Origin of the sequence: Streptomyces sp. MMG1533, assembly GCF_001279775.1 — a bacterium.
Lineage (GTDB): Bacteria > Actinomycetota > Actinomycetes > Streptomycetales > Streptomycetaceae > Streptomyces.
Map to the genome: position 1 here is coordinate 1 of NZ_LGDG01000258.1, position 57,306 is coordinate 57,306.

Genomic DNA, 57,306 nt, shown 5'->3' on the forward strand with positions numbered 1-57,306 from the left:
CATGTGGCTGACCGCGGGTGAGTGGGGCGGCCCGAAGGACACCGAGACCGTCGAGAAGCGGCAGGTCCGCTACCGCACGGTCGGCGACATGTCCTGCACCGGCGCGGTCGACTCCGACGCCACGACGCTGGACGACGTGATCGCCGAGATCGCCGCTTCCCGTCTCACCGAGCGGGGCGCCACGCGCGCCGACGACAAGATGTCCGAGGCCGCGATGGAAGACCGCAAGCGCGAGGGGTACTTCTAACCATGAGCACCATCACGACCGAGGAACTCTCGGCCACCACCCTGCTGCGGTTCGCCACCGCGGGCTCCGTCGACGACGGCAAGTCCACGCTCGTCGGCCGCCTGCTGCACGACTCCAAGTCGATCCTCACGGACCAGCTGGAGGCCGTGGAGCGCGCCTCGGCGAGCCGCGGCGCCGAGGGCCCGGACCTCGCGCTGCTGACCGACGGCCTGCGGGCCGAGCGGGAGCAGGGCATCACCATCGACGTGGCCTACCGCTACTTCGCGACCCCGCGCCGCCGGTTCATCCTCGCCGACACCCCGGGCCATCATGGTGACGGGTGCCTCCACGGCCGAGCTGACGGTGATCCTCGTCGACGCCCGCAACGGCGTCGTCGAGCAGACCCGCCGGCACGCCGCGATCGCCGCTCTGCTGCGCGTCCCGCACGTGGTGCTCGCCGTCAACAAGATGGACCTGGTCGAGTACCGGGAGACCGTGTTCGCCGCGATCGCCGAGGAGTTCACGGCGTACGCGACCGAGCTGGGCGTCCCGGAGGTCACCGCGATCCCGATCTCGGCGCTCGCCGGCGACAACGTGGTGGAGCCGTCCGCGAACATGGACTGGTACGGCGGGCCGACCTTCCTGGAACACCTGGAGTCCGTCCCGGTCGCCCACGACCTCAGCCACTGCCACGCCCGGCTTCCCGTGCAGTACGTGATCCGGCCGCAGACCGCCGAGCACCCCGACTACCGGGGCTACGCGGGCCAGATCGCGGCCGGTTCCTTCCGGGTGGGCGAGCAGATCACGGTGCTGCCGGCCGGCCGGTCGACGAAGATCTCCGGCATCGACCTGCTCGGCGAGCCGGTCGACATCGCCTGGACCACGCAGTCGGTCACCCTCCTGCTGGAGGACGACATCGACATCTCGCGCGGCGACCTGATCGTGCCCAGCAAGGACGCGCCGCCCACCACCCAGGACATCGAGGCGACCGTCTGCCACGTCGCCGACGCCCCCCTGACCGTCGGCCACCGGGTCCTGCTCAAGCACGGCACCCGCACCGTCAAGGCGATCGTCAAGGACATCCCGTCCCGTCTCACGCTCGACGACCTGTCCCTGCACCCGCACCCGGGACAGCTCGTCGCCAACGACATCGGCCGGGTGAAGATCCGTACCGCCGAGCCGCTGCCCGTCGACTCGTACGCCGACTCACGGCGCACCGGTTCGTTCATCCTGATCGACCCGAACGACGGCACCACCCTCACCGCCGGCATGGTCGGCGAGTCGTTCGCCTCCCCGGAGCCCGTCAAGGACGCCGCCGAGGACGACGGGTGGGACTTCTGAGCATGAACTCCACCGATTTCTACTCCTCGTTCGCGAAGGAGGGCGGCCGCGTCGGCAGCGGTGCTCTCGGCAGCGGGCAGGGCGGAGTCGCGCGATGTGTGCGCTGACGTACGCGCACTGCCTGCGCGCCCGCACCCCCCACCGCCGTAGACGAAAACCTGCCGACCTCCCGGCCACGACCTGAGAGACCGTGACCGCCGGGCCAACGAGAGGAACACCTCCCGTGCCTGCCAACCACTCAGCCCTCCTTCGCCGCGGCATAGCCGCCGTGACCGCACTTCCCCTGCTCGCCCTCGCCGCCTGCGGTTACGGCTCCGAGGCCAAGGACGACGGGACCGCCAAGGTCGCCGCCGGGGCCGAGAAGATCGACGGTCTCGACTCCGTCAAGATCGGCTACTTCGGCAACCTGACCCACGCCACCGCGCTGGTGGGCGTGCAGAAGGGCTACTTCCAGAAGCAGCTCGGCGCCACCAAGGCCGCCTACCAGATCTTCAACGCCGGTCCCTCGGAGATCGAGGCGCTCAACTCCTCGTCGATCGACATCGGTTTCATCGGCCCGTCCCCCGCGATCAACGGCTACGTCAAGTCGGGCGGCAAGAACCTGCGGATCATCGGGGGTGCGGCGTCCGGCGGTGTGAAGCTCGTGGTCAACCCGGACAAGATCAAGTCCCTGAAGGACGTCAAGGGCAAGGCGATCGCGACTCCCCAGCTGGGCAACACGCAGGACGTGGCGTTCCTCAACTGGATCGCGGAGCAGGGCTGGAAGGTCGACGCGGAGAGCGGCAAGGGCGACGTCTCGGTCGTCCGCACCGACAACAAGGTCACCCCGGACGCCTACAAGTCCGGTTCCATCGACGGCGCGTGGGTGCCCGAGCCGACCGCGTCCAAGCTGGTCGCCGAGGGCGGCAAGGTGCTGCTCGACGAGGCCGACCTGTGGCCGGACAAGAAGTTCGTCATCACGAACATCATCGTGCGGCAGGAATTCCTCAAGGAGCACCCGAAGGCCGTCGAGGCCGTGCTGAAGGCCTCGGTCGAGGCCAACAAGTGGATCAACGCCAGCCCTGACGAGGCGAAGGCCGCGGCGAACAAGCAGCTGGAGTCGGACTCGGGCAAGGCGCTGCCGGCCGACGTCATCGACCCGGCGTGGAAGTCCATCCAGTTCACCAATGACCCGCTGGCCGCCACCCTCAACACCGAGGCGGAGCACGCGGTCAAGGCGGGTCTGCTGGAGAAGCCCGACCTGAAGGGCATCTACGACCTCACGCCGCTGAACAAGGTCCTCAAGGCCGAGGGCGAGAGCACGGTCAGCGACGCCGGCCTCGGCGTGGGCTGAGTCAGGTCCCGATGAGTTCCCAGGAGGTGACGACCATGGCCACGACCTTCGCCAAGGCCGCCGAGTCGGTGGAGCACGCGGCGCGCATTGAGCATGTCTCGAAGTCCTTCGCGGGCCCCGCCGGGCAACAGCTCGTACTGGACGACATCAGCATCGATGTCGCACCCGGCGAGTTCGTCACCCTCCTGGGGGCCTCGGGCTGCGGCAAGTCCACGCTGCTGAATCTGGTGGCGGGGCTGGACAAGCCCACCGTCGGGTCCATCACGACGGAGGGCCGCCCGGCCCTGATGTTCCAGGAGCACGCCCTCTTCCCGTGGCTGACCGCGGGCAAGAACATCGAACTCGCCCTGCGTCTGCGGGGCGTTCCGAAGAACGAACGACGTGACAGGACCGAGGAGCTGCTCGGCCTGGTCCGGCTGAACGGCGCGTACGGCAAGCGGGTGCACGAGCTGTCGGGCGGTATGCGCCAGCGTGTGGCGCTGGCCCGTGCCCTGGCCCAGGAGAGCAACCTGCTGCTGATGGACGAGCCGTTCGCGGCCCTCGACGCCATCACGCGGGACGTGCTGCACGACGAGCTGACCCGCATCTGGGCGGAGACCGGCGTGTCCGTCCTCTTCGTGACGCACAACGTGCGTGAGGCGGTGCGGCTCGCGCAGCGCGTGATCCTGCTGTCCTCCCGTCCGGGCCGGATCGCGCGCGAGTGGACGGTCGACATCCCGCAGCCGCGCCGTATCGAGGACGCGCCCGTGGCCGAGCTGTCCGTCGAGATCACCGAAGTACTGCGTGGGGAGATCCGCCGCCATGGCCAGCACTGACACGAAGACGACCGACGCGAGCGCCGACGGCTCCGCGCTGGGCGGCATCGAGGCGGGCCTCGACGCGCTGGAGACCTCGGTCACCGGCCGTCCGCCCTTCCGGCAGACCTTCCGCGAGAAGATCTTCCCGCCGATCGTCGCCACCGTCGTGGTGCTCGCGATCTGGCAGGGGCTGATCTCCCTGAAGATCGTCGACGACGCGTCGAAGCTGCCCTCCCCCGGTGCCGTCTGGGCCGAGGCCGAGGACGCGTGGCTCAAGGGCACCCTGCTCGACTACATCTGGACCAGCGTCTCGCGGGGCCTGTTCGGCTTCGTGCTCGCCCTGGTCATCGGCACGCCGCTCGGCCTGATCGTGGCGCGGGTGAAGTTCGTGCGCGCGGCCATCGGTCCGATCCTGTCCGGTCTGCAGTCGCTGCCGTCGGTGGCCTGGGTGCCGGCCGCCGTGATCTGGCTGGGCCTGAAGCCCGAGATGATGTACGCGGTGATCCTGCTCGGCGCGGTGCCGTCGATCGCCAACGGTCTGGTGTCCGGCGTCGACCAGGTGCCGCCGCTGTTCCTGCGCGCGGGACGGACGCTGGGGGCGACCGGGCTGCGCGGTACGTGGCACATCGTGATGCCGGCGGCGCTGCCCGGCTATGTGGCGGGGCTGAAGCAGGGGTGGGCGTTCTCCTGGCGTTCGCTGATGGCCGCCGAGATCATCGCACAGGCGCCGGACCTCGGCGTGGGCCTCGGCCAGCTGCTGGAGGTGGGCCGTACGAACAGCAGCATGGCCACGGTCTTCCTCGCCATCCTGCTCATCCTGTTCGTCGGCATCGCGATCGACCTGCTGATCTTCAGTCCGCTGGAGCGGTGGGTGCTGCGCAGCCGAGGCCTGCTGGTGAAGAGCTGAGTCCCATGTACACCATGGTCAAGAAGCCGGTCCTCCTCGTCATCGCCCACGGCAGCCGCGACCCGCGGCACGCCGCGACGGTGCACGCCCTCGTACGGCGGGTGCGCGCCCTGCGCCCCGACGTACGGGTGGAGACCGGCTTCCTGGACTTCAACATCCCCTCCGCACAAGGGGTGCTGGAGTCCCTGGCGGCGGAGGGTGTCCGTGACGTCGTGGCCCTCCCCCTGCTGCTGACGCGCGCGTTCCACGCGAAGGCGGACATCCCGGCGGTCCTGCGGGACGCCCCGGCGCAGCTGCGCATCCTGCAGGCGGAGGTCCTCGGCCCGTCGCCGCTGCTGCTGTCGGCGCTGGAACGGCGCCTGTACGAGGCGGGGTTGACACCCGCCGACAAGTCCTCGACCGGGGTCGTGCTGGCCTCGGCGGGGTCCACCGACCCGGAGGCGATCGCAGTGATCGCAGAAATCGCGCGGGAGTGGCGGCACACCGGTTGGTGCGCCGTGCGGCCTGCGTTCGCCTCCGCATCCCTCCCCCGCACCGAGGACGCGGTACGCGAACTCCGGTCCCTGGGCTGCGCGAAGGTCGCCGTAGCCCCGTACGTCCTCGCCCCCGGCTTCCTTCCGGACCGCATCGCGCGGGGCGCGGGCGAGGCGGACGTACTGGCCGACGTCCTCGGCCCGGCGCCGGAGGTGGCGCGGGTGCTGCTGGCGCGGTACGAGGCGGCACGGATGCCGTTGCCGGCGGCGGTCGGGGCCTGAGCGGGTCCAGGACCGGGTGCGGCGCGGTCTGCCGGCCCGGGCCTTCCCCGGGCAGCGGCCCTGCGGGTGACCTTGGGCGGCCCCGTGCGAACGGTCTGCTGATCGCGGCGGCCGAGGAGACCGCTACCACCGGCCCGCTGACCCGCCGCGAGCGGTGGTCCGCGCCGGCGTCACGCCGGACCGATGACCTTCCTGGCGGGCGCGGCCGGCCCTTCCGGGACTGCGACCGCCCGGACCACGGCGGAGGCGGGGCTCGTGCCGGACGAGCCCGAAGCGGCTGTACCGACCGCGCAGGGCGTGATCGACGGAAGTCGTAGCCGCTAGGGCCTGCCTGTCCGGCGGATCATGCCGCAGACGCGGGGCCTGGCACGCCGATCTGCGTCGACGAGGCACCGCCGATCTCCTGCGACCTGATCCGCCGGACAGCACACCTAGGGGGTCTCGGCCTTGGCCAGGCGCGGGTCCCGTCCGCTCGCCGCGAGCGCTCGCTCGAAGACGGGCGCGTCGTCCGGCACCGGCACCGGGTCGGCGAAGCCGTCGTACTGCCGGTAGAGGTCGCCGTGGGTGACGACCACGTCGAGGACCAGCCGGGCCGCGCCCTCCGAGACGCGGAACTCCTGGCCGGTGGCCGCGGCGACGTCCCAGCCGTGCACCGCCGTCTCCTTGATGATCAGCGAGGCGAGTTCGGCGGCGGGCATCGTCCCCATGCCCAGGTCCACCTCGCCCTCCCACACCCTGGGGTCCGCCCAGGCGGCCACCGCACGGTCCAGCTGGGCGGCGTACGCCTCGGCCCAGTCCGGGTCGGTGGTGAAGTCGCGGGCGGTCAGTTCCTCGGGGAGCTGTTTGCGCAGGGCACGGTGCTCCAGGCCGTGGGAGGTGTAGAGGACCCAGTGGTTGACCAGGGCGCGGACGTCCCAGTCCGGGCAGTGGGTGGGGTCGCCGAGCTGTGCCGTCGGCACGCCGCGCGCCACGCGGGCGGCCTCGGCGGCGCATTCCGTCAGGTACGGATACAGGTCGTCCTTGTTCATGCGTCTCACGCTAGGGAGGGCGCGGCGAGGTCTCTTGAACAAACGCGACAGACCTCTCGCAGCCGGGTTGACCCTGCCCCTGGGGCAAGGCCGAGGGTCCCGGACATGGACCTCTACCTGAAGCACACGCCGTACAGCGATCCGGGCGACCTCGACCTCGCCGATCTGCCCCGCGATCCAGCCGAACTCGCCCACCTGGTGAGGGATCTGATCATCCATCGGGGAGAGAGCGAGCGTCTCGGCCATCCGATCCCCGAGGACCGGCAGCTCGACGACCCGGAGGCGCGGTACGTCTGCGGGATGCTGCGGATCCTGCGCGAGCGCGGGGACGGGCCGCTCACCGCGAAACGGCCGTACGACGAGCGGTTCGCGGGGACGTGCCGGGACTTCTCGCTGCTGCTGTGCTCGCTGCTGCGGGCCACCGGGACGGCTGCCCGGATCCGCTGCGGTTTCGCCGCGTACTTCGTGGCGGGCTACCACGACGACCACTGGGTCACCGAGTACCGCCTCCCGGACGGGAGTTGGCGACTGATCGACGCACAGGTCCTGCACCCGGCCTACGAACCGGCCTTCGACCCGCTGGACGTGCCCAGGGACCGGTTCCTGGTGGCCGGGGACGCGTGGCGGGCATGCCGGGAGGGCCGGGCCGACCCGAAGACGTTCGGCGTCTGGTTCCACGGCGACCTCGACGGCCTCTGGTACATCCGCACCAACGTGTTCCTGGACCTCGCCGCGGTCAACGGCGTGGAGCTGCTGCCCTGGGACGTCTGGGGCCAGGTGATCCGCGGCGACGCCGGCCTCGCCGAGGACGACCTCGCGCTGGTGGACACGGTCGCCGCGGCCCGCACGGACGAGGACCTGCGCCGACTGTACGAGGACCCGCGGCTGGCGGTCCCGGACGAGGTCATGTCGTACACCGCCCGCTCCGGCTACCGCGACCTCCGGACGGTCAGCCTCCCGAGGGTTCCGTCATCTCCACGAGCTTGACGACGGTGTTCCAGTTGCGGCTGGTGGCGATCACGCCCTTGTTCAGCCGAGGCTTGGAGAGGTGTTCGGCGAGCTTGGAGCGGCCGAGACCGTTCGGGGCGTACAGGTACAGGGCGCGGTCGCCGAGCCTGAACTCCTCGGGCAGAAAGGCGGCTTGGTCGATCTCCGCGAAACGTTCCGCGTCGACCGGCGCGGAGAAGTAGGTGACGTGGAGCTGCTTGGCCTCCAGCTCGGCGGCCGGGAAGGGACAGGCGTCGGCGATCGCCTTCAGATAGGCGTGGTCGCGCACGATCACGTCGACGGCGAAGCCGAACCGCTTCTCGATCGCGCCGGCCAGCTCCGCGGCGAGGGACTCCTGGTCGCCGTGGTCGCAGGCGAACACGGCCTGGCCGCTCTGCAGATACGTGCGTACGCCCTCGTAGCCGAGGCCTTCCATCAGCGTGCGCAGTTCGGCCATGGGGACCCTCTTGGCGCCGCCCACGTTGATCCCGCGCAGCAGCGCCGCATACGTCGTCGTCATCCGCACACCATAAAGCGGCCGTCGTGCCCCGTGGGGGTGGGCACGACGGCCGCGGCCGAAGGTGCCGGCTGCGCGAAACTCTGGCGGATGCGGCGGGCACGGATCAACCGCTACGCGCGCCTGTGACTTATTCAACAAGGTTTCGTAATCACATTTGTAATGACATACAGCACCCAAATAGATGTAAGGGGCCGCCTCCTCCCCAGTGCGGAGAGGGCCGGGTCCAGGGGGATGATTCGCGCCGTCGGCACCTCACCGGGCAGCACGACGAGATGGCCTTATCCAGCCCATACCTTCGAAACGAAAGGTGGCGGCAGGGGGCTGCCACCGCTCACGAGGGGGCAAGCCGGTCATGGCGAACGGAGATATACGGGTACGGGGCCTGGCCGCCCGGGCAGGCGGCTGGAGTGCCCGACACCGATGGGCCGCCGTCGGCATCTGGGTGCTGTTCGTCGTCCTGGCGATGGGGCTCGGTTCGGCGGCCGGCCGGGTCGACGTGAAGGACAGCGACCAGCTGAAGGGGGAGACGCACACCGCCGCGAAGATCATCGAGGACGCCGGCATCGACGAACCGGCCGGTGAGACCGTACTGATCCAGGCGAAGGACGGCGGCGTCAAAGCCACGGACGCCGAGTTCAGGGCCGCCGTCACCGCGGTCGTGGAGGCGGTCGAGGGGACCGGCAAGGTCACGGACGTGACGTCGCCGTACGACACGGACACGATCTCGAAGGACGGCCGCAGCGCGCTGGTGCAGTTCGACATGCGCGGCGACGCGGAGACCGCGGGCGAGCGGGTCGAGCCCGTACTGAAGGCCGTCGAGGGGGTTCAGAAGGACCACGAGTCGCTGCGGATCGAGGAGATCGGCGGCGCCAGCATGATGAAGACGTTCGACGACGCGTTCGGGGACGACTTCCAGAAGGCCGAGTACTCCGCGGTGCCGGTGGCCCTCGGCATTCTGCTCATCGCCTTCGGCGCGCTGGTGGCCGCGCTGCTGCCGGTGGCGCTGGCGGTCACCGCGATCATGGCGACGATGGGCCTGATGGGCCTCGTCAGCCATGTGATGCCGATGAGTGACACCGCCAACTCCGTGATGCTGCTGGTCGGTCTGGCCGTCGGCGTCGACTACTGCCTGTTCTACCTGCGCCGCGAGCGCGAGGAGCGCGAGGCCGGACGGGACGCCCAGACGGCCCTGAGGATCGCCGCCGCGACCAGTGGCCGCGCGATCATCGTCTCGGGTGTCACGGTGTGCGTGGCGATGGCGGGCATGCTGTTCACCGGTCTCGCCGAGTTCGAGGCGATGGGCCTGGCCTCGCTGATGGTGGTGGCCGTGGCCATGGTCGGCTCCGTGACCGTGCTGCCCGCGCTGCTGTCGCTGCTGGGCGGACGGGTCGAGAAGGGCCGCATCCCGTTCCTGGGCCGTCGTCGCCGCAGCGGCAACAGCGACAGCCGGTTCTGGACGGCCGTCCTGAAGGGCGTCCTCGCCAGGCCCGTCCTCTCCGCCGTGGTGGCGGCCGGCGCGCTGCTGGCGATCGCCGCGCCCGCGGTCGGCATGAAGACCCAGAACCTCACGCTGGACCAGGAGTTCGGCGACTCGCTGCCCATCGTGCAGACCTACAACCGGGTCAACGACGCCTTCCCGGGCGGCTCCGAGCCGGCCGAGGTCGTGGTCAAGGCGGACGACATCAACGCTCCCGAAGTGCGGGACGCGCTCGCCGCCTTCAAGGAGGAGGCGGTCACCTCGGGTGCCTCGCGCGGCCCGGTCGAGATCAAACTGCACGACCAGCAGAACATCGCCTTCGTGTACGTCCCGCTGGTCGGCGGCTCCGACCTGGACAAGGCGGGCGCGAGCCTGGAGAAGCTGCGCGACGAGGTAAGGCCCGACACACTCGGCAAGGTCGACGGCGTCGAGGCGCCGATCACCGGACAGGTGGCCGGTTCGCAGGACTTCAACGACCAGTTGGCCGGAGCCGTCATCCCGGTCTTCGCGTTCGTCGTGGTCTTCGCCTTCGTGCTGATGCTGCTGTCGTTCCGCTCGCTGACGGTCGCGATCACCTCGATCCTGCTGAACCTGCTGTCGGTGGGCGCGGCGTACGGCATCCTCGTCGCCGTCTTCCAGCACGGCTGGGGCGCGTCCCTGGTGGGCGCGGAGGGCGTCGGCGCCATCATCACCTGGCTGCCGCTGTTCCTCTTCGTGATCCTGTTCGGCCTGTCGATGGACTACCACGTGTTCGTGGTCTCGCGGATCCGCGAGGCGCGGCTGCGCGGCCGTACGACGAGGGACGCGATCCAGCACGGCGTGGTCACCACGGCCGGGGTCGTCACCAGCGCCGCGGTCATCATGGTCGCCGTGTTCGCGATCTTCGGCACGCTGTCCATGCAGTCCATGAAGCAGATGGGCGTCGGCCTCGCGGCCGCGGTGCTGATCGACGCGACGATCATCCGGGGCGTGCTGCTCCCGGCGGTGATGGCCCTGCTCGGCGAGCGCAACTGGTACCTGCCGAAGTGGCTGCACCGGCTGCCCGACCTGACCCACGACGAGGCGCCGGAGGCGGTGGCCCGGCCCGTGGCACGGGACGACGAGGGTGAGCGGCTGGGGGTCTGAGCCCCCTTGTGACCGAGGGCCCGTTGGCTGCCGGGGAGCCAACGGGCCCTCTTCCGTGCCCGCTGCCCTATGCCTGGCGTACCGGCAGTTCGGCCTCGATGAGATCGGCCGCCCGGCGGGTGCCGCCCTCCCCCGCCATCCCCGCCTGGACGTCCTTCAGCCGGCGGGCGACCTCGGGGTCGTCGACCAGTGCGAGGGCGGCCTCCCGCAGCGCCTCGGCGGTCGCCTCCTCCGTGTCGATACGGCGGGCCACGCCCAGGCCCTGGAGCATGTCCGCGTTGCCGAACTGGTCGACGGCCTGCGGTACGGCGATCATCGGCGTCCCCGTGGCCAGGCCCTCCTGGCTGCCGCCCGCACCGGCGTGCGTGACGAACAGGTCGGCCTGCTTGAGGATCGCCAACTGCGGTACCCAGGAGCGCACTTCGACGTTCGCGGGGACGTCCCCCAGCTCGGCCGGGTCCACCTGCCTGCCGATCTGCAGCACCAGGTGCCAGCCCGGCAGCTCACCGAACGCCTTGACGCACTCCCGGTAGAAGCCGGGCTCCTTGGTGAAGGAGGACCCGAGCGACACCAGGACCACCTTCTCGGCGCCGGCCGGACGCCGCCAGTCGCCCTCGGTGGTGCGGTCGCCCTGGCAGGCGCCGACGAAGGTGTACACGGCCTCGTCGACCCGGTCGGCGTTCGGCTGCAGCGCCCTGGGGATCAGGACGATGGAGCGGGCGGGACGGCCGGTGAACGGGTCGGGGTGTTCGGTGATCCCGTTCTCCTCCAGCCAGGCGTGGAAGCGGGCGTAGTAGGCCTGTCCGCGCTCGGTCTGCTTCGGCTCCGCCCACATCGGCTCGGCCACCTCCTCCTCGTAGCCCTCCCATGCGACGAGGTTCGGCGACAGGGAGACCGCGGGCACGCCCCAGCGGTGGGCGAGGACGCGGGCCGGGTAGGAGGTGATGTCGTGCAGCACGAGGTCCGGTTCGTCGCCCTCGTACGCCTCGATGAGCTGTGGCAGCGCCTGGATCGCGTCGGCCAGGAAGGGCTCGACGTTGTCCAGGAGGGTGGTGCCCCAGGCCTCCGGGTCGTCGTCGGGCCCGGGCAGAGCAGAGTTCCAGGGCTTCACCTCGGCACCGGTCTCGGCGACCTTCTCGGCGAACAGGGGTGGAATCGCGTACGTGACCCGGTGACCGCGCGTCACGAGCTCGCGGATCACTTCGAGACTCGGGTTCACGTGGCCGTGGGCGGCGATGGAGAACATGGCGATGTGAGCGGGGCGACTGGTCATGCCGTCGACCGTATGCGAGACGAGACGTCTCGTACAATCTGTTTTCCGGGATGCCACCGCGGTCAGCCGTCGGAACAGCTCGCACCGGCCCCCTTGACGGGTCGGCCGCCCGCGCCCGTGACGGTCACCGGCAACGGTTCGCCCCCGGGGTCGGCGACGCGCTGCGCCCAGAGGGCCGTGCAGACCAGCTGGTCCACCGCGAGGCGGGTCAACTCCTCCAGGCCTGGGGAGAGTTCGATCGACACCCGGTCATCCTCTGCCACCACCTTCACGAGGTCCGCCGCAGCTACCTCCCGCGGCACCTCGGTCGGGCCGTCGGTGGCCGGGGCCGCCGGTGCGGCTGCCTGGAAGTGACCCGCCACCGGCAGGAGGGTGGTCAGGCGCTTGACGCGTTCCGCCTCGGTCGGGCCCTCGAGCAGTACCTCCACCGCCGACTCGACCTCGACCGGCGCGACGGTCCTGCGGGGGACCGCGACCAGGGCGCCGTCCGCCACGAGGTAGACCCGCACCGTCGGCACCGCCCCACTGGCGGGCCCACCCGCCTCCACCACGCCGGTGGCGGGGATGCCACAGGAGACGAGCGTGCACAGGGCGGGCACCGCCAGCAGCACGGCTCGGCGCACGGCCCTCACCGTCCGCTCCTCTGCGTGGTCGACCCGTCCCGCCGCAGCGGGAATTCCACGGTGAAGACCGCGCCGCCCTCCGGACGGTTCGCCGCCCGGACGGTACCGCCGTGCATCCGGACGTTCTCCGCCGTGATGGCGAGGCCCAGGCCGCTGCCCTCGGTCCGGGTGCGGGCGGCGTCCGACTTGTAGAAGCGCTCGAAGACGTGGGGCAGCACGCTGTCGGGGATGCCGGGTCCGCTGTCCAGCACCTCGATGATCGCCAGCCCTTCCCCGCCTTCGTGCAGACGCAGTCGGACGGGTCGGGCACCGTGCCGCAGCGCGTTGCCGACGAGGTTCGCGACGACGACGTCGAGGCGGCGCGGGTCGACCCGTCCGCGCAGCACATCGGGCGGCGGCAGGTGGACGTCCACCAGGTCCGTCCAGGCGCGGGCGGCGAGCGTGCGCCGCAGCGACTCGGCGAGGTCGATCTCGTCCAGGTGCAGCACCACCGCGCCCGCGTCGAAGCGGGAGATCTCCATCAGGTCGTCCACCAGACGGGCCAGTTTCACGGTCTCCTCGCTGATCAGCCGGACCGCGGTGGCGGTGTCGGGGTCGAGGTGGGCGGCGTCCTCGTCGAGGACGTCGGTGACCGCCGACATGGCGGCCAGCGGGGTGCGCAGTTCGTGCGAGACGTCCGCGGCGAACCGGCGGGCCCGCGCCTCCATGCCGCGCAGTTCGGCCACCGACTCCTCCAGGGCGGCGGCCGTCTCGTTGAACGTGTGCGACAGATCGGCGAGTTCGTCGGAGCCGTCGACGGCGAGCCGGGTGTCCAGCCGCCCCTCGGCGATGCTGCGCGTGGCGTGCCGCAGCGCTCGCACCGGCCGCAGCACCCCGCGGGCGGCGAGCAGCGCGAGCAGCACGGCGAGACCGAGGGCGGGCACGGTGGCCCGTTCGACGGCGGTGACCAGGGCGTCGACGTAGGCCTGTTCCGTGGTCTGCGGCACGGTGAGAAACACCTGGATGCCGGAGGCGGGGCCACTCGCGGCGGTGCCGGCGGTGAAGGTGACCGACATGCCGACGACGAGGGAGGTGTGGTCGCCGCTGTCCACCCGCTGGAAGACGGTGGCCGTGCTTCGGTCCACGGCCGCGCGCAGGGCCGGCGTCAGTTCCTCGAACGGATCGTCCGGGGCGGAGGTGACGCTCAGTCCACCGTAGGCGACCAGCACCCGCCAGGTCCTGGCGGGTTCGGCGCCGGCCACCTCGATCGCGAACCGCTGCAGCGCGAACTCGCCCGGGGGAACGTCGAGTTCGGGGGCGAGCCGGTCCACCTGGGTCCGCAGCAGCTTGATCACGGTGTCCTGGCTCTGCTGGAGCACTCCCGTGCGCGCCTCCCGGAAGGTCAGCGCACCGGTGGTCGCGGCGGTGAGCGCGGCGACCAGCGCGAACGCCACCACCAACCGCATGCGCAGGCCGCGCAGTTGAGGGACTCTGACGTGGGTTCTCAGCACGCGTCTCACCGGGCGGCGAAGCGGTAGCCGAAGCCGCGCACGGTCTGGATGTAGCGGGGCTCGCGCGAAGGTTCGCCCATCTTGGCGCGCAGCCGTTTGACGCAGGCGTCCACCAGGCGCGCGTCGCCGTGGTAGCTGTGTTCCCAGACCGCCTCCAGGAGTTGCTGCCGGCTGAACACCTGACCGGGCGAGGCGGACAGGGTGAGCAGCAACCGCAGTTCGGACGGGGCGAGCGAGACCGGCGCGCCCCGCAAGGTGACCGAGAGACCGGCCCGGTCGACGGCGAGGTCCCCATACGTGTCGATCTTCGGTATGCCGCCGTCGGCGGGCGCCCCGGCCGCCCGGCGCAGGACGGCACGGATGCGCGCCGCCAGTACCCGTGCCTGCACGGGCTTGACCACGTAGTCGTCGGCTCCGGCTTCCAGTCCTACGACGATGTCCTCGTCGTCGCCCCGCGCGGTCGCCATGATGATCGGCAGCGTCTGATCGAGGGCACGTATCCCACGGCACACGTCCAGGCCGGGCATGCCGGGCAGCATCAGATCCAGCACCACGACGTCCGGCCGGAAGGACCGCAGCCGCTCCAAGCCCTCCTCGCCCGTCTCGGCGGCGGCGACGTCGTGGCTCTGGCGACGCAGCGCGAGGCCGACGCCCTCCCGCACGGCACGGTCGTCTTCGATCAGCAGAACGCGTGGCATGCGCTCAGTATCCGCACGTCCTCCACATGTCCGGGGCTCTGTTACCGGATGATCACATGAGGCCCCATCGAGGGGCCGTTACCGTTTCGTTGTCATCCGGGCCAGATCCGATCACATCGCGGTCACAGCCTGAACGACCATGACCGCGCACCGAGCAGCTCCGTCCCGCACCCGCCGCCGTAGGAGCGCCCACGCATCCACGCGCGGGCGGAAGGGGCCGCTGTGGGGAGGACTGGCCGCGCTGGCCCTCCTCGGAGCCACCGGATTCGCGGCCGTGGGATGGACGTCCGCGGACCGGCCCGACTCCGCCGCGCGGCCCGAGCCCACCGGGCGCGCGGCGTCCGGCCCCGCCCCGCCCAGCCCGTCCGTGAGCCCGCCGAGCCCCACCGTCAGCCCGTCCCGTCCGTCCGCCGACCCCTCCGAGCCGGTCATCCCGGCCACGGGACCGGGCACCTTCACGACCGCCTCCGGCACAAGCGCCAAGGTGGGGACGGGAAGGGTCCTGCGCTACCGGGTCCAGGTCGAGGACGGCCTGAAGCTGTCCGCCGCGGCGGTCGCCGAGCAGGTGGAGCGCATCCTCGCCGACCGGCGCGGCTGGACGGCGGACGGCCACTCGGCGTTCCAGCGGGTCTCGGGCACCGCCACCGACTTCGTCGTACGCGTCGCGACACCCGGGACCGTGGACAAGATCTGCGGGCAGTACGGGCTGGACACCGGCGGCGAGGTCAACTGCAACGTGGCCAAGAACGTCATGGTCAACCTCAAGCGCTGGGAGCTGGCGACGCCCGTGTACGCCAAGGACGTGACGTCCTATCGGGCGCTGATCATCAATCACGAGGTCGGCCACTTCCTCGGACACGGCCACGTCGGCTGTCCCGGCCCGGGCAGACCGGCTCCCGCGATGATGCAGCAGATCAAGGGCATGCACGGCTGCGTGCCCAACGTCTGGCCGTACGACGACGACGGGCAGTACGTCACCGGCCCCGCCGATCCCTGAGCAGGCAGGGCTCAGCGCTGATAGCGGGCCAGCACCAGGTTCCCGTCCTCCTCAAGGCGTTCGCGCAGCTCGCCCAGCCCGATCGCGCCGCTGTAGTACTCCTGGAACGCGGGCGTGGCGACCTTGTCCTTCCACTCCGGATAGCCGCGCACGGACTGCGCGGGCGCCGGGCGCAGGTGCGCGGCGAGGGCGGTGCCGGTGGACCAGCCGTCCTTCGCGGTGTGCAGCGCGGGGTCCTTCAGCGCCTGGGTGCCGGTGGGCAGCATCCAGTCGCCGAGGGCGAGCCGGACCATGTTCTGGGGCCGGAGCAGGAAGTCGAGGAACTCGACGGCCTCCTGTTTGTGCGCGCTGTCCTCGGCGACGGACAGGGTCTGCGGGCTGACGCCCTGGGTGAGCCCGTCGGCACCGGCCGGGGCGGGCAGCACCTGCCACTCGAAGCCCTTGGGTGCCTGCTGGACGATCTGCTGACGGTAGGAGAAGCCGAGCGGCACCATCGCGTACTTGCCGCCGAAGAAGCCGGGCAGGGTGTCCGAGCCGCCGCTGCCCAGGGTCGTGGGCGAGGCACTGCGGTCGGTGTTCGCCTGGTCGTGGACGGTGCGCGGCACGGTCTGGTCCGCCGCCTCGAACCGGATCACCACCTTGCCGTCCGGACCCCGGTGGAAGAGCTGTCCGCCCGCCGAGAGCGACAGGTTGAGGGTCGCGGAGACGGGCTCCTTGAGCGGCCAGGCGACGCCGTACTTTCCGTCGCCGCTGAGCTGTTCGGTGATCTGCCGGAACTCCGCCCAGCTCCAGGGCTGTTCGGGGGTCGGGATCCGTGCGCCGGACTCCTTCAGCCACTTCGCGTTGGCGATGAGGACGCGCGGCTCCTGGAGGAAGGGCACGCCGTAGATGCCGTCGTCGAAGGTCGCGGTGTCCCAACTGCGCTGCGGAATGTCGGACTTGAGGCGCTGGGGCAGCAATTCGGTCAGGTCGGCGAGGTAGCCGCCGTACGCGAAGTCCGCGAGGTCGTCGGAGGCGTCGTGGATGATGTCCGGGGCCTCGCCGCCCTCGAAGGAGGTGAGGAGCTGGTCGTGGACGCTGTCCCAACTGCCCTGAACGTACTCGACCTTGACGTCCGGGTGGGTCGCGTTCCACTCCTTCACCAGCTCCTGGTTGGCCTCCACGGACTCCTGCTGCCAGGCCAGGGACTGGAAACGGAGGGTGATCCGGCCGTCCTGCGACGTGCTGCCGCCGCCGGTGCAGCCTGCCAGCAGCAGCATGAGGACGACGATCCATCGTGCGCGCATCAGCTCTTCACCGCCCCGGCGAGCATGCCGCCCGTGATCCGCCGTTGGATGATCGCGAAGACGACCAGTGAGGGAAGGGTGGCGAGGAAGGCCGCGGCGGCCAGCGGGCCGAGGTCGGCGACGCCCTCCGCGCCGATGAAGTGGGTGAGGACGACCGGCAGGGTCTGCTTCTCGGGCGTCTTCAGCAGCACCAGCGCGAAGAAGAACTCGTTCCACGCGGTGATGAACGCGAACAGCCCCGTCGCCACGATCCCCGGCGCGAGCAGCGGCGCGGTCACCGACACCAGCGTCCGCACCCGCCCGGCCCCGTCGACCGCCGCCGCCTCCTCCAGCTCGGCGGGCACGGCACGGACGTATCCGACGAGCATCCACAGCGCGAACGGCAGCGCCCACACGACGTACACCATGACCAGCCCCACCAGGGAGTTGATCATCCGCAGGTTCTTCAGCACCAGGAACAGCGGGATGATCACCAGCACCAGCGGGAACGCCTGACTGACCACCACCCACCCCGTCGCGGCCTTCGCGAGCCGGGTGCGCCGCCGGGCCATGACGTACGCCAGCGGGGTCGCGATCAGTACGGCGATCAGGGCGGCGCCGAGCGCGGCGAGCAGGGAGTTGCCCGCGGCGCGCAGCAGCGGCTGCTCGTCGAAGGCCTGCCGGAAGTTGTCGAGGGTGGGGTCCTCGGGGATCCAGGAGGGGTGCAGACTGCCCAGCTCACGCGGCGACTTGAAGGCCGTGGAGACGAGCCAGAGGAAGGGGAAGGCGAGGAAGACGAGATACGCGAGCAGGGCGGCGTACTGGCCGACCCGGCCGCCTGTACTGGTCCTCATGCGTCGTCGCCTCCCCTGAGCCGGCCCACCAGGAAGAGGGCGAGGAGCACCGAGATCACGGCGACCATCACGCAGCCCATCGCCGCCGCGTAGCCGAACTGGCCGTAGCGGAAGGCCTCTTCGTAGGCGAAGAGCATGGGCAGGCGGGTGCGGCCGCCGGGGCCGCCGCTGGTCAGGACGTACACCAGGGCGAACGAGTTGAAGTTCCAGATGAAGTTGAGGGCCGTGATCGAGAGGGCGACCGGCCTCAGTGCCGGCCAGGTGACCGTCCAAAAGCGCCGCCAGGCGCCGGCGCCGTCCATCGCGGCCGCCTCGTGGAGTTCGCGCGGGGTGTTCTGCAGTCCGGCGAGCAGAGCGACCGTCGTCTGCGGCATGCCGGCCCAGACGCCGACGACGACCACCGCGGGCAGGGCGGTGCCGAGGCCGCTGAGCCAGTCGCGGCCGTCGCCGAGGCCGAGGTCGCGCAGGGTCTCGTTGAGGACGCCCGCGTCCGGGTTGTAGACCAGCCGCCACATCACGCCGACCACCACCTCGGGCATGGCCCAGGGGATGATCGCGAGGGCGCGGGCCAGCCAGCGCAGCTTCAGCTCCTGGTTGAGGAGGAGCGCGAGGCCGAGCGCGAGCAGGAACTGCGGGACGGTCACCCCGACCGCCCACACCAGGCCGATCCGGAACGACTCCCAGAACAGCGTGTCGTGCAGCAGGTCCTGGAAGTTGAGCCCGCCGATCCACTCCGTGGGCTCGGTCCGCCCCGACTGGGAGTCGGTGAAGGCCAGCAGGATCCCGTAGAGCAGCGGTCCGACGCTCAGTACCAGGATCGGGATCAGCGCGGGCAGCACCAGGAACCAGGCCCCGTGGTCCGGCGGCCGCCGCCCCACCTCGGCGCGGGGCGCGCCCTGCGCCGACCGCTTCGTCGCGGTCACCAAGGTCACGTGATCGGCTCCTTCGCGCGGCTCACGACGATCGACCCCCGGCGGGCCCCCGTCATGGTCGTGAAGGCGTAGTACGCCGTCAAGGCACCGTGCACATGGTCCGACCTGTGCGAATGCGAGACTGGCCGACGGATGGCGGGAACTCGACGGCGTGCGCGCGAGCATGCGCCGGGTGAAACGCCGGATCCCGGACATCGAGGACGGACACGGAGGCGGACGTATGGACGAGGCACGGGCGCGGGAGGTACTGGCCGCGGCGGGCGTGCTGCCCGGCCCGGCGCGGGACGCGCGACTGCTCGCCCTGGGCGAGAACGCGGTGTTCGCCGCCGGTGACCTGGCCGTCAAGGTGGGCCGCGACGCCGAACTCCTCGACCGCGCGCGCCGCGAACTGGACATCGCCGCGTGGCTCGAAGAGGCGGGCGTGCCCGCGGTACGGGCCGCCGGGCCCGAGGCGCTGCTGGTCGAGGGACACCCGGTGACCGTGTGGCACCGGCTGCCCGACCCCGTACGGCCCGCCGAACCCCGGGATTTGGCCGAATTGCTCCGGTCCGTCCATGCTCTGCCCTCCCCCGCCTTCACCCTGCCGCCCCGGGAACTGCTGGGCGGCGTGGAACGCTGGCTGCGGCTCGCGGGCGAAGCGATCGACCCGGCCGATGCGGCCTATCTGCGCGAGCGCCGTGACGGCTTCGCGACGGCCGCGGCCGCGCTGACCCCCCACCTGCCGCCGGGCCCGATCCACGGCGACGCGCTCCCCCGCAATGTCCACATCGGCCCGGGCGGCCCGGTCCTGGTCGACCTGGAGACCTTCTCCGCCGACCTGCGCGAGCACGACCTGGTGGTCATGGCCCTCTCCCACGACCGCTACGGGCTGCCGGCCGGGGCGTACGACTCGTTCACCGGGGCGTACGGCTGGGATGTGCGGGAGTGGGAGGGCTGTTCGGTGCTGCGGGGTGCTCGGGAGACGGCGAGCTGTGCGTGGGTGGCTCAGCACGCGCCGAGCAATCCGAAGGCGCGGGCGGAGTTCGAGCGGCGGGTGGCGTCGTTGCGGGACGGGGACGAAAGGGTGCGGTGGTATCCGTTCTGAACGCCTGGAGTCCGGGGCCTGTTCTTGTCGGGCGGCTGCGCGTCGTACGTGGCCGGCCGCGCCCACGCGGCGGAGTCGCAGTTCGTCACGGCCCCGCGACCCTTCAGGGCGTCGCATCCCGGGCCTGGATGGTTCGCGCTGCCTCCCGCAGCTCCGTCAGGACCGTACGGACCGCTTTGCGCGCAGCACGTTCCGGGCGGTGCAGGGCGTCGATGTGACGTCTGGCCTGCACCCCTACGACAGGCCTGAGGACCAGGGTGGGATGCCGTCGCGTCGTCCAGCGCGGCATCAGCGCGATCCCGCCACCCGCGGCCACCGCCTCCGCGGCCACCGAGAACTCGTTGATGGTGTGGGCCAGTCGGAGCCTTCGGCCCGCCGCCGCGGCGATGGCCTCGATGGTCGCCCTGACCGGAAAGCCCTCGTGTACGGCGATCCACGGCTCATCGGCCACATCGGCCGGGGTCAGCCGTCGCTTGGCGGCGAGCGGATGGTCCGCGGGCATGGCCACGTCCAGCGGCTCGCGCAGCAGCGTCGTCGCGGTCACCGCGCGCGGCCATGGCGGGGCGTGCTCCAGGCGGTGGGCCAGCACCACGTCGTACACCCGGGTCAGCCGGGGGAAGTCGTCCTGCGCGACGTCCTCGTCGGCGAGCGCGAGCACCGGATGGCCGGGCCCGGCGAACGCCCGCAGCAACAGCGGGAAGAACGCCGCGCCCGCGCTGTGGAACGCCGCCACCGACACCTCGCCGTCCGGCCGCCCCACGAACTCCTCGACCGTGTGCCGGGCGCGTGCGAGCGCCGTCTCCACCTCGATCGCCGCACCGGCCAGCGCCTGACCGGCGTCCGTGAGGACCAGCCGCCGCCCCTCGCGCTCGGTCAGCGGCACGGGGATCGAGCGCTGCAGCAGCCGCAGCTGCTGCGAGATCGCCGACGGTGTCACCAGCAACGCCTCGGCGACCGCGGTGACGCTGCCCAGTTCGCCCAGCTCCCGCAGGATCCGCAACTGCCGTTCGTCCACCCCCTCAGCATAGAAGAACTCTGTAGGACTACTAAAAGATCGTTTTAGAAAGTGGTTCTGGGCTTCAGTGGCCTCGCCGGTGCACCGTAGGCGCATGTCCGACGCCCGCCGTACCGATGCGGTACTCCTCCTGGTCGCGCTCGTCTGGGGTTCCAGCTATCTGTCCGCCCAGACCGCCACCGCGGCCCTCCCCGTCCTGGTGGTCCTCTTCGTGCGGTACGCCCTCTCCGCACTCGCCTGTCTCGGGCTCGTCGCCGCCCGCGCCGGGGCACGGCACGGCTCCCGCCGCTGGACCCGCGACGAGCTCCGCGTCGGGGTGCCCCTGGGGCTCACACAGGCCGCCGTCCTGGTCGTGGAGACGTACGGTGTCGCCCACACCACCGCCGCCAACGCAGGGCTGATCATCAGCCTGACCATCGTCCTCACCCCCTTCCTCGACCGCACCGGTCACCGGGGCGGCCTGCCGCCCGCCTTCTACGCCGCCGCCGGGCTGTGCGTCCTGGCCGTCGGACTCCTCATGTCCGGCAACGGCTTCCACGCGCCTCGACTCGGCGACCTGCTGATGCTGGCCGCGGCGTTCGTCCGCGCGGCCCACATGGCACTCGTCGGCCGGCTCACCACGGGCCGCGCGATACGCCCCCTGCACCTGACCACGGTGCAGACCCTCGTCGGTTCGGCCCTGTTCCTGGCACCGGCCGCACGCGAGCTGCCGACACTGGCCCGCACCGACGCAGCGACCTGGACACAGCTGGTCTATCTCGCCCTGTTCTGCAGTGTGTTCGCCTTCCTCGCCCAGACCTGGGCCGTCCAGCGCACCTCCGCCAGCCGGGCCAGCCTGCTCCTTGGCACCGAGCCGATCTGGGCCGCGGCGGTGGGCATCGCACTCGGCGGCGAGCACTTCACGCCGCTCGCCGGCCTCGGCGCGGCCCTGATGGTCGCCGGCACCTACTGGGGGCAGGCGGTGGAACGCGCCCACCGGACGGCGACGGCACAGAAGACCTCCATAACCTCGGACCCCTCCCCGACCGCAGAGGAACCCGCATGTCCGGCCACGACACTTACGAGCACCTGATCTCCCTGCTCGACGCCGCCCGCGTCGACTACCGCCTCATCGACCACGCGCCCGAGGGCACCACCGACAAGGTCTGCGCGCTGCGCGGACACCCCGCCTCCGAAGCCGCGAAGTGCATCGTGCTGCGGGTCAAGGTCGACCGACGCACCACGCGTCACGTCCTCGCGGTGGTTCCCGGGGATCGGCGGGTCGACCTGGGCGCCATCCGCGTGTTGTTCGACGCACGTTACGTCGGCTTCAGCGACGCGGAGACGGCCGAGCGGCTGGCTCGGGCGGTACCCGGCACGGTCCTCCCCTTCAGCTTCGATCCCGACCTCGAAGTCATCGCCGACCCGGACGTGGTGGCACAGCCGAAGCTGTACTTCAACGCGGCCCGGCTGGACCGCTCACTGCTCCTCTCGGGCTCCGACTACGAGCAGGTCGCCCGACCCCGGGTGGAACCCATTTCGAGCACCGTGGATGCGTGACGCCCGGGTCAGACCGGCTCGTCCGCAGGCTCCCGCAGCGGCCATGTGCCGTCCACCACCGCGTCCGACTCGCCCTTGCGGCGCAGGAAGCTCTGGAAGTCCGCCGCCCACTCGGCGTACCACTCGATCTGACGGCGGTGCAGTTCCGCGGGGCCGAGGGCCGCGATCTTGGTGTGCCGGTCGGCTATCGCGCAGGCCAGCCGGGCCGCGGCGAGAGCATCGGCCGAGGCGTCGTGGGCGGCGTCGAGCGGGACGCCGTACTCCGTGCAGACGGCTTCCAAGTTGCGCTTGCCGCGGCGGTAGCGGTCGGCCCAGCGGTCGATCGTGTACGGATCGACGACCGGGGCCGGGTCGACGCCGCCGAGGCGGTCGCGCAGGGACGGCAGGCCGTACCTGCGCAGTTCGGCGGAGAGCAGGGTCAGGTCGAAGGCCGCGTTGTAGGCGACGACCGGCACACCCGTCTTCCAGTACGTCACGAGGACGTCGGCGAGCGCGTCCGCCACCTGGTCGGCGGGCCGGCCCTCGGCGGCCGCGCGCTCATTGCTGATGCCGTGCACCGCCACCGCGTCCGCCGGAATCTCCACGCCCGGATCCGCCAGCCACTCCCGGTGCCCGACGGGCTGTCCGTCCCTGACCTCGATCACGGCCGCCGTGACGATGCGCGCCTCGAGCGGATCGGTCCCGGTCGTCTCCAGGTCGAAGCCGATCAGCAGCTCCCGGTGCCAGCCCATGGGTGGTCCCCCTTCTTGGTGGTGCTTTCCCCCAGTGGTCTCCACGATCCCATGCGCCACTGACAATCCGAGGACCGCATTCCGCTTACGGACCTGCGGCAGGGGACAGTTCAGGACACCGGCCGCGAATCAGCCCAGGCCACCTCGAACTCCTCGCGATAGGTCGGGAAGAGGCCGGCCTCGTCGACTTCGCCCGACTTGACCAGCTTGCTTCCGCCGCGCAGGACCAGCACCGGCGCCTCCATGCCCCGCGCGCGCCGCAGATAGGACTGCACCACGGCGACTCCGTCCGAGCCGTCGCCGTCGACGAGGTACGCCGTGAAGCGGGGTGTCTCGTCGTAGACCTGGATCTCGAAGGCACCTGGATCGCGCAGCTTCGAGCGCACCCGGCGCATGTGCAGGATGTTCATCTCGACCGCGCGGCTCAGTTCACCCCGCTTGATGCCGAGTTCACGCTCTCGTCGCTTGACCGCGCTGGAGGCCGGGTTGAGGAACAGCAGCCGTACCCGGCAGCCGGTCTCGGCGAGGCGCACCAGGCGGCGGCCGGAGAAGTTCTGCACGAGCAGGTTGAGGCCGATGCCGACGGCGTCGAGCCGACGGGCGCCGCCGAAGATGTCCTCGGCGGGGAACTGGCGCATGAGCCGCACCCGGTCGGAGTGCACGGCGACCACGTCCCCGTACCGGTCGCCGACGAGGTCCTCGACGGCGTCCACGCGCAGTCGGCGCGCGGAGGGCACGTCGCCGGCCGTGCCCAGTATCTCCAGCAGCCGGGACGAGGCCCGCTCGGCCTGTCCGAGGACCGCCTCGGACAGGGCCCGGTTGCGCGAGACGACGTTACGGGTGACCTCCAGCTCGTCCAGGGCGAGTTCGACGTCCCGGCGCTCGTCGAAGTACGGCTCGAAGCAGGGCCAGTGCTGCACCATCAGCTCGCGCAGCTGGGGCAGGGTGAGGAAGCTGAGGACGTTGTCGTCGGCCGGGTCGAGCAAGTAGCCCTTGCGGCGGCTGACCTCGCGCACGGCGACCGCGCGCTGGACCCACTCCTGCCCGGCGGGGCCGGCGGCGGCCACCACCCAGTCGTCGCCGTGGACGGGTTCGTAGATGGGGCGCAGTACGGCGGCCACGACCGCGCGCAGCCGCTGTTCGACGAGGTTCAGCCAGATGTAGGCACGTCCGGCCCGCTGGGCGCGCGTACGCACCTCGCGCCAGGCGTCGGCGTCCCAGTCCAGCTCCGGCCCGATGGCACCCGCATCCATCGGCCGGGCCAGGGACACCGTGCCGGGCGGGGCGTCTGTGGAGTGCCCCTCGTGACCCTCGTCACCAGGGGGCAGCTCCAGCCCTCCCGAGCCCACCCGCGCACCGCCTTCCGCTCCCCCGAGCACTCCCCATCCCAACGATCAAGGAAGGGTACTCCGCGAGCGGTCGGCGGTGCAGCCGGATGGACAGGGTCATTTCTCAACTACGAGGCTGCCAGTGGCCGTTCTGCCAGGCGAGATCGGCGGGAGTGAGCGGATTCATAGCCGTGACGTCCCTCGGGACGATGGAGAACCCCTGCCAGTGGACCGGCATGGGCTGCTGGTCCTCGTCCCGGGCTATGTGGTGGAAGCCGACGTTCATCCAGACGATCGGGTGGGTGAGGGTCTGGCCGTTGACCCACTTGTCGACGGACTTGCCGGTGCCGGCGCAGCTGCCCGGGTTGTTACTGGCGAACAGCTGGCACTTGTTGTACTGGGTGAAGTAGAGGTCGTGCTTGGTGAAACTGCGGCCCGGGTACTTGGTGGTGGTGCCGGGGACGATCTCGTACGACCTGGCGTGCCCGTCCTTGTTCTTGCCGGTCGCGCTGACCATCCGCCACCAGCGGTAGGCCTTGGCGTCGCCGGTGCTCTCCTTGGTCACCTTGGTGCGGGTGGTCTTGGTGGTCGGGGTCCGCTGGCCGCGGGTGGTGACGGCCGAGTCGTACTGCTCGACACGGTTCTTGGAGGAGCCGTCGAGGGCGAAGTCGAGGCGCCAGAAGACGTTGTGGCTGTGGCTGGTGGCGGAGGCCTTGGCGCCCTTGCCGATCGGCCAGCCGCGTCCGTCGCCGGAGTCGTAGTCGTCGTAGGAGAGGCTGCCGGTGGCGCCGACGTTCATGGTGATCGTGCCGTCGTCCTGGAAGCGCCACTCGGTCATGTACTCGTACCAGCCGACCTGGTTGACCGTGTAGACGAGGAGGTCCTTGCCCTGGGCCTGGTAGAGCTTGTTCGTGAAGTTGTCCTGCATGCGGTAGGCGTGGCCACGGGAACGGGTCGTGGTGCACAGGCCCTTGACGTTCGGGTCGTCCGGGTTGCCGTCCGGGACCTTGACGGTCTTGATGGTGCCGCCGGGGCACTCGCCGGGCGCCATGTCCATCAGCCCCTGGGCGAAGTTGTAGCCCGTCAGGTCGTCGTACTCCCACTTTCCGTCGTCGTAGGGGACGTGGATCTGGCCGAGCCGGGCGCTGTTGAGGACCTTGATCGGCTTGGTCTCGCCCTTGGGCTGGTAGGAGACGTCGTCCAGGACGAGGCCGGCCTTGCCGTCGTAGCGCCAGCACATCCGCCAGGTCGTGCCGGTGGAGAGCTTCTGCTCGATGCGGTAGGCGGCGCTGCAGTCGGGCGCGGCCGCCGCGGCGGCGGTTCTCGGCTGGGCGGCGGCCGGTCCCGTGCCGGTCGTCAGACCGGCGGCGAGCGCGGCCACGGCGAGGCCGACGGCGGTCCGCCCGCGGGCAGGACTGGTTCCCCGCAGCCGGAGGCCGCTGGACAGGTTGTTCACGCGCATGAAGAAATGACTCCCTCGCAGGAGGTGCAGGTTCGAAAGGGTGGACGAAGGCCGGCTCAGCGGCCGAGGTCGGCGACCTTGCGGGCGCTCAGGTCGATCACCAGGTTCCTGGTGTCGATCCACGACCCGTTCTTGACCTTCGTGAACAGCCGCACGCAGCGGTGCTCGCCGCACTTGTCCAGTGCGGCCGGCTGGGCGCCCTCGGTGGCGCGGTAGATGCCGCCGCTCAGCGACAGCTGGTCCGGCGAGGTGAGCTCCTTGCCGATGGCGTCCTTGTAGTCCGCCTTGAGGCCCGCGCCCAGCGGGTCGGCGATCAGGAGCGCGGCCGCCTCGATGTTCTCGGCCCGGCTCGGCGGCGGCTGGACGCCCCGCTGCTCGCCGGTCTGCACGACCTTGCCGGTGTCGAGGTCGACGGTCTTGGTGACGAGGGTGTCGTCCCGGTAGTCGTAGAACGTCACGTCGGCGCGCCGGGGCGGGTCCGTGGCGTCCGCCTGGTCGGCCTCCGGCTCGGCCAGGTCGACGCTGAGGCGCTGCGGGCCGCGCTCGCCCTCCACGTCCTCGCTGGCGTTGAACAGCTGCTGGTTGACAGCGATCTGTTCGACCCGCTGGATCTCGTCGTCGGTCAGCGGGTCGCTGCCCGTGCCCTTGTCGCCCTCGGCCGGAGCCTGCTCGACGACCCCGGGTGCGACGGCCGCCCCGTCCTGGCCCTGCCCCTGGCCTGCCTGCTGCCCGGTCTGGCTGCCCGCGTTCCCGCCGCCCGTTTCGTCGGCCCCCGCCGACCCCGGCAGGGTGATGGCTATCATCGCGGCGGTCGAGGCCACCGCGATGGCCGTACCGGCCACCACCTTGCCGAGATGGCGGCGCACTGTGTCACGCACGTCTTCCCCCTACTCCCCCAACATCCCGGGAGTACGAATTTGCCCCACTGGTTCGGCATACCGGCCGCACGAGGCGGGGTATGCACTGGTCGCCCGGTAAGAGGGGCGTAAGTCATAGGTGGTTCCATCACTTTCGTGGACACTCGGGGCCAAGGCAGCCCCAGCGGCGCGGGACACCTGAAAGAGTCGTTTGCATGCAGGTCTGGCCTGGACAGGCGTATCCACTCGGTGCCACGTACGACGGCGCCGGCACCAACTTCGCGGTCTTCACGGAGGCCGCGGACCGAGTAGAGCTGTGTCTGCTGCACGACGACGGCTCGGAGACGGCGGTGGAACTGCGGGAGAGCGACGCGTTCGTACGGCACGCGTACCTGCCCGGCGTGATGCCGGGACAGCGCTACGGCTTCCGGGCGCACGGGCCGTACGCCCCCGAACACGGGCTGCGCTGCAACTCGGCGAAGCTGCTGCTCGACCCGTACGCGCGCGCGATCAGCGGCTCGATCCACTGGGGCGAGGAGGTGTACGGCTACCACTTCGACACGCCCGACAGGCGCAACGACCTGGACTCGGCGCCCCACACGATGACGTCGGTCGTGGTCAACCCGTACTTCGACTGGGGCGACGACCGGCGGCCGCGCACCGAGTACCACCACACGGTGATCTACGAGGCCCACGTCAAGGGCCTGACGATGCGGCACCCCGGACTCCCGGAGGAGCTGCGCGGCACCTACGCCGCGCTCGCACACCCGGCGATCATCGAACACCTGACCGAGCTGGGCGTGACGGCACTGGAGCTGATGCCGGTCCACCAGTTCGTCAACGACCACCGGCTGGTCGACATGGGCCTGAACAACTACTGGGGCTACAACACCATCGGCTTCTTCGCCCCGCACAACGCGTACGCCTCCTGGGGCGACCGCGGCCAGCAGGTCCTGGAGTTCAAGTCGGCGGTGCGGGCGCTGCACGAGGCCGGCATCGAGGTCATCCTGGACGTGGTCTACAACCACACCGCCGAGGGCAACCACCTGGGGCCGACGCTGTCCTTCCGGGGCCTCGACAACCCGCAGTACTACCGGCTGACGGACGATCCCCGCTACTACATGGACACCACCGGCACCGGGAACTCGCTCCTCATGCGGTCCCCGCACGTCCTGCAGCTGATCATGGACTCGCTGCGGTACTGGGTGACCGAGATGCACGTCGACGGGTTCCGCTTCGACCTCGCGGCCACCCTGGCGCGGCAGTTCCACGAGGTGGACCGGCTGTCGTCGTTCTTCGACCTGGTGCAGCAGGACCCGGTGGTCTCCCAGGTGAAGCTGATCGCCGAGCCCTGGGACGTCGGCGAGGGCGGTTATCAGGTGGGCAACTTCCCGCCGCTGTGGACCGAGTGGAACGGCAAGTACCGCGACACCGTGCGGGACCTGTGGCGCGGCGAGCCGCGCACGCTGGCGGAGTTCGCGTCCCGGCTGACCGGCTCGTCCGACCTGTACCAGGACGACGGGCGGCGCCCGCTCGCCTCGATCAACTTCGTGACCTGTCACGACGGTTTCACCCTGCACGACCTGGTCTCGTACAACGAGAAGCGCAATGACGCCAACGGCGAGGACAACCGGGACGGCGAGAGCCACAACCGGTCCTGGAACTGCGGGGCGGAGGGCGAGACCGGCGACCCGGCCGTGCTGGAGCTGCGGTCGAGGCAGATGCGGAACTTCATCGCCACGCTGATGCTCTCCCAGGGCGTCCCGATGATCAGCCACGGCGACGAGGTGGCGCGCACCCAGCGCGGCAACAACAACGCGTACTGCCAGGACAGCGAGCTGGCCTGGGTGCAGTGGCCGGACGCCGAGGGGCCCGGCCGTGAGCTGCTGGACTTCACGCGCGCGATCGTGCGGCTGCGCAAGGAGCATCCCGTCTTCCGGCGGCGGCGCTTCTTCCACGGGCGGCCCGTGGAGGGCACGCACGACGAGCTGTCGGACATCGCCTGGTTCACCCCCGAGGGCCAGGAGATGACCCAGCGGGACTGGGACCGGTCGCAGGCGTCCGCGCTGGCGGTGTTCCTGAACGGCAACGCGATCTCCGAGCCGGGCGCACGCGGGGAGCGGATCAGCGACGACTCGTTCCTGCTGATGTTCAACGCCTCGCCGAAGACCCTGGAGTTCGTGGTACCGGTCAACCACGGCCGGCAGTGGCAGGTGCTGGTCGACACCGCCCGCACGGACGGGGTACCGCCGGGCACGGTCGCGAAGGTGCAGGCCGGGGACCGGCTGACGCTGGTGGACCGGAGCATGGTCGTGTTGCAGCGGCCCGTCTAGGGGAGCGGTTCGTGCGTCTGTCGTGCCTGTTGTCGGGCACGCGCGCGTGGAGGATGTTTTCGGCGCGTCCGGCGTACGGCGTCGGGCGCGCCGTCGGCGCGATCGCACAGGCGCTCACGCGCGCGTGCGGCCGTACGGCGGTCCCGTCCCGTCCCGTCCCGCTCGCGTCGCCCGGCCGGTCGGTCGGTCGGTCGGTCGGGTGCCGTGCGAAGCCGCCGAGCGCGTGGACGGGACGGGCCACGACCGCCGCCAGACCCATCAGGGCCGGGCCGGGACGAAAAGGACCTCGTCCAAGGTGCTCCTCTGCCCCCCGTCCCTCGGGTGCCGGTCGCGACGACGTTGACGGGCGAGAACGCGAGGACGACCGGCAGCGGCGGCCCGGTCGGGCCGATCACCTGGCGGTACGTGTCCCGTGCCGCGCCTCTCCCCCTGGTCGCCGGCGCGCAGAGCCGGCCACGCGTGCGTACGCACATGGAGGTGTCGATGACACGAAAGGCGACAGGGCGGGTACGTAGGTTTGCATGACACCTGAGCGATCTGACCCGGCGGTGCCGACGGCCACCTACCGGCTGCAGCTGCAGCCCGAGTTCCCGTTCCCTGCCGCGGCGGCGGCCGTGCCGTACCTGGCCTCGCTCGGCGTCTCGCACCTGCACCTGTCGCCCGTCCTGGAGGCCGTCCCGGGATCGGCGCACGGCTACGACGTCGTGGACCACGCGCGCGTGCGTGAGGAACTGGGCGGCGAGGAGGGCCTGCGGGCGCTGGCGCGCACCGCGCGGGAGCACGGGCTCGGCCTGGTCGTGGACATCGTGCCCAACCACATGGCCATGGCGCCGCGGCACAACCGCGCCCTGTGGGAGGTCCTTCGGGAGGGCCCCAAGTCGCCCTGCGCGCGCTGGTTCGACATCGACTGGGAGGCGCAGGGCGGCCAGGTGCTGCTGCCGGTGCTCGGGCACCCGCTCGGCTCGGAGATCGAGCACCTGGAGGTCGACGGGAACCTGCTGCGCTACTACGACCACGTGTTCCCGCTGCGCGAGGGCACCGAGGAGCTGCCGCTGCCGCAGCTGCTGGACGCACAGTGGTATCGGCCGGTGTGGTGGCGGCTGGCCCGTACGGAGCTCAACTACCGGCGTTTCTTCAGTATTTCGGAGCTCATCGGGGTGCGGGTCGAGGACCCGGAGGTGTTCGAGGCCACCCACGCCAAGATCCTCGGGCTGCTCCACGAGGGCGTGATCGACGGCCTGCGCATCGACCACCCGGACGGCCTCGCCGACCCCGACGCCTACCTCCTGCGGCTGCACGAGGCGACCGGCGGCCGCTGGACGGTCGTGGAGAAGATCCTGGCGGACGGAGAGCCCCTGCCGGCCTCCTGGCCCGTCGCCGGCACCACCGGCTACGACGCTCTGCGGCAGGTCGACGGCCTCTTCGCGGATCCGGCGGGAGCCGGGGAACTCCTCGGCCAGTACCGGCGGTTCGCGGCCCCGCAGACGGACCGGGGCGGGCACTGGGAGGCGACCGTGCGGCGGGCTGCGTACAAGGTGCTCACGCACGAGCTGGCGGCGGAGACCGACCGGCTGACCCGGGTGGCGAGCCGCCTGTGCGACCTGTCACCCGATCCCGCGCTGCGCGACCGCGCACCCTGGGCGCTGCGCACCGCGCTCCAGGAGCTCCTCGTCCGTCTGGAGGTCTACCGGCCGTACGCGTCCGGGGACGCGGCCCGTGTCGTCACCGAGGAGGCCGCGGCCGAGGCCCGGCTCGCCTTCGTCGTCCCCGAGGAGGCCGGCGCGGTCGATGTCGTGCGGGACCTGGTGCTCGGGCGACACGGCGACGGGCCCGGGCACGTGGAGTTCCGGAACCGCTTCGCGCAGACCTCCTCGGCCCTGCGCGCCAAGTCCGTGGAGGACACGGCGTTCTACCGCTATGTGCCGCTCCTGTCGGCGACCGAGGTGGGTGGCAACCCGGGGAGCCCGGCCGTGTCCCCGGAGGACTTCCACGCCTACTGCGCGCGCGTGCAGCGCGACTGGCCGGTGTCCGGGACGGTCGTGTCGACCCACGACACGAAGCGCAGCGCCGACGTACGGGCGGCGCTGGCGGTGCTCACCGAGTGCCCGCAGCGCTGGGCCGACGTACTGGCCGAGGTCACGCGCACCGGCGAGGGTGTGCCGGACGCGCAGCTGGCGTGGGCGGCCTGGCAGACGGTGTTCGGGCTGGGGCAGGCGGACACCGAGCGCATCCAGGGGGCCCTGCTGAAGCATGTGCGCGAGGCCGGCCTGTACACGAGCTGGACGGAACAGGAGCCCGCGTACGAGGAGGCGGTGGCGGCGTTCGTCGCGTCAGGGCCGTGCGGGACGGCGGGCGAGCACGTGACCGGCCTCCGGAGCCGGCTGGAGCCCCACATCCGTGCCAACCTGCTCGGCACGGCCCTGGTCCACCTGACGATGCCGGGCGTGCCGGACATCTACCAGGGCACGGAGAGCGAGTACCGCGCCCTGGTGGACCCGGACAACCGCCGGCCCGTGCGGTTCCCCCCGGAGAACCCCGGGGCCAAGGAGGCGCTGACGCGCGCGGCACTGGGCCTGCGCGCCCGGCGCCCCGACGTCTTCGGCGACTCGGCGACCTACGCGCCCCTGGCCGCAGAGGGCCCGGCGGCGGCCCACTGCGTGGCGTTCACACGCTCGGGAGAGGTCCTCACGGCCGTGACCCGGCTGTCCCTGCGGCTGGCGGAGGCGGGCGGCTGGCGGGACACACTGCTGCCGCTGCCGCCCGGCCGGTGGGCCGACGTCCTGGCTCCGGAGCGTGAGTTCACGGGGCACACGCGCGTGGAGGAGCTCTTCGAGGGGCTGCCGGTGGTGTTGCTGGAGCGGGTGGGCTGAGGCGGGCGGGAGGGGACCGGCGGGAGGGCGTGCACCAGCAGCCTCCGCGCCGCGGCCCCGTCCTCGCGACCGGCGTGCGCCCGGTCCCGCTCCCAGCTCTCGTGCAGGAGGGCCGGCGCGTGGTGGCGAATGCCGGGGTGCGGACCGTCGAGGGCTCGTCTACGGCGTACACGCGGGTGGACCGGCGACGGTCGGTGAGGAGTGCCCGGCGGGGGAGGTACCGGCGGTGACCGCCGGGGCGTACTTCCCCGGCGGGCCGGACGTCCGCAACCCCGTCGGCACGTACGGGCCCACCCGCTGCCGGTAAATGCGACCGGGCGCCCCCTGGAGCCTCCCCCGCGGTGTCCTTGACATGGCAACGGTTGCGTGGGGTACTGCGGATTGCGAAGCCGGGCGGATGTGACGGGGGTGAGTCTCCTGCCGGAGCTGCGCTATCCCACGGTGACAGAACTGGTCGCGTCCGCCCGGGCGTTGGCCGCCCACCGGCCGGACGTGTGTGCCCTGAGGCAGGTGGGCGTCTCCCGGGCGGGCAGACCCCTGCAACTGCTGTCCGTGGGCCATGCCCGGCGTGCCGTGCTGGTGGTCGCGGGCGCCCACGCCAACGAGCCGACCGGCGGGTCGACGCTCCTGGCGGTCGCCGAACGAGTCCTGTACGAGCGGCAGTTGCGGGCCGACACGTCCTGGCACTTCCTGCTGTGCGCCGATCCCGACGGTGCGAGTCTCCATGTCACCCCGGCACCGCGCAGCCTGTTCGACTACCACCTCGGGTTCTTCCGGCCGGCCGGGCCGGAGCAGCCGGAGTGGTCGCCCTCCGTACTGCCGCCCGACCGGCTGCCACCGGAGACGCGCGCCCTGACGGGCGTCATCGACGAGCTGCGCCCCTACCTCCAGGTGACCCTGCACGGGACCGACCTGGGCGGCAGCTGGGTGCAGTTGACGAAGGACGTCCCGGGCCTCGCCGAGCCGTTCGCCAAGTCCGCGGCGGAGCTGAACATACCGGTGGAGACGGGCGCCTCGGACGCCGCGGGCTGGCCCGCCTCAGGGCCCGGCGTGCACGTCATGCCGTCGCCGGGCGCGGGTGCGGCGTACCCGAGCATGCCGGACGACGCCCGGCACAGCACCTGGTACCACGCCCACCGGCACGGCGGTCTGACCGCGGTCGTCGAGGTGCCGATGTGGGCGAGCGACCTGGTGGACGACCCGGCTCCGCACCCGGCGCCGGCCGCGGCGATGCGGCAGCTGGCGGGCCGGCTGCTGCGGGACTCGCTGGAGGTGGAGCGGGTGCTCACCGACGCGCTGCCGCGTCTTCAGGGCACCGAAGGGCCCCTGTTGCGGGCCGCCAAGTGGGGCCTCGAACTGGTGCCGGGGCTGGCAGCGGACTGGGTCCGCACCCCGCCCGCCGACAACACCAGGGCGTACGTCGGCAGCGTGGACGCCTTCGGGCGCCGGGTGCCGCTGCGGGCGGCGGCCATGCTGCTGCGGGTCCTCCAGGAGACCGACGACCGTGCCGCACCGCGTCTCGAACGGCTCGTCGCGACCTGGAGCCACGCCTTCGCCGAACGCTTCCGGGCCCGCTGGGTGCCCGTGGAACACCAGGTCGAGCACCAGTCCCGCACGGTCGTCTCGGCGGCGCTGCACGCCCGCGACCGGGTGGAGTGAGCGGCCGTACCGGATCCGTGGCCACGCGCGCGTGGGGGACGGCCGTACCGGATTCACCGCCACGCGCGCGTGCAGCGCCTCACCGCATGCCGCATCACCCGTCCAGCGCGAAGACCGCCCCCGTCCGCGCCCCCAGCACACACGTGCTGGAGAAGGTCTCCTTGTACTCGACGGGCCGGCCGTGCCACTGCCCGCGCGCGTGGGCGGTCACCGGCGCGTAGACCATCGGGCAGTACACCTCCCGGGTCGGGACGGCTCCGATGTCACCGTCGGCCGTCTCCAGCTGCGCGCAGGCCTCGGCGGCGCGTCCGTGGCCCTGGGGCGGGTCGCACAGCAGCAGGGTGCCGCGGATGCTGCTGGTGCGGGCGTCGCCCATGGTGACCGTGACGAAGAGCCAGTCGCCCCCGGCGGGCTCCTGGGGCGCTGCCTGCGCCGGGGCTGCGGTGGCGAGCAGGAGGGCGGCCGCCGCGAGCAGACCGCCCCGTACCGCTGTCGCTGTGGTGGTGTATGTCATTCCCGATGCATCGGCACGGCGGCCTCGGAACCCCACCCCGACTCACCCGAACGGGAGCACGCGGGCGAGTACCGCCCGGCGAGCTCGAACGCGGCGAGGACGACCCGTGACTGGTACTCCACCTGGCGCGCGACGGGGATCCAGCGCGCCCCGCAGCCGTCGCGGTAGTCGGCGCACCACTCGTCGACCAGCCGGTCCAGTTCGGGCAGGGCAGCGGCCGGGTCGATGCCGGTGCGGGTCAGGAGCTGGTGCAGCAGCCCCGCAGTCCGCAGGGCGAGGCGCCGGCCGGCGATGCGCAGGGCGGTCAGGTGGGCGGTGCTGAGCACCGGCAGCGGGCGCTCGCCCACGGGGACGTCGGGGTCCCACGCGTCGGCGAGGCCGGGGCAGACCAGTAAATAGTCCTCGACCGGGGCGAGCAGGCGGGCCGCGTCCGGTACGGCGGCGAGGTGGGGCCGGATCCGGGCGAGGAGGCGTTCCAGGAGGTGTGCGTCGTGGCGCAGGGTGTGGCTCACGGTGCGCAGCACCGCGGCGGCGTCGGCGGGCGGTGTGCCGTCCTCCACGGCGGCCACGCCCCACATGGGCGCTTCGACGACGGCGGTCACCGTGCCGTGCCGGTGCGGGTGGAACCAGGTGGACTCGACGGCGGCCTCGGTGATCGCCGCGGCCAGGTCGGTCGGCCTGGGCGGTGGTATTCGGTAGACGGCGGGCCCGAGGTTCGGCCAGTACAGGGTGTCGTACGGGCCGAGTTCGCGCGGTATGCCGAGGCGGGCCGCGGTGTGCATGACGCGCTGCGCGAGGCCGGGCAGGTCACGGGTGAGCTCGACGAAGCCGCCGCCGACGTCGACGCCGTGCAGGGAGCACTGGAAGAAGGGCCGCAGTTCGTCCTGGAGGTCGAGCAGGGCCCGGGTTTCGGGCAGTACGGCGCCGGCCGCCCCGTCGGGCAGCCATTCGGGCTGTTCCAGGAAGCCGGGCCGGAAGAAGTTCCGGAAGTAGTGGCCGAGGGTGTACGGGCCGCGCAGCCAGCGTTCGTTGCGGCGCAGGCCGTCGGGGTCGAGGCAGAGCAGCAGGTTCCAGGTGGCGTCGGCGCCCACGGTGAGGGTGGGGTCGGCGAGGGCGCGCTCGGCCAGCCGCAGGACGGTGGCGCCGCCCACGGGCTCGTTGGCGTGCGGGCCCGCCACGACGAGGGCCTGGCGGCTGCCGTGACCGATGGAGAGCAGCCACATGGGGGTGCCCGCGCGAGAGGTGCCGGCCCGGCGCAGTCGGGCGGCCTCGGGATGGCGGGCGACCAGGGTGGCCGCCCGGGCGGCGAGTTCGTCGACGGTCGGGTAGCGGAGGAGTGGCGGCAGGGCACACCTCCACAATGTGGTGCCGTCGGTTCACCTGGTGTGCATGGTGTACACACAGTCAGTCACGACTTGAGGGGTACGTCAACACCATGAAGAGCAAAGGGACTTGAGCCACAGCAGTGCGTAAAGCATGGGCCAGAGCTAAGCGTTGACTCAGTGAACTCAGTCGGCCGCGAGCCGGAAGGCCATCCGTCCGAACCCGACCTGGTCGCCCTCGCGGACGACGGCAGCGCCGATGACCCGCCGTCCGTTCACCGTCGTGCCGTTGGTCGAGCCGAGGTCGCGCAGCACCCACATGCCGCCCTGGCGGCTGAGTTCGGCGTGCACCCGGGACACCGTCTCGTGGGTCAGACGCAGCCCGTTGGCGGGGTCACGGCCTATGCGCAGGGCGTGGCCGTTGCCGGGGTGGGGCAGCAGCAGCTTGGGGAGCCGCTCCGCCTGCCAGGCCCTGCGCAGGCGTACGGTGAAGCCGGAGACCGCCTCCACGGTGCCGAACACCAGGCGTGCGACGCGACTCTCCGTGGGCAGGTCGGCGGTGAGCACCGCGAGCTCGTCGGAGCGGCGGGCCGAGAGCGCCAGTTCCATCCGCCGGACGAACGTGTCGTGCGAGAGCCGGCCCATGGCGACGCCGTCACGGAGCACCTTCAACGCCTTGTCGCGCTCCGCGTCGGACAACCGCGCGGGGTACGTGTTGAACTCGAAGGACGACGTCACGCTCGTGATTGTCGGACAGTGAACGCCGGGTGTCCAGAAAACGCGAAAACGGCCGCCGCGCCCGCGTAACCGGCGACACCTGCTGCAATGGGGCGGATTCACCGGCGTATTGATCTCGTTTGAAGCACGATGGGACGGGCTACATCACGGTGAGCAGACGAAGGGGAACCGTCCGTGCAGTTCGAGGTGTGGGCACCGCAGGCCGATCGCGTGACGCTCCATTGCGACGGCGCCACGCGCGCGTTGGAGCGCGATCCGGCGCGCGTGGGTTGGTGGTGGGGAGAGGCGGACGCGCGGGACGGCACGCGGTACGGCTTCGCGGTGGACGACGGTCCCGTGCTGCCCGATCCGCGGTCGCGCCGGCAGCCGGACGGCCCGGACGGGCTGAGCGCGGTCGTCGAGCACGAGCGGTACGCGTGGCAGGCCCAGTGGTCGGGCCGTGCGCTGCCGGGTGCGGTGCTGTACGAGCTGCACGTGGGCACGTACACACCCGAGGGCACCCTGGACGCGGCGGCCGAGCGGCTCGGGCATCTCGTCGAACTGGGCATCACCCACGTCGAGTTGATGCCCTTGTGTCCCTTCCCCGGGCGGCACGGGTGGGGGTACGAGGGGGTCTCGCTGTGGGCGGTGCACGAGCCGTACGGCGGCCCCGAGGCGCTGAAACGCTTTGTCGACCGGGCGCACGAGCTCGGTCTGGGCGTGGTCCTGGACGTGGTGCACAACCACCTGGGCCCGTCCGGCAACTACCTTCCCGCGTTCGGCCCGTACTTCACGGACACCCACCACACGCCCTGGGGTTCCGCGGTGAACCTGGACGCGCCCGGCTCGGACGAGGTGCGGGCGTATCTGCTGGACAGCGCGCTGGCGTGGCTGCGCGACTACCGGATGGACGGGCTGCGCCTGGACGCGGTGCACGCGCTGGCGGACACGCGCGCGCGTCACTATCTGGAGGACCTGTCGACGGCCGTGGACGGCCTGGCCGGCGACCTGGGCCGGCCGCTGTTCCTGATCGCCGAGTCCGATCTGAACGATCCGCGGCTCGTCACCCCGCGCGCGGAGGGCGGCCTCGGGCTGCACGCGCAGTGGAACGACGACTTCCACCACGCCCTGCACACCGCGCTCACCGGCGAGTCCCAGGGCTACTACGCCGACTTCGCGCGCGCCCCGCTGGCGGCGGTCGCCAAGACGCTCGCCGGCGGCTACTTCCACGACGGCACGTACTCGAGCTTCCGGGACAGGCGCCACGGCCGCCCCCTGGACCGCAACCGCGTGGCGGCACACCGGCTCCTCGGCTACACCCAGACCCACGACCAGGTCGGCAACCGCGCCCAGGGCGACCGCCTGTCCGCCTCCCTCTCCCCCGGCCTGCTGGCCTGCGCGGCCACGCTGACGCTCACCGCTCCCTTCACGCCGATGCTGTTCATGGGCGAGGAGTGGGCGGCGGGCACGCCCTGGCAGTTCTTCACCGACCACACCGATCCGGAGCTCGCCGAAGCCGTACGGCAGGGCAGGCGGCGGGAGTTCGCGGCGCACGGCTGGGCCGAGGAGGACGTCCCTGACCCGCAGGACCCCGCCACCCGCGACCGCTCCTGCCTCGACTGGTCCGAGCCCGAGAGCGAGCCCCACGCGCGTGTGCTGGCCTGGTACCGCCGGCTCATCGCCCTTCGGCACGAGCAGGCGGACCTCACGGATCCCGATCTTGCCGACACCAAGGTGGCGTACGACGAGGAGAGCCGATGGCTCGCCTTCCGTCGGGGGGACGTCCGTGTGGTCGTGAACCTGGCCAAGGAGCCGGCGGCGATCCCTCTCGGCTCCCGACCCGCGCGCGTGCTCGCCGCCTGGGAGCCCGTCGAGGCGTCGGGGCCGGACGGGATGCTGCACGTGCCCGGGGAGTCGTGCGTGGTGCTCCTGCAGGACTGAGTCCGCCCGGCCCCTCGTCGCCTGCCCGTCCCCTCGTCGGAACCGGACGCGGGATCAGAACCGGATGCGGGATCAGAACCGGATGCGGGATCAGAACCGGATGCGAGATCAGAACCGGATGCGGGCGGACAGCAGCCCCAGGCCCGCTGCCGCCGCCTGTCTCCACACCCGCAGCGGGCCGTCGAGGAGTGCCGCGGCGTCCTTGTCCCCGGGCCAGTCGTCGATCCGGGCCGGCGCCTGGTCCCGCTCCGCGCCGGTCAGCGCGAGTGCCGCTGCGACGGCCGGCAGGCAGGCGTGCACCGAGGCGGCGGTCAGGACTGCGTCACCGGCCCACCCGGCAGGGTTCGGGCGCGTTCCGGGCCCAGGCCGTGGAAGAGGGCGGCCACCGGCCCATACCGCTACTCGCCCGCCTCGCCCGCCTCGCCCGCCTCGTCGTCCCGCAGTTCCGTCACCCGTTCCAGCAGGATCGCCTCCCAGGCCCGTCGCAGCCGGGTCCTGAGCAGGGGCAGGGGTGTGTCGTCGCGGCCCTTCAGGCGGGCAGCGAGATGGATGACCGTGTCGCAGCGGGCCAGCCAGAGGCCGCGCAGGCAGGGGCGGGCGCCGTAGCCGGCGAGAGTGGCGGCGCGGACGGCGGCCGGGGAGCCGACGGCGCGGGCGAGGCCTGCGATGTCCTCGGCGGGATCACCGACGACCGCGTCGGTCCAGTCCAGAACCCCGCGCACCCGGCCGTCGGCGCTGACCACGAGATGGTCGCCGGTGAGGCCGTGGTGGACGAGGACCGCGGTGCCGGACTGGGCGGCGAGCTGGACCGCGGCCGGGGCCGTGAGCTGCTGGAGGCGGCCGGGGTCGAACTCGTCGGCAGCGGCGAGGCGTTCGGCGGCGCGCTCGGCCTCCCGGCGCAGGGCTTCCAGGGAGCGCGGGCCGGTGCGCGGCACCCCGAGCGCCTCCGCCTGGCGGACCGGCACCTCGCGCAGGCCCGTGAGCAGCCCGGCCAGGTCGGCCTCGCCGACGGCGGACACGTCGTGGTCCTCTCCCGAGCCGCCGGGCAGCTTCGTGTCCAGCGTGTACGCCAGCCCGGGCGCCCACTCGCCGTGCGCCACGCTCGTCGGCACCGCGACCGTCAGGTGGGGGCGGACGAGGTCACGCAGGCGCAGTTCGCGGCGTCGGCGGGCGGCGGCCTCGCGGTCGGGGGCGAGGCGCAGCACATGGCGCGTGCCGACCCACCAGGTGGCGGGCTCGCCGCCCTCGGCGGCGGGCCGGACGTCGGGGCCGGCCGCGTTGGCCGCGCCCTCCTTGAGCAGGGTACGGACCAGCCGGCGGACGGTGTCCGCGGTGGGTGTCGGTGCCTGGGTCATGGTCGCGCCGTTGTCGTTCCTGAGGACGTAGGGGCTCCTGCTCGTGCTGTTGTCACCGCTGCTGCGTCAGTCCACTATCACCATCTCGCGGGTCGTGTCGTTGAGGCGGCGGCCGCCGTCCTCGGTGACCGTGACGATGTCCTCGATGCGTACCCCGAACCGGCCCGGCAGGTAGATGCCGGGTTCCACGGAGAAGCACATGCCGGGCACGAGGGGCTGTTCCTCGCCCTCGATCATGTACGGCGGCTCGTGCGTGGTGACGCCGATGCCGTGGCCGGTGCGGTGGATGAAGTACTCGCCGTACCCGGCGTCGGCGATGACCGAGCGGGCGGCCCGGTCGACCTCCTGGCAGGCGACGCCGGGCCGTACGGCCCGAAAGCCCGCCTCCTGGGCCTCGCGCACGAGGTCGTGCACCCGGCGTTCCTCGTCGCTGGGTTCGCCGACGTGGACCGTGCGGGAGGTGTCGGAGCCGTAGCCGTCCTTGAGACCGCCGAAGTCCAGGACGACCATGTCGCCCCGCTCGACGACCCGGTCACCCACCTCGTGGTGCGGGTTGGCGCCGTTCGGGCCCGAGGCGACGATCGTGAAGTCGACCTGTGCGTGGCCGTGTTCGCGCAGCAGCCGGCCGAGGTCCGCGGCGATCTCCGACTCCCTGCGGCCGGTGAAGGGAACGTTCCGGATCTCCTCGAACGTTGCGTCTGCGGCCGCGCCCGCGGCCGCCAACAGCTCCAGCTCCGCCGCGTCCTTGACGGCGCGCAGCATCGGCAGGGCCTCGGTGAGGGAGGCGTAGGAGGTGCCCGGCAGCGCCTTCTGCAGTCCCAGGAGGTGCATCGCCCAGGCGTTGTCGCTGACGCCGAAGCTGCCGGAGGCGTCGAGGAGGGCGGCGGTGGCGGCGTAGGGGTCCTTGCCGTCGGTCCAGTCCCGCAGGGTCAGGGCGGACGCGCCGGACGCCTTCGCGGCGTCCGGGGCCTCCAGGGTGGGGACGACCAGGACGGGGTCCTGTCCGGGAGCGAGGACCAGCAGGGTGAGCCGTTCGGTGGTCGCGGTGGGCGCGTAGCCGGTGAGCCACACCAGGTCCGGTCCCGGTGCCACCAGCAGCCCGGCCAGCCCGGCCTCGGCGGCCACCGTCGCCGCGCGCTCCATACGGGCCCTGTAGTCGTCGGCGGTGAAGGGCGCGGCCGTACTGCCGGTCATCCGGGCCTCCCGGGGCGGGTGAAGGGACTACGGGCAGCATCCTGCCCGGACAGCGGGGGCCGCGCGAGCCGGTTGTCACGTCTTTTGTGCGCGTCGTCGACCACCATCCCTAACGCATGGGTATTGCACAACCATTAAACCTAATGTCTGGATCACCTTTTTCCATTAGCAATGACGCCCCTCCCGGACGCTGTGGCCGTCCCGGGAGGGCCAGCGGGTCGCGTACCGGGACGCTCCGAATCGAGCCGGCCTTTCATGCGCCGGACGTCGAGGGGCGGCTGACGGGCCACTTAAGGGTGGTCATGTGACGACGCCGGGGACTGCCGTCAACTGCTGGTAGCCACCGCTGCGGTGACGCACCGTCAGCACGATCGCCTTGCCGGGGCGGGCGTCGGCGACGGCTCGGGCGAGGTCGGCCGCCGAGTCGACCCGGGTCCGGCCGAACGCCAGGAGCACGTCACCGCGGACCAGGCCCGCCGTGTACGCCGGGCCGGGGACATGGACGCCCACGACCAGGGCGCCCGGCTTCTCGGCGTCCACGGCTTCCAGGCCGAGGGTCACGGCGACGGGTGCCGGTGAAGCGGCCGGGTCCGACGCGGACGGTCCGGAGTGCGCAGAGGTGGACGTGCTCCCCCGGCCGCCCGGCCCGGGCTGCCCCTGCTCCCCCGCCTGTCGCTGGAGTTCGGCGAGTTTGCTCATGCCGATCACCGTGGCGCCGACCGTGCCGAGGCCGATCCCGGACAGGACCAGGACCGTGCCGACGAACAGGGCGAACAGCAGGGCCCTCAGCCGTCGGCCACGTCGGCGGGCGGCGTGCGGGCGCCGGGCGGAACCGGACTTGGTGCCGCCGCGCGGTTCCCGACCGGGCATCGGCTTGGGACGCAACGCAGTCTGTTCCATGGATCGCCTCCGGCTGGTGCGGATCGCCTCCGGCGGATACGGACCGATCCCGCCTGCTGGTCTACCCGGCACACCGGCGCTCCACGAGCCACGAACGAGTGAGACTGACCCTCGGTCAAGGGCGGGAAGGTACTCACACCCGCCCCACCAACACCTCCACCAGCCGAGCCGCCGCTCCCCGCGGCGCCCCCGTGCACACCAGTTCCGTCCGGTGCACGACCCGCGGCTCGGTGACCGGGACGGCGACCGCGCCCGGCACCCCGGCGGCCGCCGACCGGGGCAGCAGGGTCAGGCCGTGGCCCGCGGCGGACAGGGCGGTCAGGACGCGCACGTCGGTGCCCTCGTAGCGCAGGGCGGGCCGGAAGCCGTGGCCCCCGCCTGCCGCACGAAGCTGGGCGAGCGGCAGGCCGGCATCGGGTGCGTCCAGCCAGCGCGCGTCGGCGAGGTCCGTGAGGCGCAGCCCGGTGCGCCGGGCCAGCGGATGGGCGGTGGGCAGCAGGACGCACACGGGCTCCTCGTCGACGCCGTGCGTGGTCAGCGGGGCCACGTCGGGCAGCCGCAGCGGGTCGCTGGGCGCGGCCAGGCCGTCGACCAGGCCCAGGTCGGCCGTGCCGGTGGCGACGGCCGCGGGGATCCCGTCGCGGGCCAGCACCCGCACCGTCACACCGGCCGCGGGCAGCGCGGCGACGGCACGCGGGCCGAGGGCCGTCGGTGCGACGGCGAGCGTCAGGCCGGGCTCGGGCGCGGCGGCCATCCGTACGACGTCCGCACGGGCCGCGTCCAGGCGCAGCAGCAGCGGGCCCGCGTGTTCGAGGAGCCGCTCGCCGGCCGCCGTGGGCGCGACGGGACGGCGGGTGAGCAGCGGTGCCCCGAGGTCCTGCTCCAGGGCCGCGATGTGCTGGGACACCGCCGACTGGGTGTAGCCCAGCGTGCGGGCGGCCTCCGAGAAGGAGGAGAGACGGGCGACGGTGACGTACGTGCGCAGGAGGTGCGGATCCATGTCCGCCAGGATCCCGCACCACATCAGCTCCGCTTATCGAGAGTGCAGAAATCATCGTTGGACGTGAATTCCGGGCCGCGCGCAGGATGAGCCCATGACCACCACCACAGCCCGGCTCGCCCTCGTCGGCGACCGCTCCCCCAACGTCGTGTCGCACACCCGCATCCCGCTCCTCCTCGACGCCCTCGCCGAGCGCGACCGGATCGTCCTGGACGCCTACTGGATCCCGTCCGAGGAGGCGGAGGACGAGGACGCCGTCCGCGGGTTCGACGCGGTGTGGGTCGTACCCGGCAGCCCGTACCGCAGCGAGACCGGCGTGCTCGCCGCGGTCCGTACCGCGCGCGTGGCGGGAATTCCGTTCCTCGGGACGTGCGGCGGTTTCCAGCACGCGCTCCTGGAGTACGCCCGTGACGTGTGCGGACTGACGCGGGTGGCACACGCCGAGAACGACCCCGACGCCGACGACTTCCTCATCGAGCCGCTGGCCTGTTCGCTCGTGGGCCACGAGTCCGTGGTGCGCGTCGAGGCGGGTTCGCTCGCCCAGTCCGTGATCGGCTCGGAGCGCACGGTCGAGCGCTACTTCTGCGCGTACGGCCCCACGCGCCACCTCGACACGCTGCGCGCGCACGGTCTGCGCTTCTCCGGGTACGACGAGGACGGCCACGTCCGGATCGCCGAACTCCCGGGCCACTCCTTCTTCCTGGCCACCCTCTTCCAGCCGGAGCTTTCCGGCGACGGCTCGCGCCCGCACCCGATCGTCCGGGCGCTGGCGCGAGCCGCGGTGGAGCACGCGGCACGGGCCGCGGGACAGCCCGTCTGACGCGTTTCGCGGACGTCAGCCGACGGGCACGGCGGGAGGCCGGTCCGGCAGGAACCCGTGGGCACGGCGGGCCAGGTAGTCGGCCTTGTAACGGTCGACCTCCCGATGCCAGTTCAGGATTCCCGCCATCCAGTTCTGCAGGTCCAGCACGTAGTTCCCCATGGCCTCGCGCGCCTCCTCGGACAGGCCGAAGTCCTCGTACACGAGCGGCAGTTCGTGTGCGGCGACGTGTTCGAACTGCTGCATCCGCTGGGTCATCAGGTCGTGCACGACACCGAGGGCGGTCGGGTAGTCGATGCCGAAGAAATTCTGCACGACGAGGATCGCGTTGTGGATCTCGCCCTCGTACTCGATCTCCTTCTGGTAGGAGAACACGTCGTTGAGCAGGCAGGCGTAGTCGACGGCGGCGTTCTCCAGGGAGCGGACGGGGCCGCTGCGGTACACCTGTGGCGGGACGGCCGCGCCGTGGCCCATGCGGCACAAGCTCATGGTGAGGTCGGCGCCGAAGGTGGCACGGCGCATCTCCAGGTAGTCGACCGGGTCGGGGATGCGGTTCTGGAGCTGGTTGGACAGCTCCCACACCCAGCTCTCGGTCATCACGTCGATCGCGGCCTTCAGGGTGCGTCGCTGGTCGGGGGTCATCCCCGCCGTCGTACGCGCCCACAGGTCGGTGAGTCCTCGCTCCATGGCGTTGACCGGGACGGCTGCCTCCTCGCCGTCGACGGGCATGCAGGCCGACAGGCGTTCCGTGGTCAGACGGGCGGCGGCCAGGTCGCGGCGGTGGCCGAAGACGAGGGGGTAGTAGTCGTCGCCGTAGGTGCCCCAGGCGAGCCACTGCGAGCTGAGGTCCAGGGCCTCGGCGGTCGCGTCCGGGTCGATGCCGGCCGAGCACAGCGGAAGGTCGTAGGCGGCGAGCTTGTCCTCGTCCCAGACGCCTTCCTGGAGGATGCCCATGGCGTTCACCCAGTCGGTGAGGCGGTGGCGGGCGCCCTCCAGGTGCGGGCTGAGTGCGAGCTGGAAGGGCATGGAGAAGTCGGGCAGCCGGGACGGCCCGACCTTCTGGTACGGGACGTGCGTGTACGCGCGCAGGCGTTCGGCGCCGGCCGAGGCGAGCAGTGCGCCGACGTCGGCTGCGGAGGTGCCGGGCCCGGTCGGCACCTGCCACGGCTTGCTGGCCCGGGCCCGCGCGTTCATGTACCTGCTCGACCGCATGTGCCATTCGTGGCCGCCGGACTGCCAGTCCTGGAGCCCCTGCGTGTACTTGGCGACCGCGGTCACCTCGTCCGGCGCAAGTCCCTGCTCCAGGGCGAGGGCGGGGACCTCGGTCAGCGCGGTGTGCTCGAACTGGTGGAGGCGGGAGGTGAGGACGTCGTTGACGGTGTCGGCGGCCTCCTGGGTGGTGCAGCCGAAGAAGGTCTCCAGGACGAGCACGCCGTTGCTGAGCTCGCCCTCGTCCTCGACCTCCCGCTGGTAGGAGAACAGGTCGTTGCGCAGGTGGACGCCGTCGGAGAAGGTCTCCATCAGCACCCTGAGCGGCCTCGACCCGGCCACGGACGGGGGCACTTCGGCGGTCGCGTACTCCACGAGTCCGGCCGACCAGGGGGCGCCGCCCACCTTGCGGCGCATCTCGATGTACTCGACGGGGTTGGCGATCCGCCCCTCGTTGATGTTGGACAGCTCCCACAGGGACTCGTTGAGCAGATGCTCGGTGGCCACGGCGAAGCGGCGGCGCCAGTCCGCGGACATCGACGGCACGGTACGCGTCCACAGGTCGGCGAGGCCCGCCTCGACCGGGTTCTGCGGCTCGGGCATCGGCGTCGACAGGTCCATCGGCATGAACAGCGGAAGCCGGTCCAGATAGGCCTTGCCGCCGGCGCGGTCCTGGGTGCGCTTGAAGATCTCCAGGAAGTGGTCGTCGAAGAAGAAGACCCACACGTACCAGTCGGTGATCAGCGAGAGAGCGGGGCCGTCGCAGTCGGGGTGGGTGTAGGCGCAGAGCAGGCCGTAGTCGTGCGCGTCGAGGTCAGCCTGCTCCCAGATCCCGGATCCCTCCAGCATGCCCATGTCGCGCGCCCACTCCGTCGAGTGGGCGCGGGCCTCGTCGACATGTGGGTTCAGCCGCGCGGGATACGGCATGTAGAAGTGCGGGAGTTCGAAGGGCTGCTGCGTCATGGCCGGGCCCTACCCAGGGCCCTGCGGGGGCATCCACGGGGCGGGACATGATCACACCATCGCGTGAATCTGGCCCTCACTCCTTCGAGACATGGGCAACGACCTCGTCGGCGACCCAGGCCAGGGCGTCCGGCAACGCGTCCGTGGCCACCGGCAGCCACAGCGAGCACGCGGCGAGCCCGGCGTCGGCCAGCTGCCCGAGCTCCTCCCGTACGCTCTCCGCGGTCGCCTCCGCACCGCCCAGCGGACGCCCGGGCGGGGGTACGGCCGCCGCGAAGCCCGGCGGCAGCAGGAACTGCCCCGCCGTCAGCTCCAGCGGCGGCATGGCCGGATCCCGACCCGCCTCCTCCCCGAGCGCGGCCAGCCGGTCCCGCACCTCGGTGAGCCCGGCCGCGTCGAGGCCGGCGCCGTGCCAGGCGTCGCCGTGCCGCAGCGCTCGGCGCAGCGCGGCGTCGCTGTGTCCGCCGACCCACACCTCGGGACCGCCGTCCGTGCGCGGCCGCACCCCGAGCCTCGGCTGCCCCTCGCCGCCCCGCCACAGCCTCCGTACGACGGCCAGCTGTTCGTCGGCGCGCCCGCCCCGCCCGGCGAACGGCACCCCCGCCGCGGCGAACTCCTCGGCGTCCCAGCCGGTTCCGACCCCCAGCGTGAAACGGCCGCCCGAGAGACGGTCGAGGGTGGCGGTCTGGTGGGCGATCACGACCGGGTTGTAGAGGGGAAGAATCAGGACACTGCTCACCAGGCCGATCCGGCTGGTCGCCCCGGCCACGGCGGACAGCAGGACGAGCGGGTCCGGAGTGACTCCGAGATTCCCGGCCAGCAGATGACTGCTCGCGATGACGTGGTCGAAGCCCAGTTCCTCGGCCGTCCGGGCCGTTTCCAGGACGCCGTCGAGCTCGTGCTCCCCCGCGGGCCACAGGCGATGCGGTGCGACTCCGATACGCATGTACGGCTGGCTCCCCTCACATGGTGTCACCGGAGCCAACAACGCGACGGCCGCCCCTCATCCCGAAATTCCGCGCTCCCGCACTCCCAAACTGCCGGACTCCCGAACTGCCGGACTCCCGAACTCCCGCGATCCCGAACTGAACTTCGCCAACGCTCTCAAACCCCCTTCGGTGCCTGTGACATGAGACCCTGAAGTCGGGAGAGGGGTTCGGACGTAGCCGTCGAGGTGTGTGCCGACAGGGGGGTCCTCGATGTTCGGGGCAGAGTTGTTCACCCAGACCGCTGCCGCCGCCGCGGGCACGATGGTCGGGCTGATGACCACGGACGCCTGGCAGGCGGCCCGGCAGAGGATCCTCCGGATCCTGGGGCGCGAGGGCGTGGCGGAGCTGGACCGGGCGCGAGCCGCGCTCGATGCCGCGCCGCCGGGCCGGCAGGAGATCATTCTGCGCGAGCAGCGGGAGCGGTGGGACGCCACCCTGCGCACGCTGCTGGCCCGGGATCCGGAGCTGTCCGGCCAACTGACCGCGTTCGTGGAGGAGTTCTCCGGCGTGGGCCGGCCGATCGTCATCCATGCGCAGCACGCCCAGTTCGCGCTTCCCACGGCGGCGGCCCAGTCGCCCACCCCGGGCGCCCTGACCGTCGCCCCGCCCCTGGGCCGCCTCGACCGCCGGGTGCGCGGGCGGGAGCCGCTGCTCGACGCGCTCAAGTGCCTGGTGGGCAAGCCGACTTCGGGTGTGCGGGTGCTGCACGGCATGGGCGGTGGCGGCAAGACGACGGTCGCGCTGGAGATCGCCGCGTACGCCTCCGCGCTGGGCGTGGACGTGTGGTGGGTGACCGCGTCGAACCCGGCCGCGCTGAGCGCCGGGATGCGCGAGGTGGTGGCCGCACTGGGCACGCCCGCCGATCTCATCGACCGGGCCTGGTCGGGGCGTTCGAGCGCCACGGACCTGCTGTGGCGGCGGCTGTGCGACCGGGCGGAGCCGTGGCTGCTGATCGTGGACAACGCCGACGAACCCGAACATCTCGCCCCGCACGGGCGGTTGGCGGAGGGCACCGGCTGGATCCGGCCGGCCGCCGAGCTGCCCGGCCTGGTGCTGATCACCAGCCGGGACAGCAGCCCGGCGACCTGGGGGCCCTGGGCGACGCTGCACCCGGTGGACGCGCTGGAGGAGACGGACGCCACCGACGTGCTGTGTGACCTCGCCGGGCAGCGGGCCGGATCGCGCGAGGACGCGGGACTGCTGGCGCGCCGGCTCGGCGGGCTGCCACTGGCACTGCGCATCGCGGGCTCCTACCTCGCGGCGGCGTCCGCGTTCCCGGCCTGGCCGGGCACCAGCGCCGTACGGACGTACGCCGACTACCACTCGGCCCTGGACGAGCGCTTCACCGAACTCCTCGACGAGGACCCGCCCGGCCAGCCCGGCAACAGCAACACCGTTCCCGTGAGCGGCACTTGGGAGCTCTCCCTGGACCTGCTGGAGCGGCGCGGAATCTCCCAGGCCCGCCCGCTGATGCGGCTGCTGTGCTGTCTGGGCGACGCGCCCGTGCCCCTGGTCGGGCTGCTGCGCCCCGACCGGCTCGCCGCCTCCCGTCTGCTGCCCGGTGTCACCCCGCAGGACTTGTTCACCGCGCTCACCTCGCTCGCCGACTTCGGCCTGATCGAGCTGCACACCCCGCGCGGGGGCGACGAGCACGCGCGCACCCTGCTGCTGCACCCGCTCGTCCGGGACGCCGGACGCGGCCAGCGGGATCTCGCCGAACACCTCCAGGAGTACGGCGCGGTCGTCGCCGACCTGGTCGTCGCGGCCACCGCCGAGCTCAGCGAGGACGACCCGTGCGACTGGCCGCGCTGGCGGCTGCTGCTCCCGCACTGCGACGCGCCGCTCGCCCTGATCGGCGATCCGTACGAGGCCGAGGACGACCTGGTCTCCAAGGCACTGCGCGCCGCGGCGGCCGGGGCGCGGCACCTCTTCCGGCGGGGCTGGCTGGACCGGGCCGAGGCGGTCCTCGACGCCTGCGAGCCGATCGTCCTCGCCTGCGGTCCCCGCGACCCGGACGCGCTCGAAGTACGGTCCGCCGCAGCGCACTTGCTCCAGTTACGGGGGCGGCTCTCCGCGGCCGAGTCCCTGGTCCGTACGGTCCTGGAGGACACCCGCGCCCTGTTCGGCGACGCGGCGGGCGAGACCGCCGACGCCCGCTACGCGCTCGCGGAACTGCTGTGCGACCGGGGCCGGCCCGCCGAGGCGGAGGCCGAGTACCGCACGGTGTACGCCACCCGGCGCACCCTGCTCGGCGAGCGCGACCCGCAGACGCTCGCGGCCCGCAAGGGCGTGGCCCGGATGTCCCGGCAGCGCGGGCTGCTGGCGGAGGCCGAGGAGGAGCACCGCCTGGTTCTCGATGCCTACCGCGACGCGCTCGGCGACCGCCACCCCGACACCCTGGCGAGCCGCCACGACGTGGCCCAGGTGCTGCACGAGCGAGGGATGTTCCGGCAGGCCGAGCAGGAACTGCGGGAGACCCTGGAGGTGTGCGCCGAGGTCCTCGGCGAACGCAACCCCGGCACCCTCGCCGTCCGCCACGACCTCGCCGACGTGCTGCGCGACCGCGGTCTGCTGGCCGAGGCGGAGCGCCAGTTCCGCACGGTCCTGGAGCTGCGCGGCGACTCCTACGGCGAGGACCACCCCGACACGGTCGCCTCCCGGCACGGCCTGGCCACCGTGCTGCGCGACCGGGGCTGGCCCGGCGACGCGGAGACCGAGTTCCGGGAGGTCTTCGAGGTCCGCCGCAGGCTGCTCGGCGACATGCACCCGCACACCCTGGTGGTCCGCCACAACCTGGCCGACCTGCTGATGGAACGGGGCCAACTGGAGGCGGCGGAGACCGAGTTCCGGGAGGTGTACGAGGCGCGTCGCGAGGTGCTCGGCGAACAGCACCTGCTCACCCTCTCCGTACGGCACGGCGCCGCCCACGTCCTGCATCTGCGCGGACGCACCGACCGGGCCGAGACCGAGTACCGGACCGTCCTCGCCGACTGCATCGACACCCTCGGCCCCCGCCACCCCGGCACCCTCGCCGTCCGCCACAACCTGGCCGACCTGCTGACGGACCGGGGCCAACTGGAGGCGGCCGAGGCCGAGTTCCGCGAGGTGTACGAAGCCCGACGGACGGTGCTCGGCGAACAGCACCTGCTGACGTTGTCCGTACGGCACGGCGCCGCCCACGTCCTGCACCTGCGCGGACGCGTCGAGCAGGCGGAGGCGGAGTACCGGACGGTGCTGGCGGACTGTGTGGACACGCTGGGGCGCCGGCATCCGGGGACGCTGGCGGTACGGCACAACCTGGCCGACCTGCTGTGCCTGAAGGGTGAACTGGACGCTGCGGAAGCCGAGTTCAGTGAGGTCTGGGAGGCGTGCGAGGAGGTGTTGGGGCTACGGCATCCGCGGACACTGGCGGCGCAGGAGGCGCTGCGCATGGTGGCCCGCATCGCCGGGGTACGGGGGACGACGGACGACGATCCGCCGACCGCTCCCGGGGCTCACGCGCCCAGCGACCCCGACTCGGCCGCCGCCGGCTCGTAGCCGGGGAAGCGGGCCGGGATCTGCCCGAGGTCCCACAGCGCGAGTGCCTTGTCCTCGTAGAAGTCGTCGGACTCGTCGTCGCCGATCACCCGCAGTGGCTCGGGCAGCCCGAAGGGGGCGAGGCGCAGGTTGATCGGCCGCCACCAGCCGGTGAGGATGTCCGTGTTGGCGGGGGTGCCGAAGAAGGTCGTGGTGAGCAGGTAACGCGAGCCGCTCTCCCGGAAACGGGTCAGCGCCTCCACCACGTGCTGGTAGGAGAAGTGCACGAGGGCGTCCCGGCACAGGATGAGGTCGACGCGCGGCACGGGCTGTGCGGTGAAGTCGAGCAGTTGGAAGTCCCGGCCCGGCGAGCGGTAACGGGCGCGGTTGCTCTCGACGAGTTCCGCGACGACGTCGCCGCCCAGGTAGTCGGCGCCGTGCAGATCGACGTACCGCATCCAGTTGAAGTCGCCGCACGGCGCGTCCAGCACCGAGCGCACGCCCAACTCCCTGACCAGTTCGCTGATTTGGGCCATGACCCGCTTCATGCGCTGCAGTTCGGAGCCGGGCCCCGAGCGGGTCTCGTCGGAGCCCCAGCGGTTGGTGCGGTAGATGTCCGTGAACACGTCGTGCAGGTCGGCATCCGCACGGGCGTCCGTGACGTCGACGTACCGCCGTGCGTCCACGTCGTAGACGGGCTCCCCTGGATTTCTCAGGTACCGCGGGGTCAATGCCGTCCTCTTTCGCTGCCCGTCGGCGGGACGTATGGCAGCCCACCCGTACTACTCGGCAGCATAACGCTCCTCACCGCCTGACCTGGATCAGCGCATGGGTCCCGCCGGTACGCCAGCGCTGCCCCTCGGCGGCGACCAGCGCGGCCTCCGTGTCCGCGTCGAGTCCGGTGATCACGTCGGACTTCAGAGTGCGCAGGGCGGCGACCCGGCCGGGGAAGCGGGCGGTGGCATCGGCGAAGGGGGTCGTCGGGGGCCACGTCCGGTCTCCCACCAGGCGGCGGTAGTTGAGGTCGCCCTTCACCACGGTCAGCGCGGCCCCGGCGAGCTCGGCGCGGAGGTCGTCGGGCATGTCCGCGTACGGCAGCGGGGCACAGGAGAAGGAGTGGGCGCGGACCGTGAGACGGCCGTCCGCCATGGCGGACCAGAGGCGGCGCCCGTACTCGGCGGCCCGGCCCGGTGCGTTCGTGAGCCGGCGCAGGGCGTCCACCACGTCGGCGGTCGTGGCGTCGGAGACGTAGTAGGGGTACGGCTTGACGTGCAGGACCGCCCGCTCGATCAGGCCGTGGGCGAGGAGGTGGGCGGTGAGCAGCAGGTCGGGGATCAGCTCGCGGCCGGCGTTGTCGGCGATCAGACACAGCGTGCCCTCGCCCGTGAAAGACGACCAGAGGGTGTCACTGTCGTCGGCCACCAGGCCCGGGACGGCCGCCCGGTCCTCCGCGTCGGCGTCGGAGAGGCGGAAGCCGAGGTCGGCACGGTTGCCCCACAGTGAGCCGTGCAGCAGGGCCGCGGCCTGTTCGTCCTCGGACCGCTCGGCGAGGTCGTCCAGGGCGGCCAGTTCCTCGTCGGTTTCCCGGGAGTCGAGCTCGGCGAGCTTGAAGGGGCGGAAGGGGTCGATGCCCTGCCAGGGGCCGGTGCCGAAGTGACCGACGGCGTCGAGGAGTCGGCGGTAGAAGTAGCTTTCCGACCACAGCCAGGGCACGTCGAACCAGGAACGGCCGGCGTACCTGTCGATGCCCCAGGTCTTCCAGCGGTCCCGGTCGTGCACGTCGGCGGGGAGCGGTTCGACGACACCCTCGGTACAGCTCACGAGCAGCTCGTCGAGGGCGCGGTGCTGCTCGGGACCGTACGGGAAGGCCTCGCGCACCTGGCGGATGATCGCGGGATGCCGCTCGGCGAGCACGCTGTGCGGGAAGGAGCCGGGTTCGTTGCCGAGGATCACGGGCGCGGGCGTGGGCGCGGGCGGGGTGTCGGGCATGCGGCTCACGCTATCGCGCACGCCGAACGGGACCGGGGCACCGCACGCCGGACGTCTGTGCAGCCCCGCCCGTCAGACGACCCTGGCCTCCCGCTCCAGCTGCGCGATCAGCGTCAGATAGCGGGCGCGTCGCGGTACCGGCACCAGCCCCCGGATCAGGAGGTGCCACATCTCGGCGAGCCTGCGCGGCTGGCGGGCCACGGGTTCGAGGTGGCGGCTGACGACGCGGGTGCCGACGAAGGAGCAGACGAGGGAGTGGGCGGCGGCGTCGATGTCGGTGTCCGGATGGAGGTCGGACTCCTTGACGGCGCCGAGGAGTTTGCGGGAGGCGATGTCCAGCCACTCGGTGAAGGGGTGCCGCAGCGGGGCCCGCACCTCCACTCCCCCGGTGGCGAGCCGGAGGCCGGCCCGGGGGACGGGGTCCTCGACGGACAGGTGCGCTATGCCGAACGTGAGGCGCATCAGGGCTTCGAGCGAGGAGGAGCTACGGGCGTCCATCTCGTTCGCCAGCCCGCGCGAGGCGCGGGACTGGAGCTCCATGATCGCGTGGGCGAGGTCCTCCTTCGCCGCGAAGTGGAAGTAGAGGGCACCCTTGGTGACTTGGGCGTGCTCGACGATGTCGCTCAGGCTGGTCGATTCGTAGCCGTGCCGGTCGAACAGGTCGGCTGCGGCCGTGATGATCGTCGCGCGGGTCTGCTCGGCGCGTAACTGCCTCGGCATCGACGGGACACTCCTGGTGCGGGAAAGAACGGGTCACGCCGTTTGTTTCTTGCTCTCTCCACGATAACTCACCACGCGGCGGTGCCGACGGTGCATGCGAAGACCGCCGAATCTCCCTGTCTTCCCACGACTTGTACGGCGCCGCCGCTTCCTTCCGAAACGTCGATCCAGGTGGGTTCGTCCAGTTCGGCGTAGCGATGGAAGGCGATCCGGAACGAAACGGGTAACCCGGAGCCGGGGTTTCGCGCCCAAACGGCCTGGCGGGCGGCCTCAAGGAGCAGCATGCCGGGCACATGGTCGAGCGGATGATCAAAGAAAACGGGATGCGCGGTATCTACTCGCAGCTGCCAGCGGTCCGGGTGGTCGGCCGGGGCGAGGACGACGTCCGCGGGCAGCGCGCGCCCCACGGCGGCGGGCGGCAGCGCGGGCGGGAGCGGCAGGACGGACACGGTGGCCGGCGTACGGCCGCCCCGCAGCCGGCGGTAGACGGAGTCGCTGGTGCAGGAGAACGCCACCCGCGCGGTCGCGACGCGGTCGCCGCCGCGTATGACGTCCGCCGTGTAGCGGGCGGCCACCGGACGGCGGCCCCGGTACTGGACCTCGGTGAAGGCGACCTCGACGACCGGCTCGGCCGGCACCGCCCCCACGGCCAAGTGCTGTGGAAACGTGTCGACTTCGAATTCCTGGAGCACGAAGTGGTGACCCAGCGGCACCTCGTACTCGGTGTGCGCGATCAGCGTTCCGCTCTGCCGCACGGTCTCCACGACGAGCAGGGGTTCGTATGCGGACCGGTCCGCCGACACGTGTAAGCCGTGTGCGCGCGGCCACTGTGCCGACACGGAGAAGCGGTCGTCCGCGGTCCGGCTCCAGCCGGTGAGGAACGTTTCTGCCACCGCCGCTCGATGCACCAGCTGACAGGGCACGGTCGCTGTCATGAGCGGGGTCTCGGCAAGGTGCCGCGGTTGAGGCATGTCTCTCCCTACGGTCCCCGAAGGCCATGGCGGACGGTGATGCGTCCACTCCGGTGAGCGTTAGAGTACGAGCCGACCGGTTTGTTTTCAATGAGATCAGTCCGCAGCGTCCTATGATCGGGGTCACTGCGGCACACGATCGCCGGCTTGTTGAACTCGGCGCAGTGGAGGGGCTCTTATGGCACAACAGGAGCGCGCCATCAGGACGCGCAGAGCGATCCTGGAAGCGGCGGGCGCGGTCTTCGACGAGCACGGCTACACGTCCACGACCATCGCCATGGTCCTCGAGCGCGCCGAGGTGACCAAGGGCGCCCTGTATTTTCATTTCCCTTCCAAGGAGTCCCTCGCACAGGCGGTGCTGAACGAGCAGGTGCCGTTCGGGGCCGTCCCGCCGCAACCCTGCAAGTTGCAGGAGATCATCGACATGACGTTCGTGGTGGGGCAGCGGCTGCTGAGCAACTCCCTGCTGCGGGGCAGCGTCCGGCTGGCGGTGGACCAGGAGACGCCCTCCGGCGTCGACCACGGCGAGCCGTTCCGGCAGTGGGCGCACCGGCTGACGTCACTGCTGGAACAGGCGCGTGCACAGGGCGAGTTGCTGCCGACCGCGAACCCCCGGGAGACGGTGGAGTTGCTGGTCGGTGCGTTCACCGGCATCCAGCTGATGTCGCGGGCGCTGACCAATCGCGTCGATCTCGGGCACCGGCTGTCCGTGCTGTGGGCGCACATCCTGCCCAGCATCGCGGTGCCCGGACTGCTGATCGCCCTCGACAGCAGGGCCGACCGCGGCGCCCGGGTCCTCGAATCGCTGGAGGTGGCGGTTTCATGATCCTGCTGACCGGGGCGACCGGCACGGTCGGCGCTCTGGTGGCCCGGCGGCTGCCGGGCACCGAGCCGGTTCGCCTGCTGACCCGTGACCCGCGACGGGCCGCCGGTCTGGCGGGCCCGCACACCGAGGTGGTGGGCGGGGACTTCGAGGATCCCGGCAGTCTGCTGCGGGCCCTGACCGGCGTACGGTCCGCCCTGCTCGTCACCGCGAACCCGCTGACGCACGCCCACGACGAGAACTTCCTGACGGCCGCCCGCACGGCGGGAGTCCGTCACGTGGTGAAGCTGACGACCCTGTCGGTGACCGAGCCCGACGCCATCGATCTGGTCACCGAGTGGCAGCGGGAGAACGAGCGCCTGCTGCGTGGCTCGGGCCTGGCGTGGACGCTGCTGCGGCCGCGGGCCTTCATGTCCAACACCCTGGGCTGGGCCCGCTCGGTACGGGAGGAGGGCGTGGTGCGCGCCCTTGGCGGCGGCACGGAGGTCGCGGCGGTGGATCCGCGGGACATCGCGGACGTGGCGGTGCGGGCGCTGACGGACGGCGAGGGGCACGCGGGCCGGGCCCATCCGCTCACCGGGCCCGAGGCCGTGAGTCCCGTACGGCAGACGGAGATCCTCGCCGGACTTCTCGAACGTCCCCTGAAATTCGTCGAACTGACGGAGGAACAGGTACTGCGCGGGCTGCTGGAGCGCTACCCCGCCGAGGTGGCCCGTGCCCTGGTGGAGAGTTCCGTGCGCGGGCGGGAGGGGACGAAGGCGCACGTGGAACCGGCGGTCCCCGAAGTGCTCGGCAGGCCGGCCCGTTCCTACCGGGACTGGGCGGGCGACCACCTCTCCGCGTTCCGCGCGTGACGAACGGCGGGGGGCCCCCCCCCCCCGCGGCCCCCCCCCCCCGCCTGTCACACCCGACTGCTCAGAAGGTGAGCTTCCAGCCGTTGATGGTGCCCGTGTCCTGCGCGGCCGTGTCCTGGACGCGCAGCTTCCAGGTGCCGTTGGCCGTCTCGGAGGAGGCGTTCACCGTGTAGGTGGTGTTGACGTTGTCCGCGGAGTCCGAGGAGCTCGCGGCCTTCAGGCGGTAGGCCGTACCGTCCGGCGCGATGAGGTCGATGACCAGGTCACCGCGGTAGGTGTGGGTGATGTCGACACCGACCTGGAGGGTCGAGGGGGCGCTGCCGCTCCGGCCACTGACGGCGATGGAGGACTCGACCGCCGAGCCGTTGTCCGGGATGGCGACCGAGGTGGTGCTGGAGAAGGTCGTCCCCGTGGTCGTACCGCCGCTGACGGCCGCCACGGTCTTGGCCGCGTCCGCCAGACCGGCACCGCAGCCGCCCGAGCAGGCGCCGGGCAGGGCACGGGCGTTGTTCTTGATGGCCGTCTCGATCTGCGCCGGGGTCAGCGACGAGTTGGCCGACTTCACCAGCGCGATCAGACCCGCGATGTGCGGGGTGGCCATGCTGGTGCCCTGGTAGTAGGCGTACGACTCCGTGGACGCCGTCTTGGTGCCGGAGTTGAGCGTGGACAGGATGCCGTTGGCGGTGCCGGTGCTGGTCTGGCCGCCGGGCGCCGAGATGTCCACGAGGGAGCCGTAGTTGGAGTACGAGGCCTTGGCGCCGGTGCGGTTGGTCGCGGCGACCGAGATCACGTTGTTGCAGTTGCCCGGCGAGTGGGCCGACACGTTCTCGTTGTCGTTGCCCGCGGCCACGGCGATGGTCGTACCGCGGTTCACGGCGGCGGTGATGGCACTCTGGGTCGCGGAGGTGCACGCCCCGTCGCCGCCCAGGCTCATGTTGATGACCTTGGCGACGTTGGTGTTGGCGGGCACGCCGGAGACGGTACCGCCGGACGCCCAGGTGATGGCGTCGATGATGTCGGAGTCGTAGCCGCCGCACTTGCCGAGCACGCGCACCGGCGAGATCTTCGCACCGTACGCGATGCCCGCGACGCCCTTGCTGTTGTTCGTGACGGCGGCGATGGTGCCGGCCACGTGCGTGCCGTGCCAGGAGGAGTTGCTGGCCGGGATGCCGGAGCCGCACTCGTTGGCCGCGTAGTAGTCGCCCGGGTCGGCCGGGTTGCTGTCGCGGCCGTTGCCGTCCACCGAGACGGCGGTGTCGGCGATGAAGTCGTAGCCGGCGACGATGTTCGCGGCGAGGTCGGTGTGGGCGACGTAGCCGGTGTCGATGACGGCGACGGTGACGCCGGTGCCGGTCGAGGTGCTCCAGGCGCCTGGCACGTTCATGCCGGCCGTGGACTCGAACAGGTCCCACTGCTTGGCGTACTCGGTGTCGTTCGGGTCGGCCTTCGCGGTGTTCAGGCGGTCCGGCACGACGTAGGCGACCTGCGGGTCTGCCTTGAACTCGGCGACCACGTCGGCGACATCGGCCTTGGTGAGGTCGGCGCCCAGGTCGACCAGGGCGGCGCCGGTGCCGAGGCGGCGCTGGAAGTCAAGGTCCTCGCCGGCCTCCTTGCCCTTGGCCGCGGCGTCGGCCTCGGCGGCCGGGTTCGACTTGGCCTCGGCGGCACCGGACTTGTAGCCGACGATGAGGCGCTCGGCCGGGGTGCCGGGGGCGGCCTCGGTCAGCGCGGCCGGGACGGCCGGCTCCTGGGAGACGGGTTCCTGGGCGACGGCGACCGTGGTGGTGGCGGCCGTCAGCAGGGCGGCGGAGACCGCGGCGGCGGATATGAGCTTCCGTCTGGAGGAGCTGGAGGAGAGGAAGGTTCGCAAGGGCTTGCCTTTCGTGGCCGTGCTCCGGGCAGCGCGGAACGGCGGTCGAATCGCTTCGGCGATGAAGCGGAGGGGGGTGAAACCGGGGGTGAGGCGGAGAAAGGCGCACGGAGGCCGGCCTGGCGCGGGAGCC

46 protein-coding genes and 3 pseudogenes are annotated in these 57,306 nt (G+C 71.8%); 20 read left to right on the forward strand and 29 right to left on the reverse strand.

Going from position 1 to position 57,306, the window contains the following annotated elements; genetic code table 11:
- The 6 genes and pseudogenes from ADK57_RS37825 to ADK57_RS37855 form a co-directional block, all read left to right on the forward strand.
- A pseudogene (locus tag ADK57_RS37825) lies at positions 1-247 on the forward strand (sulfate adenylyltransferase small subunit); the annotation flags it as partial.
- Positions 248-249: 2 nt separating this feature from the next.
- A pseudogene (locus ADK57_RS37830) lies at positions 250-1,567 on the forward strand (sulfate adenylyltransferase subunit 1).
- Between the two features lie 223 nt (positions 1,568-1,790).
- On the forward strand, positions 1,791-2,900 hold the full coding sequence (locus tag ADK57_RS37840) for an aliphatic sulfonate ABC transporter substrate-binding protein (protein ID WP_053754223.1): 1,110 nt from the start codon (positions 1,791-1,793) through the stop codon (positions 2,898-2,900).
- A gap of 11 nt (positions 2,901-2,911) precedes the next feature.
- On the forward strand, positions 2,912-3,715 hold the full coding sequence (locus ADK57_RS37845) for an ABC transporter ATP-binding protein (protein WP_053754224.1): 804 nt from the start codon (positions 2,912-2,914) through the stop codon (positions 3,713-3,715).
- A complete protein-coding gene (locus ADK57_RS37850; RefSeq protein WP_053754225.1) occupies positions 3,702-4,604 on the forward strand; it encodes an ABC transporter permease in 903 nt (300 codons plus the stop codon). Before ADK57_RS37845 ends, ADK57_RS37850 begins: the two co-directional genes overlap by 14 nt.
- Positions 4,605-4,618: 14 nt before the next feature.
- A complete protein-coding gene (locus tag ADK57_RS37855; protein ID WP_053754273.1) occupies positions 4,619-5,359 on the forward strand; it encodes a sirohydrochlorin chelatase in 741 nt (246 codons plus the stop codon).
- Between the two features lie 431 nt (positions 5,360-5,790).
- Here ADK57_RS37855 and ADK57_RS37860 read toward each other — a convergent pair whose 3' ends face one another.
- Positions 5,791-6,387 carry a TIGR03086 family metal-binding protein gene (locus ADK57_RS37860; protein WP_053754226.1) on the reverse strand — a complete coding sequence of 199 codons (597 nt, stop codon included), beginning with the start codon at positions 6,385-6,387 and terminating at the stop codon, positions 5,791-5,793.
- Positions 6,388-6,492: 105 nt separating this feature from the next.
- Here ADK57_RS37860 and ADK57_RS37865 point away from each other — a divergent pair, with 105 nt between their 5' ends.
- Entirely contained in the window at positions 6,493-7,374 is an 882-nt protein-coding gene (locus tag ADK57_RS37865; protein WP_053754227.1) for a transglutaminase-like domain-containing protein, read from the forward strand.
- Here the strand turns inward: ADK57_RS37865 and ADK57_RS37870 are convergent.
- Entirely contained in the window at positions 7,337-7,894 is a 558-nt protein-coding gene (locus tag ADK57_RS37870; protein WP_053754228.1) for a DUF1697 domain-containing protein, read from the reverse strand. The genes ADK57_RS37865 and ADK57_RS37870 overlap by 38 nt on opposite strands.
- A gap of 352 nt (positions 7,895-8,246) precedes the next feature.
- Between ADK57_RS37870 and ADK57_RS37875 the strand changes: the two genes are divergently transcribed.
- Positions 8,247-10,496 (forward strand): MMPL family transporter, encoded by a 2,250-nt coding sequence (locus ADK57_RS37875; RefSeq protein WP_053754229.1) that lies wholly within the window; start codon positions 8,247-8,249, stop codon positions 10,494-10,496.
- A 67-nt stretch (positions 10,497-10,563) separates the two neighbouring features.
- Here ADK57_RS37875 and mgt read toward each other — a convergent pair.
- The 4 genes and pseudogenes from mgt to ADK57_RS37895 all read right to left on the reverse strand — a co-directional run bounded on the left by mgt (position 10,564) and on the right by ADK57_RS37895 (position 14,580).
- Positions 10,564-11,821, reverse strand: a pseudogene (gene mgt / locus ADK57_RS37880) (macrolide-inactivating glycosyltransferase).
- 10 nt (positions 11,822-11,831) lie between these two features.
- Entirely contained in the window at positions 11,832-12,401 is a 570-nt protein-coding gene (locus ADK57_RS37885) for a hypothetical protein (protein ID WP_053754231.1), read from the reverse strand.
- On the reverse strand, positions 12,398-13,837 hold the full coding sequence (locus ADK57_RS37890; RefSeq protein ID WP_053754232.1) for a sensor histidine kinase: 1,440 nt from the start codon (positions 13,835-13,837) through the stop codon (positions 12,398-12,400). The genes ADK57_RS37885 and ADK57_RS37890 overlap by 4 nt, the downstream gene beginning before the upstream one ends.
- Before the next feature lie 50 nt (positions 13,838-13,887).
- Positions 13,888-14,580 carry a response regulator transcription factor gene (locus tag ADK57_RS37895; RefSeq protein ID WP_053754233.1) on the reverse strand — a complete coding sequence of 231 codons (693 nt, stop codon included), beginning with the start codon at positions 14,578-14,580 and terminating at the stop codon, positions 13,888-13,890.
- 139 nt (positions 14,581-14,719) lie between these two features.
- Between ADK57_RS37895 and ADK57_RS37900 the strand changes: the two genes are divergently transcribed.
- On the forward strand, positions 14,720-15,577 hold the full coding sequence (locus tag ADK57_RS37900) for a DUF3152 domain-containing protein (RefSeq protein WP_107091746.1): 858 nt from the start codon (positions 14,720-14,722) through the stop codon (positions 15,575-15,577).
- Positions 15,578-15,588: 11 nt separating this feature from the next.
- Here ADK57_RS37900 and ADK57_RS37905 read toward each other — a convergent pair whose 3' ends face one another.
- The 3 genes from ADK57_RS37905 to ADK57_RS37915 are packed head-to-tail and all read right to left on the reverse strand — an operon-like array spanning position 15,589 to position 18,628.
- Complete coding sequence (locus ADK57_RS37905) at positions 15,589-16,863, reverse strand: ABC transporter substrate-binding protein (RefSeq protein WP_053754234.1); 1,275 nt, start codon at positions 16,861-16,863, stop codon at positions 15,589-15,591.
- Entirely contained in the window at positions 16,863-17,696 is an 834-nt protein-coding gene (locus ADK57_RS37910) for a carbohydrate ABC transporter permease (RefSeq protein ID WP_053754235.1), read from the reverse strand. The genes ADK57_RS37905 and ADK57_RS37910 overlap by 1 nt, the downstream gene beginning before the upstream one ends.
- Positions 17,693-18,628, reverse strand: a complete 936-nt coding sequence (locus tag ADK57_RS37915) for a carbohydrate ABC transporter permease (protein ID WP_053754236.1) — start codon at positions 18,626-18,628, stop codon at positions 17,693-17,695. Before ADK57_RS37915 ends, ADK57_RS37910 begins: the two co-directional genes overlap by 4 nt.
- 220 nt (positions 18,629-18,848) lie before the next feature.
- On the opposite strand from ADK57_RS37915, the gene ADK57_RS37920 reads away from it, so the two are divergent.
- The gene (locus ADK57_RS37920) at positions 18,849-19,712 is read left to right on the forward strand and encodes a phosphotransferase enzyme family protein (protein WP_053754237.1); all 864 of its coding nucleotides are present in this window, start codon (positions 18,849-18,851) and stop codon (positions 19,710-19,712) included.
- Positions 19,713-19,815: 103 nt separating this feature from the next.
- On the opposite strand, the gene ADK57_RS37925 is transcribed toward ADK57_RS37920, so the two are convergent.
- Positions 19,816-20,727 (reverse strand): LysR family transcriptional regulator, encoded by a 912-nt coding sequence (locus ADK57_RS37925; protein ID WP_053754238.1) that lies wholly within the window; start codon positions 20,725-20,727, stop codon positions 19,816-19,818.
- A gap of 94 nt (positions 20,728-20,821) precedes the next feature.
- Between ADK57_RS37925 and ADK57_RS37930 the strand changes: the two genes are divergently transcribed.
- Together ADK57_RS37930 and ADK57_RS37935 are read left to right on the forward strand one after the other, a co-directional pair.
- Complete coding sequence (locus ADK57_RS37930; protein WP_053754239.1) at positions 20,822-21,799, forward strand: DMT family transporter; 978 nt, start codon at positions 20,822-20,824, stop codon at positions 21,797-21,799.
- Positions 21,769-22,266, forward strand: a complete 498-nt coding sequence (locus ADK57_RS37935) for a YbaK/EbsC family protein (protein WP_053754240.1) — start codon at positions 21,769-21,771, stop codon at positions 22,264-22,266. The genes ADK57_RS37930 and ADK57_RS37935 overlap by 31 nt, the downstream gene beginning before the upstream one ends.
- 8 nt (positions 22,267-22,274) lie before the next feature.
- Here ADK57_RS37935 and ADK57_RS37940 read toward each other — a convergent pair whose 3' ends face one another.
- The 4 genes from ADK57_RS37940 to ADK57_RS37955 form a co-directional block, all read right to left on the reverse strand.
- Complete coding sequence (locus ADK57_RS37940; protein ID WP_053754241.1) at positions 22,275-22,997, reverse strand: 3'-5' exonuclease; 723 nt, start codon at positions 22,995-22,997, stop codon at positions 22,275-22,277.
- Positions 22,998-23,107: 110 nt separating this feature from the next.
- Entirely contained in the window at positions 23,108-24,346 is a 1,239-nt protein-coding gene (locus tag ADK57_RS37945) for an SAV2148 family HEPN domain-containing protein (RefSeq protein ID WP_053754242.1), read from the reverse strand.
- A gap of 103 nt (positions 24,347-24,449) precedes the next feature.
- A complete protein-coding gene (locus ADK57_RS37950) occupies positions 24,450-25,787 on the reverse strand; it encodes a copper amine oxidase (RefSeq protein ID WP_053754243.1) in 1,338 nt (445 codons plus the stop codon).
- A 56-nt stretch (positions 25,788-25,843) separates the two neighbouring features.
- On the reverse strand, positions 25,844-26,665 hold the full coding sequence (locus tag ADK57_RS37955; protein ID WP_053754244.1) for a Tat pathway signal sequence domain protein: 822 nt from the start codon (positions 26,663-26,665) through the stop codon (positions 25,844-25,846).
- Between the two features lie 194 nt (positions 26,666-26,859).
- Here ADK57_RS37955 and glgX point away from each other — a divergent pair, with 194 nt between their 5' ends.
- From glgX to ADK57_RS37970, 3 genes are all read left to right on the forward strand, one after another.
- Positions 26,860-28,977 carry a glycogen debranching protein GlgX gene (glgX, locus tag ADK57_RS37960; RefSeq protein ID WP_053754245.1) on the forward strand — a complete coding sequence of 706 codons (2,118 nt, stop codon included), beginning with the start codon at positions 26,860-26,862 and terminating at the stop codon, positions 28,975-28,977.
- A 521-nt stretch (positions 28,978-29,498) separates the two neighbouring features.
- Positions 29,499-31,847, forward strand: coding sequence for a malto-oligosyltrehalose synthase (gene treY / locus ADK57_RS37965; protein ID WP_053754246.1), 2,349 nt, complete (start codon positions 29,499-29,501; stop codon positions 31,845-31,847).
- Positions 31,848-32,255: 408 nt separating this feature from the next.
- Entirely contained in the window at positions 32,256-33,506 is a 1,251-nt protein-coding gene (locus ADK57_RS37970; RefSeq protein WP_053754247.1) for a M14 family zinc carboxypeptidase, read from the forward strand.
- A gap of 94 nt (positions 33,507-33,600) precedes the next feature.
- Here the strand turns inward: ADK57_RS37970 and ADK57_RS37975 are convergent, their stop codons facing one another.
- From ADK57_RS37975 to ADK57_RS37985, 3 genes are all read right to left on the reverse strand, one after another.
- Positions 33,601-34,020: an SSI family serine proteinase inhibitor gene (locus ADK57_RS37975; protein WP_053754248.1), complete on the reverse strand. Its 420-nt coding sequence runs from the start codon at positions 34,018-34,020 to the stop codon at positions 33,601-33,603.
- A complete protein-coding gene (locus ADK57_RS37980) occupies positions 34,017-35,381 on the reverse strand; it encodes a M14 family zinc carboxypeptidase (RefSeq protein ID WP_053754249.1) in 1,365 nt (454 codons plus the stop codon). The genes ADK57_RS37975 and ADK57_RS37980 overlap by 4 nt, the downstream gene beginning before the upstream one ends.
- Before the next feature lie 147 nt (positions 35,382-35,528).
- Positions 35,529-36,080: a DUF1707 and FHA domain-containing protein gene (locus tag ADK57_RS37985; RefSeq protein WP_053754250.1), complete on the reverse strand. Its 552-nt coding sequence runs from the start codon at positions 36,078-36,080 to the stop codon at positions 35,529-35,531.
- Between the two features lie 174 nt (positions 36,081-36,254).
- Here ADK57_RS37985 and treZ point away from each other — a divergent pair, with 174 nt between their 5' ends.
- On the forward strand, positions 36,255-38,000 hold the full coding sequence (gene treZ, locus ADK57_RS37990; RefSeq protein WP_053754251.1) for a malto-oligosyltrehalose trehalohydrolase: 1,746 nt from the start codon (positions 36,255-36,257) through the stop codon (positions 37,998-38,000).
- Between the two features lie 108 nt (positions 38,001-38,108).
- On the opposite strand, the gene ADK57_RS37995 is transcribed toward treZ, so the two are convergent.
- The 5 genes from ADK57_RS37995 to ADK57_RS38015 all read right to left on the reverse strand — a co-directional run bounded on the left by ADK57_RS37995 (position 38,109) and on the right by ADK57_RS38015 (position 42,449).
- Entirely contained in the window at positions 38,109-38,300 is a 192-nt protein-coding gene (locus tag ADK57_RS37995) for a hypothetical protein (RefSeq protein ID WP_053754252.1), read from the reverse strand.
- 98 nt (positions 38,301-38,398) lie between these two features.
- Positions 38,399-39,355, reverse strand: a complete 957-nt coding sequence (locus ADK57_RS38000) for an aminoglycoside phosphotransferase family protein (RefSeq protein WP_053754253.1) — start codon at positions 39,353-39,355, stop codon at positions 38,399-38,401.
- Between the two features lie 66 nt (positions 39,356-39,421).
- Positions 39,422-40,549 carry an aminopeptidase P family protein gene (locus tag ADK57_RS38005; RefSeq protein ID WP_053754254.1) on the reverse strand — a complete coding sequence of 376 codons (1,128 nt, stop codon included), beginning with the start codon at positions 40,547-40,549 and terminating at the stop codon, positions 39,422-39,424.
- 300 nt (positions 40,550-40,849) lie between these two features.
- A complete protein-coding gene (locus ADK57_RS38010; RefSeq protein ID WP_053754255.1) occupies positions 40,850-41,449 on the reverse strand; it encodes a PDZ domain-containing protein in 600 nt (199 codons plus the stop codon).
- Between the two features lie 133 nt (positions 41,450-41,582).
- Positions 41,583-42,449: a LysR family transcriptional regulator gene (locus ADK57_RS38015; protein ID WP_053754275.1), complete on the reverse strand. Its 867-nt coding sequence runs from the start codon at positions 42,447-42,449 to the stop codon at positions 41,583-41,585.
- A gap of 94 nt (positions 42,450-42,543) precedes the next feature.
- Here ADK57_RS38015 and ADK57_RS38020 point away from each other — a divergent pair, with 94 nt between their 5' ends.
- A complete protein-coding gene (locus ADK57_RS38020) occupies positions 42,544-43,269 on the forward strand; it encodes a glutamine amidotransferase-related protein (RefSeq protein ID WP_053754256.1) in 726 nt (241 codons plus the stop codon).
- Positions 43,270-43,284: 15 nt separating this feature from the next.
- Here ADK57_RS38020 and cyc2 read toward each other — a convergent pair whose 3' ends face one another.
- Positions 43,285-45,441: a germacradienol/geosmin synthase Cyc2 gene (gene cyc2 / locus ADK57_RS38025; RefSeq protein WP_053754257.1), complete on the reverse strand. Its 2,157-nt coding sequence runs from the start codon at positions 45,439-45,441 to the stop codon at positions 43,285-43,287.
- Positions 45,442-45,517: 76 nt separating this feature from the next.
- Complete coding sequence (locus ADK57_RS38030) at positions 45,518-46,387, reverse strand: LLM class flavin-dependent oxidoreductase (protein WP_053754258.1); 870 nt, start codon at positions 46,385-46,387, stop codon at positions 45,518-45,520.
- Between the two features lie 253 nt (positions 46,388-46,640).
- On the opposite strand from ADK57_RS38030, the gene ADK57_RS38035 reads away from it, so the two are divergent.
- Entirely contained in the window at positions 46,641-49,967 is a 3,327-nt protein-coding gene (locus ADK57_RS38035) for a tetratricopeptide repeat protein (protein ID WP_053754259.1), read from the forward strand.
- Here the strand turns inward: ADK57_RS38035 and ADK57_RS38040 are convergent.
- The 4 genes from ADK57_RS38040 to ADK57_RS38055 all read right to left on the reverse strand — a co-directional run bounded on the left by ADK57_RS38040 (position 49,925) and on the right by ADK57_RS38055 (position 53,626).
- On the reverse strand, positions 49,925-50,632 hold the full coding sequence (locus tag ADK57_RS38040; protein ID WP_234390532.1) for a class I SAM-dependent methyltransferase: 708 nt from the start codon (positions 50,630-50,632) through the stop codon (positions 49,925-49,927). The genes ADK57_RS38035 and ADK57_RS38040 overlap by 43 nt on opposite strands.
- 118 nt (positions 50,633-50,750) lie before the next feature.
- A complete protein-coding gene (locus ADK57_RS38045; protein ID WP_053754261.1) occupies positions 50,751-51,935 on the reverse strand; it encodes a damage-control phosphatase ARMT1 family protein in 1,185 nt (394 codons plus the stop codon).
- A gap of 72 nt (positions 51,936-52,007) precedes the next feature.
- Complete coding sequence (locus tag ADK57_RS38050) at positions 52,008-52,655, reverse strand: ScbR family autoregulator-binding transcription factor (RefSeq protein WP_053754262.1); 648 nt, start codon at positions 52,653-52,655, stop codon at positions 52,008-52,010.
- Positions 52,656-52,723: 68 nt separating this feature from the next.
- Positions 52,724-53,626, reverse strand: a complete 903-nt coding sequence (locus ADK57_RS38055) for a ScbA/BarX family gamma-butyrolactone biosynthesis protein (RefSeq protein ID WP_053754263.1) — start codon at positions 53,624-53,626, stop codon at positions 52,724-52,726.
- Positions 53,627-53,804: 178 nt separating this feature from the next.
- Between ADK57_RS38055 and ADK57_RS38060 the strand changes: the two genes are divergently transcribed.
- Together ADK57_RS38060 and ADK57_RS38065 are read left to right on the forward strand one after the other, a co-directional pair.
- Positions 53,805-54,452 (forward strand): ScbR family autoregulator-binding transcription factor, encoded by a 648-nt coding sequence (locus ADK57_RS38060; RefSeq protein WP_053754264.1) that lies wholly within the window; start codon positions 53,805-53,807, stop codon positions 54,450-54,452.
- Positions 54,449-55,303, forward strand: a complete 855-nt coding sequence (locus ADK57_RS38065; protein ID WP_053754265.1) for an NAD(P)H-binding protein — start codon at positions 54,449-54,451, stop codon at positions 55,301-55,303. Before ADK57_RS38060 ends, ADK57_RS38065 begins: the two co-directional genes overlap by 4 nt.
- A 61-nt stretch (positions 55,304-55,364) precedes the next feature.
- Here the strand turns inward: ADK57_RS38065 and ADK57_RS38070 are convergent, their stop codons facing one another.
- A complete protein-coding gene (locus tag ADK57_RS38070) occupies positions 55,365-57,173 on the reverse strand; it encodes a S8 family peptidase (protein ID WP_053754266.1) in 1,809 nt (602 codons plus the stop codon).
- Positions 57,174-57,306 lie beyond the last annotated feature (133 nt).

Bases quoted from the DNA above. Each gene is read 5' to 3' on its own strand.
- ADK57_RS37845 (WP_053754224.1), top strand. From the start codon at position 2,912: ATGAGTTCCCAGGAGGTGACGACCATGGCCACGACCTTCGCCAAGGCC.
- ADK57_RS37850 (WP_053754225.1), top strand. From the start codon at position 3,702: ATGGCCAGCACTGACACGAAGACGACCGACGCGAGCGCCGACGGCTCC.
- ADK57_RS37855 (WP_053754273.1), top strand. From the start codon at position 4,619: ATGGTCAAGAAGCCGGTCCTCCTCGTCATCGCCCACGGCAGCCGCGAC.
- ADK57_RS37860 (WP_053754226.1), bottom strand. From the start codon at position 6,387: ATGAACAAGGACGACCTGTATCCGTACCTGACGGAATGCGCCGCCGAG.
- ADK57_RS37865 (WP_053754227.1), top strand. From the start codon at position 6,493: ATGGACCTCTACCTGAAGCACACGCCGTACAGCGATCCGGGCGACCTC.
- ADK57_RS37870 (WP_053754228.1), bottom strand. From the start codon at position 7,894: ATGACGACGACGTATGCGGCGCTGCTGCGCGGGATCAACGTGGGCGGC.
- ADK57_RS37875 (WP_053754229.1), top strand. From the start codon at position 8,247: ATGGCGAACGGAGATATACGGGTACGGGGCCTGGCCGCCCGGGCAGGC.
- ADK57_RS37890 (WP_053754232.1), bottom strand. From the start codon at position 13,837: ATGCGGTTGGTGGTGGCGTTCGCGCTGGTCGCCGCGCTCACCGCCGCG.
- ADK57_RS37895 (WP_053754233.1), bottom strand. From the start codon at position 14,580: ATGCCACGCGTTCTGCTGATCGAAGACGACCGTGCCGTGCGGGAGGGC.
- ADK57_RS37900 (WP_107091746.1), top strand. From the start codon at position 14,720: ATGACCGCGCACCGAGCAGCTCCGTCCCGCACCCGCCGCCGTAGGAGC.
- ADK57_RS37905 (WP_053754234.1), bottom strand. From the start codon at position 16,863: ATGCGCGCACGATGGATCGTCGTCCTCATGCTGCTGCTGGCAGGCTGC.
- ADK57_RS37910 (WP_053754235.1), bottom strand. From the start codon at position 17,696: ATGAGGACCAGTACAGGCGGCCGGGTCGGCCAGTACGCCGCCCTGCTC.
- ADK57_RS37920 (WP_053754237.1), top strand. From the start codon at position 18,849: ATGGACGAGGCACGGGCGCGGGAGGTACTGGCCGCGGCGGGCGTGCTG.
- ADK57_RS37930 (WP_053754239.1), top strand. From the start codon at position 20,822: ATGTCCGACGCCCGCCGTACCGATGCGGTACTCCTCCTGGTCGCGCTC.
- ADK57_RS37935 (WP_053754240.1), top strand. From the start codon at position 21,769: ATGTCCGGCCACGACACTTACGAGCACCTGATCTCCCTGCTCGACGCC.
- ADK57_RS37940 (WP_053754241.1), bottom strand. From the start codon at position 22,997: ATGGGCTGGCACCGGGAGCTGCTGATCGGCTTCGACCTGGAGACGACC.
- ADK57_RS37950 (WP_053754243.1), bottom strand. From the start codon at position 25,787: ATGCGCGTGAACAACCTGTCCAGCGGCCTCCGGCTGCGGGGAACCAGT.
- glgX (WP_053754245.1), top strand. From the start codon at position 26,860: ATGCAGGTCTGGCCTGGACAGGCGTATCCACTCGGTGCCACGTACGAC.
- treY (WP_053754246.1), top strand. From the start codon at position 29,499: ATGACACCTGAGCGATCTGACCCGGCGGTGCCGACGGCCACCTACCGG.
- ADK57_RS37975 (WP_053754248.1), bottom strand. From the start codon at position 34,020: ATGACATACACCACCACAGCGACAGCGGTACGGGGCGGTCTGCTCGCG.
- ADK57_RS38000 (WP_053754253.1), bottom strand. From the start codon at position 39,355: ATGACCCAGGCACCGACACCCACCGCGGACACCGTCCGCCGGCTGGTC.
- ADK57_RS38005 (WP_053754254.1), bottom strand. From the start codon at position 40,549: ATGACCGGCAGTACGGCCGCGCCCTTCACCGCCGACGACTACAGGGCC.
- ADK57_RS38010 (WP_053754255.1), bottom strand. From the start codon at position 41,449: ATGGAACAGACTGCGTTGCGTCCCAAGCCGATGCCCGGTCGGGAACCG.
- ADK57_RS38015 (WP_053754275.1), bottom strand. From the start codon at position 42,449: ATGGATCCGCACCTCCTGCGCACGTACGTCACCGTCGCCCGTCTCTCC.
- ADK57_RS38020 (WP_053754256.1), top strand. From the start codon at position 42,544: ATGACCACCACCACAGCCCGGCTCGCCCTCGTCGGCGACCGCTCCCCC.
- cyc2 (WP_053754257.1), bottom strand. From the start codon at position 45,441: ATGACGCAGCAGCCCTTCGAACTCCCGCACTTCTACATGCCGTATCCC.
- ADK57_RS38030 (WP_053754258.1), bottom strand. From the start codon at position 46,387: ATGCGTATCGGAGTCGCACCGCATCGCCTGTGGCCCGCGGGGGAGCAC.
- ADK57_RS38035 (WP_053754259.1), top strand. From the start codon at position 46,641: ATGTTCGGGGCAGAGTTGTTCACCCAGACCGCTGCCGCCGCCGCGGGC.
- ADK57_RS38045 (WP_053754261.1), bottom strand. From the start codon at position 51,935: ATGCCCGACACCCCGCCCGCGCCCACGCCCGCGCCCGTGATCCTCGGC.
- ADK57_RS38050 (WP_053754262.1), bottom strand. From the start codon at position 52,655: ATGCCGAGGCAGTTACGCGCCGAGCAGACCCGCGCGACGATCATCACG.
- ADK57_RS38055 (WP_053754263.1), bottom strand. From the start codon at position 53,626: ATGCCTCAACCGCGGCACCTTGCCGAGACCCCGCTCATGACAGCGACC.
- ADK57_RS38060 (WP_053754264.1), top strand. From the start codon at position 53,805: ATGGCACAACAGGAGCGCGCCATCAGGACGCGCAGAGCGATCCTGGAA.
- ADK57_RS38065 (WP_053754265.1), top strand. From the start codon at position 54,449: ATGATCCTGCTGACCGGGGCGACCGGCACGGTCGGCGCTCTGGTGGCC.